48 protein-coding genes and 1 other RNA gene (2 of these 49 only partly in view) are annotated in these 57,671 nt (G+C 72.7%); 12 read left to right on the plus strand and 37 right to left on the minus strand.

Going from position 1 to position 57,671, the window contains the following annotated elements; translation table 11 throughout:
* The 12 genes from IE99_RS0107515 to ftsE all read right to left on the minus strand — a co-directional run.
* Positions 1–194: the 5' portion of a glycosyltransferase family 4 protein gene (locus IE99_RS0107515; protein ID WP_030165699.1), read on the minus strand. The gene continues 1,102 nt to the left of window position 1, outside the view; only the first 194 of its 1,296 coding nucleotides appear in the window; the start codon lies at positions 192–194; the stop codon falls past the left edge of the window.
* On the minus strand, positions 191–997 hold the full coding sequence (locus IE99_RS0107520) for a glycosyltransferase (protein ID WP_030165702.1): 807 nt from the start codon (positions 995–997) through the stop codon (positions 191–193). Before IE99_RS0107520 ends, IE99_RS0107515 begins: the two co-directional genes overlap by 4 nt.
* A gap of 17 nt (positions 998–1,014) precedes the next feature.
* Positions 1,015–1,146, minus strand: a complete 132-nt coding sequence (locus IE99_RS33365) for a hypothetical protein (protein WP_281176507.1) — start codon at positions 1,144–1,146, stop codon at positions 1,015–1,017.
* Between the two features lie 50 nt (positions 1,147–1,196).
* The gene (locus IE99_RS0107530) at positions 1,197–2,879 is read right to left on the minus strand and encodes an MmpA family trehalose lipid delivery protein (RefSeq protein ID WP_084219346.1); all 1,683 of its coding nucleotides are present in this window, start codon (positions 2,877–2,879) and stop codon (positions 1,197–1,199) included.
* Positions 2,880–2,891: 12 nt separating this feature from the next.
* On the minus strand, positions 2,892–4,988 hold the full coding sequence (locus IE99_RS0107535; RefSeq protein ID WP_030165707.1) for an acyl-CoA dehydrogenase family protein: 2,097 nt from the start codon (positions 4,986–4,988) through the stop codon (positions 2,892–2,894).
* Positions 4,989–5,050: 62 nt separating this feature from the next.
* Entirely contained in the window at positions 5,051–6,283 is a 1,233-nt protein-coding gene (locus IE99_RS0107540) for a flagellar basal body-associated FliL family protein (RefSeq protein ID WP_157610116.1), read from the minus strand.
* 75 nt (positions 6,284–6,358) lie between these two features.
* On the minus strand, positions 6,359–7,207 hold the full coding sequence (locus tag IE99_RS0107545; RefSeq protein WP_245623095.1) for an EI24 domain-containing protein: 849 nt from the start codon (positions 7,205–7,207) through the stop codon (positions 6,359–6,361).
* A 245-nt stretch (positions 7,208–7,452) separates the two neighbouring features.
* Positions 7,453–7,825, minus strand: a transfer-messenger RNA (tmRNA) gene (gene ssrA / locus IE99_RS31030).
* Positions 7,826–8,131: 306 nt separating this feature from the next.
* Complete coding sequence (locus IE99_RS0107550) at positions 8,132–10,081, minus strand: penicillin-binding transpeptidase domain-containing protein (protein ID WP_051712193.1); 1,950 nt, start codon at positions 10,079–10,081, stop codon at positions 8,132–8,134.
* A gap of 9 nt (positions 10,082–10,090) precedes the next feature.
* Positions 10,091–10,564 carry an SsrA-binding protein SmpB gene (smpB, locus tag IE99_RS0107555; RefSeq protein WP_030165721.1) on the minus strand — a complete coding sequence of 158 codons (474 nt, stop codon included), beginning with the start codon at positions 10,562–10,564 and terminating at the stop codon, positions 10,091–10,093.
* Between the two features lie 128 nt (positions 10,565–10,692).
* A complete protein-coding gene (gene ftsX, locus IE99_RS0107560; protein ID WP_030165724.1) occupies positions 10,693–11,598 on the minus strand; it encodes a permease-like cell division protein FtsX in 906 nt (301 codons plus the stop codon).
* Between the two features lie 169 nt (positions 11,599–11,767).
* Entirely contained in the window at positions 11,768–12,457 is a 690-nt protein-coding gene (ftsE, locus tag IE99_RS0107565; RefSeq protein ID WP_030165727.1) for a cell division ATP-binding protein FtsE, read from the minus strand.
* Between the two features lie 454 nt (positions 12,458–12,911).
* On the opposite strand from ftsE, the gene IE99_RS0107570 reads away from it, so the two are divergent.
* On the plus strand, positions 12,912–13,094 hold the full coding sequence (locus IE99_RS0107570) for a hypothetical protein (protein ID WP_030165729.1): 183 nt from the start codon (positions 12,912–12,914) through the stop codon (positions 13,092–13,094).
* A gap of 51 nt (positions 13,095–13,145) precedes the next feature.
* Here the strand turns inward: IE99_RS0107570 and IE99_RS0107575 are convergent, their stop codons facing one another.
* On the minus strand, positions 13,146–14,198 hold the full coding sequence (locus IE99_RS0107575) for a DUF8094 domain-containing protein (RefSeq protein ID WP_037558856.1): 1,053 nt from the start codon (positions 14,196–14,198) through the stop codon (positions 13,146–13,148).
* 205 nt (positions 14,199–14,403) lie between these two features.
* Between IE99_RS0107575 and prfB the strand changes: the two genes are divergently transcribed.
* Entirely contained in the window at positions 14,404–15,513 is a 1,110-nt protein-coding gene (gene prfB, locus IE99_RS0107580) for a peptide chain release factor 2 (protein ID WP_030165735.1), read from the plus strand.
* 84 nt (positions 15,514–15,597) lie between these two features.
* Positions 15,598–16,575, plus strand: coding sequence for a DUF8094 domain-containing protein (locus IE99_RS0107585; RefSeq protein ID WP_030165738.1), 978 nt, complete (start codon positions 15,598–15,600; stop codon positions 16,573–16,575).
* A 91-nt stretch (positions 16,576–16,666) separates the two neighbouring features.
* Here IE99_RS0107585 and IE99_RS0107590 read toward each other — a convergent pair whose 3' ends face one another.
* The 7 genes from IE99_RS0107590 to IE99_RS0107620 all read right to left on the minus strand — a co-directional run bounded on the left by IE99_RS0107590 (position 16,667) and on the right by IE99_RS0107620 (position 29,284).
* Positions 16,667–21,520: an NAD-glutamate dehydrogenase gene (locus IE99_RS0107590; RefSeq protein ID WP_030165741.1), complete on the minus strand. Its 4,854-nt coding sequence runs from the start codon at positions 21,518–21,520 to the stop codon at positions 16,667–16,669.
* Between the two features lie 212 nt (positions 21,521–21,732).
* Positions 21,733–23,301, minus strand: a complete 1,569-nt coding sequence (locus tag IE99_RS0107595) for a serine/threonine-protein kinase (RefSeq protein ID WP_030165743.1) — start codon at positions 23,299–23,301, stop codon at positions 21,733–21,735.
* Positions 23,302–23,496: 195 nt separating this feature from the next.
* Complete coding sequence (locus IE99_RS0107600) at positions 23,497–25,449, minus strand: acetoacetate--CoA ligase (protein ID WP_030165748.1); 1,953 nt, start codon at positions 25,447–25,449, stop codon at positions 23,497–23,499.
* Between the two features lie 56 nt (positions 25,450–25,505).
* Positions 25,506–26,216 carry an HAD family hydrolase gene (locus tag IE99_RS0107605; protein ID WP_030165751.1) on the minus strand — a complete coding sequence of 237 codons (711 nt, stop codon included), beginning with the start codon at positions 26,214–26,216 and terminating at the stop codon, positions 25,506–25,508.
* Positions 26,217–26,342: 126 nt separating this feature from the next.
* The gene (pruA, locus tag IE99_RS0107610; protein ID WP_030165753.1) at positions 26,343–27,974 is read right to left on the minus strand and encodes an L-glutamate gamma-semialdehyde dehydrogenase; all 1,632 of its coding nucleotides are present in this window, start codon (positions 27,972–27,974) and stop codon (positions 26,343–26,345) included.
* Positions 27,975–28,104: 130 nt separating this feature from the next.
* Positions 28,105–28,611 (minus strand): DUF6912 family protein, encoded by a 507-nt coding sequence (locus tag IE99_RS0107615; protein ID WP_030165756.1) that lies wholly within the window; start codon positions 28,609–28,611, stop codon positions 28,105–28,107.
* A 25-nt stretch (positions 28,612–28,636) separates the two neighbouring features.
* Positions 28,637–29,284 carry an HAD family hydrolase gene (locus IE99_RS0107620; protein WP_030165759.1) on the minus strand — a complete coding sequence of 216 codons (648 nt, stop codon included), beginning with the start codon at positions 29,282–29,284 and terminating at the stop codon, positions 28,637–28,639.
* Between the two features lie 62 nt (positions 29,285–29,346).
* On the opposite strand from IE99_RS0107620, the gene IE99_RS0107625 reads away from it, so the two are divergent.
* Positions 29,347–30,543: an acyl-CoA dehydrogenase family protein gene (locus tag IE99_RS0107625; RefSeq protein ID WP_030165761.1), complete on the plus strand. Its 1,197-nt coding sequence runs from the start codon at positions 29,347–29,349 to the stop codon at positions 30,541–30,543.
* Between the two features lie 85 nt (positions 30,544–30,628).
* On the opposite strand, the gene IE99_RS0107630 is transcribed toward IE99_RS0107625, so the two are convergent.
* Complete coding sequence (locus IE99_RS0107630) at positions 30,629–31,525, minus strand: N-acetylmuramic acid 6-phosphate etherase (RefSeq protein WP_030165763.1); 897 nt, start codon at positions 31,523–31,525, stop codon at positions 30,629–30,631.
* Complete coding sequence (locus tag IE99_RS0107635) at positions 31,522–32,466, minus strand: MurR/RpiR family transcriptional regulator (protein WP_030165766.1); 945 nt, start codon at positions 32,464–32,466, stop codon at positions 31,522–31,524. The genes IE99_RS0107630 and IE99_RS0107635 overlap by 4 nt, the downstream gene beginning before the upstream one ends.
* Positions 32,467–32,527: 61 nt before the next feature.
* Between IE99_RS0107635 and IE99_RS0107640 the strand changes: the two genes are divergently transcribed.
* Complete coding sequence (locus IE99_RS0107640; RefSeq protein WP_245623096.1) at positions 32,528–33,721, plus strand: N-acetylglucosamine kinase; 1,194 nt, start codon at positions 32,528–32,530, stop codon at positions 33,719–33,721.
* Between the two features lie 150 nt (positions 33,722–33,871).
* The gene (locus IE99_RS0107645) at positions 33,872–35,497 is read left to right on the plus strand and encodes a glycoside hydrolase family 3 protein (RefSeq protein WP_030165772.1); all 1,626 of its coding nucleotides are present in this window, start codon (positions 33,872–33,874) and stop codon (positions 35,495–35,497) included.
* Here IE99_RS0107645 and ptsP read toward each other — a convergent pair.
* The 7 genes from ptsP to nagA are packed head-to-tail and all read right to left on the minus strand — an operon-like array spanning position 35,494 to position 41,028.
* Positions 35,494–37,173, minus strand: coding sequence for a phosphoenolpyruvate--protein phosphotransferase (ptsP, locus tag IE99_RS0107650; RefSeq protein ID WP_030165774.1), 1,680 nt, complete (start codon positions 37,171–37,173; stop codon positions 35,494–35,496). The two genes, IE99_RS0107645 and ptsP, sit on opposite strands and share 4 nt — an antisense overlap.
* Positions 37,166–37,438: an HPr family phosphocarrier protein gene (locus IE99_RS0107655; protein ID WP_030165778.1), complete on the minus strand. Its 273-nt coding sequence runs from the start codon at positions 37,436–37,438 to the stop codon at positions 37,166–37,168. Before IE99_RS0107655 ends, ptsP begins: the two co-directional genes overlap by 8 nt.
* The gene (locus tag IE99_RS0107660; RefSeq protein ID WP_030165781.1) at positions 37,435–38,118 is read right to left on the minus strand and encodes an HAD family hydrolase; all 684 of its coding nucleotides are present in this window, start codon (positions 38,116–38,118) and stop codon (positions 37,435–37,437) included. Before IE99_RS0107660 ends, IE99_RS0107655 begins: the two co-directional genes overlap by 4 nt.
* Complete coding sequence (locus IE99_RS0107665) at positions 38,109–38,558, minus strand: PTS sugar transporter subunit IIA (RefSeq protein WP_030165783.1); 450 nt, start codon at positions 38,556–38,558, stop codon at positions 38,109–38,111. The genes IE99_RS0107660 and IE99_RS0107665 overlap by 10 nt, the downstream gene beginning before the upstream one ends.
* Before the next feature lie 27 nt (positions 38,559–38,585).
* Positions 38,586–38,819, minus strand: coding sequence for a PTS sugar transporter subunit IIB (locus tag IE99_RS0107670; protein WP_030165786.1), 234 nt, complete (start codon positions 38,817–38,819; stop codon positions 38,586–38,588).
* An 11-nt stretch (positions 38,820–38,830) separates the two neighbouring features.
* On the minus strand, positions 38,831–39,871 hold the full coding sequence (locus IE99_RS0107675; RefSeq protein WP_084219348.1) for an SIS domain-containing protein: 1,041 nt from the start codon (positions 39,869–39,871) through the stop codon (positions 38,831–38,833).
* Positions 39,868–41,028 carry an N-acetylglucosamine-6-phosphate deacetylase gene (gene nagA / locus IE99_RS0107680; RefSeq protein ID WP_030165792.1) on the minus strand — a complete coding sequence of 387 codons (1,161 nt, stop codon included), beginning with the start codon at positions 41,026–41,028 and terminating at the stop codon, positions 39,868–39,870. The genes IE99_RS0107675 and nagA overlap by 4 nt, the downstream gene beginning before the upstream one ends.
* 291 nt (positions 41,029–41,319) lie before the next feature.
* On the opposite strand from nagA, the gene IE99_RS0107685 reads away from it, so the two are divergent.
* The 3 genes from IE99_RS0107685 to IE99_RS0107695 all read left to right on the plus strand — a co-directional run bounded on the left by IE99_RS0107685 (position 41,320) and on the right by IE99_RS0107695 (position 44,080).
* A complete protein-coding gene (locus IE99_RS0107685; protein ID WP_030165795.1) occupies positions 41,320–42,060 on the plus strand; it encodes a GntR family transcriptional regulator in 741 nt (246 codons plus the stop codon).
* A gap of 28 nt (positions 42,061–42,088) precedes the next feature.
* Positions 42,089–43,435: a PTS transporter subunit EIIC gene (locus IE99_RS0107690; protein ID WP_037558857.1), complete on the plus strand. Its 1,347-nt coding sequence runs from the start codon at positions 42,089–42,091 to the stop codon at positions 43,433–43,435.
* 150 nt (positions 43,436–43,585) lie between these two features.
* On the plus strand, positions 43,586–44,080 hold the full coding sequence (locus IE99_RS0107695) for an Rv3235 family protein (RefSeq protein ID WP_051712195.1): 495 nt from the start codon (positions 43,586–43,588) through the stop codon (positions 44,078–44,080).
* 63 nt (positions 44,081–44,143) lie between these two features.
* On the opposite strand, the gene secA is transcribed toward IE99_RS0107695, so the two are convergent.
* Positions 44,144–46,993 (minus strand): preprotein translocase subunit SecA, encoded by a 2,850-nt coding sequence (gene secA, locus IE99_RS0107700; RefSeq protein WP_030165803.1) that lies wholly within the window; start codon positions 46,991–46,993, stop codon positions 44,144–44,146.
* Between the two features lie 184 nt (positions 46,994–47,177).
* Between secA and IE99_RS0107705 the strand changes: the two genes are divergently transcribed.
* On the plus strand, positions 47,178–47,531 hold the full coding sequence (locus IE99_RS0107705; RefSeq protein ID WP_245623097.1) for an HGxxPAAW family protein: 354 nt from the start codon (positions 47,178–47,180) through the stop codon (positions 47,529–47,531).
* Positions 47,532–47,538: 7 nt separating this feature from the next.
* Here IE99_RS0107705 and IE99_RS0107710 read toward each other — a convergent pair whose 3' ends face one another.
* The 7 genes from IE99_RS0107710 to mtrA all read right to left on the minus strand — a co-directional run bounded on the left by IE99_RS0107710 (position 47,539) and on the right by mtrA (position 56,173).
* Positions 47,539–48,717 carry a winged helix-turn-helix domain-containing protein gene (locus IE99_RS0107710; RefSeq protein ID WP_030165809.1) on the minus strand — a complete coding sequence of 393 codons (1,179 nt, stop codon included), beginning with the start codon at positions 48,715–48,717 and terminating at the stop codon, positions 47,539–47,541.
* A gap of 80 nt (positions 48,718–48,797) precedes the next feature.
* Positions 48,798–49,565, minus strand: a complete 768-nt coding sequence (locus tag IE99_RS0107715) for a response regulator (protein ID WP_030165813.1) — start codon at positions 49,563–49,565, stop codon at positions 48,798–48,800.
* Positions 49,566–49,810: 245 nt separating this feature from the next.
* Positions 49,811–50,449, minus strand: a complete 639-nt coding sequence (gene hpf / locus IE99_RS0107720) for a ribosome hibernation-promoting factor, HPF/YfiA family (protein ID WP_030165816.1) — start codon at positions 50,447–50,449, stop codon at positions 49,811–49,813.
* 697 nt (positions 50,450–51,146) lie between these two features.
* Complete coding sequence (locus IE99_RS0107725) at positions 51,147–51,881, minus strand: ComF family protein (RefSeq protein ID WP_037558858.1); 735 nt, start codon at positions 51,879–51,881, stop codon at positions 51,147–51,149.
* Positions 51,882–51,969: 88 nt separating this feature from the next.
* Positions 51,970–53,748 carry an LpqB family beta-propeller domain-containing protein gene (locus tag IE99_RS0107730; protein WP_051712197.1) on the minus strand — a complete coding sequence of 593 codons (1,779 nt, stop codon included), beginning with the start codon at positions 53,746–53,748 and terminating at the stop codon, positions 51,970–51,972.
* Complete coding sequence (gene mtrB, locus IE99_RS0107735; protein WP_030165825.1) at positions 53,745–55,388, minus strand: MtrAB system histidine kinase MtrB; 1,644 nt, start codon at positions 55,386–55,388, stop codon at positions 53,745–53,747. Before mtrB ends, IE99_RS0107730 begins: the two co-directional genes overlap by 4 nt.
* A 107-nt stretch (positions 55,389–55,495) precedes the next feature.
* Complete coding sequence (gene mtrA / locus IE99_RS0107740) at positions 55,496–56,173, minus strand: MtrAB system response regulator MtrA (protein ID WP_030165828.1); 678 nt, start codon at positions 56,171–56,173, stop codon at positions 55,496–55,498.
* A gap of 348 nt (positions 56,174–56,521) precedes the next feature.
* Between mtrA and IE99_RS0107745 the strand changes: the two genes are divergently transcribed.
* Both IE99_RS0107745 and IE99_RS0107750 read left to right on the plus strand, forming a co-directional pair.
* Positions 56,522–57,613 carry a hypothetical protein gene (locus IE99_RS0107745; protein WP_157610118.1) on the plus strand — a complete coding sequence of 364 codons (1,092 nt, stop codon included), beginning with the start codon at positions 56,522–56,524 and terminating at the stop codon, positions 57,611–57,613.
* A gap of 32 nt (positions 57,614–57,645) precedes the next feature.
* Positions 57,646–57,671, plus strand: the beginning of a protein-coding gene (locus IE99_RS0107750; RefSeq protein ID WP_245623098.1) for a DUF4129 domain-containing protein. The gene runs 715 nt beyond the window's last position; only the first 26 of its 741 coding nucleotides appear in the window; the start codon lies at positions 57,646–57,648; its stop codon lies off the right edge, out of view.

Here is a 57,671-nt window from a genome sequence, read left to right on the forward strand (position 1 = left end):
TCGACGCCGTCGACCCGGTCGCGGCGGCGCTGGCCCGGCGCACGGCAGGTGACGTAGCGGACCCGGGCGCCGCGCGCGGCGAGCCGCCGCGCCAGCTCCCAGGCGTACCGTTCGGCGCCGCCGGCGGCCGGATGCCAGGGGTCGCGCCAGTTGACGACCGCGATGCGCAGGCCGTCCACGTCCGCGGCCGTCATCCCGGTCCGGCGCCCGACGCCGAGGGCAGCCCGTCTCCGGGCAGGACGATCTCCGGTGAGGGCGCCTGCGCCGGGATCAGGGGCCGCGTGGTGCCCGTCCGGATCCGCAGCAGGTCCATCAGGATCGGCAGTGAGTGCTTCCTTACCGAGAACGTCGATCCGGGCCGGTCGCGCCACACGACGGGGACGGTCGTCACCTCGGCGCCGCGCCGCACGCAGTGCGCGAGCAGTTCGACGTCGAAGGCGAACCCGGTGGTGTGCAGGTCGGCGGCGGCGGCGCGGCCGACCTCTCCGGCGAAGAACTTGAAGCCGCACTGGGTGTCGGGGATGCCGCCGGCGAGCGTCCGGACGATCCGGTTGAACGCGAGCGCGCCGAGCCGCCGGACGGGCAGCGAGTACGCCTCCACGACGGAGTCGGGGTGCCGCCGCGATCCGACCACGACGGGCGAGCCCGCCCGCAGCAGCGGGACGACCTCGTCGAGCGCGGCGAGGTCGGTGGCCATGTCGGCGTCCATGAACCCGATGTAGGGGGCGCGGGTGGCGAGCAGCCCGGCCTGGACGGCGGCGCCCTTGCCGAGCCGGTCGCAGCGCATCACCCGCGCGGGCACGGGGCCCGTCCAGGCGCGGACGATGTCGGCGGTGCCGTCGGTGCTGGCGTTGTCGACGACGAGGATCTCGGCGCGCAGCGGCAGTGCCGCGAGCCGGGCGCCCAGCAGGTCCAGGCCCTCGGGAAGCCGGCCGGCCTCGTTGCGGGCGGGGACGACGATCTCCAGTTGTGCGAAGCCGTGCGGGCGGATCCCCATCTGGGTGCGGCGCGGGGTCAGCGGGAGCCGTAGTTGTACAGCGGCTTGATGACCGGGTCCTTCTGGGACGCGTTCGTGAGCTGCACTGCACCGAAGGAGGCGCCGGCGGCCAGAATGCAGCCGACCAGAGCGGAGAGGGCGATGCGCATCGGGGGACCTTTCGGCGGGGGAGTAAGGGGGTACTGGCTGGTAACCGAAGTCACAGGGTAGTACGTGGAGCGACAATTAACCACAAAATCCCGACACTCACCACGATCCACGCCAAGACCACGGGAACCACCGGAACGCGGTCATCGTAGGCGGTTACGGGGCCTTCGACCCGGTAGAGGGCCAGGTCACGGCTTCGCAACACTTCCACCAGCCCCTCGGGCGCGGTTCCCGGAACCCGCGCCCCGGGCACCTCGGCGGTCGCGTCCACCACGACGAACCGGACACCTTCCTCACGCAGAGTGACGGCGGTCAGGGGGGCCGCCTTCTCGATCCGGACGGCGCGCGGATCCTCCGGCGCGACCGTCGTCCCGCCGACGCGCACGGCGTCGTTCATGATCACTCGCCGGTGGTGCAGGAACCGGGGCAGCGGCTCCAGAACACGGCGGTCGTGGTTCCAGGGATAGCCGCGGTAGGCCGCCCACGGCAGGACCAGCACGTCCCCGGGGGCCTCGTCGGCGGCCACGATCTGCCGCGCCCGGGTCCACGCGTCCGGGTACCGGACGGCCCGAAGGTCGCCCGCCGCGCCCCAGGCCAGCGTCGGCAGCAGCAGGACGGGAACGAGCACCGCCCCGGCCGCGACCACCGGCAGCCGGGCGTCCATGGCGCGGTCGGCGGCCGCCCCCAGCCCGACCGCGACCACGACGGCGAGCGGCGCGACGAACTGCTGCCCGTCCCGGAACACCGCGAACCCGGCCCACAGGCCGATCAACCCGGCCAGGACGGGCGCCGCCACGGCGCCCAGCGCGGCGACGGAGAACCCGGCGCCCGCCGCCGCGACCTGCCCCGGCTCCCGGACCCACCGCCAATGGGCGGCGAGCGCGACGACCACGACCGCCAGCCACAGCGCCGCCATGACGGGCGTCCCATAACCCCGGGGGACGGTCTCCCCGTTCCATACGCCGCCGAGCATCAGCAGGCTGCCGAGCGTCCCGAACGGCGTGTCGGCCCGCGCCGCGAACGCCTCGACGCCCGCCCCGTCCTCCGGCACCCCGCCCGGACGCAGCAGCCCCGGGACCAGCCACGGCAGGCTCAGCAGGGCGAGCGCGCCCGCGACCCGGGCCCCCGCCCGCACCCGTTCGGCGAGCGCCCGCCCGGAGAGGACCGCCACGACCAGCGCGGCCGTCCCGGACACGGCGAGCGCCGCGAACCCCCCGATCGCGGCGGGCAGCAGGCGGAGCAGGAGCCGCCGCCCGCCGCCGCGCTCCCCCGTCCGGGCGGCGGCGCCGACGACCCACGGCAGCGCCGCGTAGCCGAGGAGCAGCGCCCACTGCCCGAGCAGCAGCCGCTCCGCGACGAACGGGTTCCAGGCGTAGCAGACTCCGGCCGCGAGGCGCGGCACCGTCCGGTCCGAGGGCACGAGCGACGCCGCCGACGCGCACGCCATCACGAAGATCGCGAGCAGCACGAGCTTCTGCCCGACGTCGGCCGGGAGCACCGAACCCAGGGCGGTGACGAAAACGTCGCTCGGGACGTGCCGGGGCACCGTCCCCGTCAGCCCGAACGTCAGCCGGGTGAACGCTGGATCGGGCACGAACACCATGTCGTAGGACAGGACGAACCCGGGCGCGAGCCCCGGCCCGATCGCCAGGAGCCCCAGCCCGAGCCCCGTCAGGGCGGCGGCCAGGTGCCGCCCGCTCCCGCCTGGAAGACGTCCTGGAAATCGTGCCCGCATGGTGCCCGAACGTTACCCGCCGGCCGGCTCGGGGTCGCGCGGCAGCCCGAGGATCCGCTCGCCGATCACGTTGAGGTTCACCTCGGTGGTGCCGCCGCCGATCGACATCGCGCGGGACGCCAGGAGGTAGCGGGTCCACTTGGGCCGCAGCGGGCCCTTCCAGCCGCCGGTCAGCGCGCCCTGCTCGCCGAGGAGCGTGAATCCGAACTCGGTGACCTGCTGACCGTGCTCCATCGCGACGAGCTTGCGGACGTTCGCCGTCGCGCCCGGGTCGGTCCCCGACAGCTGCTTCAGCGTCGCCCGCAGCCCGAGCAGCGCCATCGCGTGCTCGTCGCACGCGAGCCGCCCGAGCCCGTCCCGGACGAGCGGGTCGTCCCCGGCGTCCAGCTCGCCGATCAGCCGCACCAGCTTCGGCACGTCGCCACCGAGCTGGAACGACTTGGTCAGGCCGACCCGCTCGTTCGCCAGCGTGTTGCGCGCGACGCGCCAGCCCTCGTTCACCGGGCCGACGACGAGTTCGTCCGGGACGAACACCCCGTCCAGGAAGACCTCGTTGAAGACGGCGTCGCCGGTGCACTCCCGCAGCGGCCGCACCTCGATGCCCTCGGACGCCATGTCGACGAGGAAGTACGTGATGCCGTCGTGCTTCGGCCGGCCGGCGTCGGTCCGGGCGATGCAGATGCCCCACTGCGCCTCGCGCGCGAGCGACGTCCAGATCTTCTGCCCGGTGATGCGCCAGCCGCCCTCGACCCTCTCCGCCCGCGTGGACAGCCCGGCGAGGTCGGAGCCGGCGCCCGGCTCGGAGAACAGCTGGCACCAGATGATCTCGCCCCGCAGCGTCGGCGGCAGGAAGCGCTCCTGCTGCTCCGCCGTCCCGTACCGCACCAGCGACGGGACGACCCACGCCGCGATCATCAGCGGGACCGGCCTGACCTTCGCCGCCTTCAGCTCCTGCTGGATCACGACCTGCTCCAGCGGACCGGCGTCCCGTCCCCACGGCTTCGGCAGGTGCGGGGTGACCCATCCGCCCGCCGCCATCTCGGCCCGCTGGGTGAGCGGGTCCATCGCCGCCAGCCCGGCGACCGACGCCCGGATCTCCTCCCGCAGCGCGGCGGCGTCCTCGGGAAGCTCGATGTCCATGGGACGCCGGACGCCCGCCAGCGCCAGCGCGGCGACCTCCGCCCGGTGGACGGCGGCCTTTCCGAGCACGGCCCGCAGCGTCAGGGTCCGCCGGTAGAACAGGTGGGCGCTGTGCTCGTAGGTGTATCCGACTCCGCCGTGCACCTGGATGTTGCCCTCGGCGCACGCGACCGCGGCGTCGGCGGCGAGCGCACCCGCGACCCCGACGGCGTAGGCGCGCTGCCCGTCCTCGTCGTCGAGCGCCCGCGCGGCGTCCCACACCGCGGCCCTGGCCCGCTCGACGGCGATGAGCATCCGCGCGCACCGGTGCTTGACGCCCTGGAACTGCCCGATCGGCCGCCCGAACTGCACCCGCAGCTTGGCGTAGGAGACGGCCTCCTCGGTGGCGCGCCACGCCACGCCGCACGCCTCGGCCCCCAGCAGGACGGTGGACAGCGCCCGGACGTCGACGTCCAGGAACCGCTCCTCGGGGACCTGAAGCCCCTCCACCGTGACCGACCCGGAGGCCCGGGTCAGATCGAGCGACTCGACCTCCCCCACCGAGACCTCGTCGCGCCGCAGGACGACCCAGCGCTCCCCCACCGGCAGGACGAGGACGTCGGCCTCGGGGGCTCCCACGACCGGCTCCACGGTGCCGGAGAGCGCGGGGCCGGGAGGCAGCGAGCCGCCGACCAGCGCCACGCACCCGCGCAGGGAGCCGTCCGCCAGCCCGGGGAGGAACTCCCGCATCCCGCCCGCGTGGAGCACGGCGGACGCGAGAACGGTGGGCGCGTAGGGCCCCGGCACGAGGGCGCGCCCGAGCTCCTCCAGCGCGACGGCCTGCTCCAGCAGGCCGAACCCCTGCCCGCCGACGTCCTCCGGCAGGTGGAGCCCCGCGAACGCCGCCCCGGCGGCCGCCGGATCCCGCTCGGCGAGTCCGCGCACGGACGCCGCCAGTGCCTCGTGTTCCTCGGTCAACCCGATCGCCATGCCCACACCTCTCATTCAGGGTGGGCACAGCCTACGAGACCCGAACGGGATTCGGTTAAGCCTCAGCCCGCGATCTTCAGCTGGTTGACGAACTGGTTCAGATCGGGCCACATCTTCCGGTGGGTGTTCGGCACGGACGCGAACACCACCGCGGGCGTCGGACGCCCGGTGTCGATCACGGCGGTCAGCACGACCTCGCCGGTCGCCCGCACGCCCGCCCGCTTGTAGGTCAGGTACGAGGCGATCAGCCAGCCCTTGCGCCCGTCCACGGTCAGGGCCTGGGACGCCAGCGGCGCCTTCCGGTGCGGGAAGGCGTAGTACTGCTGCTCGAACCCGCCGGCCGCGAGCGCCGCGACGTTCTTGACGCTGTCAGGGCCTTCGTACGCGCTCTGCAGCGTCGGCACCAGCGTGCCGGTGAGCAGCTGCCCGTACCAAATCAGCCCGGCGCGCTTCTCCGTCACCAGGATCTGCTGCCCCGACCAGCCCGAGACACCGAGCTTGTTCTGCTTCGTGGGCACCAGCCACGGCGACGCGAGCCGCGGGTACGACAGGCCGGAATGCGCGTCGGCGACCCGTCCGACGACCCGGCTGGGCCGCCCCGAGAACCGCGCCAGCTGCTTGTCCGGCGGGGCCTGGACCTGCTGCTCCTTGGGCTCGGCGGCGGTCGACGCCGGCCTGCCGCTCGGCTTCTCCGGCTCGTCGTCCCCACCCGTGAGGAAGTAGACGCCGCCCGCCGCCAGCACGGCGACGACCAGCAGCCCGACACCGCCGATCAGGACGAGCCGCGAGCGGCCGCCCTTGTCGAAGTCGTCCTGCGGCGAGGAGGGGGCGGCGCCCAGCTTGGCGTCGGCGGCGGCCTCGTCGGCCATCCACTCGGGCATCTGCCAGTTGCCGCTGCTCGGCTTGCCGGGACGGGCGGGCTCGGTCGACCCGGTCGGCACGGCGGGCACGTAGCGGGGGTCCCCGGCGCCCTCGCCGAAGAGCGACTCGTCCTCGTCGACCGGCGCGACCTTGACGTCGTCGACCTCGGGCTCCGCCGGAGGAACCGGCTCGGGCTCGGGCTCCGGCTCGGCGGACGAGACCCCCCAGAAATCGTCACCGGCGGGTTCGGCGGGCCGCTCGACCTTCCCCCAGACGTCGTGCCCGTCGTCCTCGGCGGGATCGGCCGGGGCGGGCGCCCGCACCTCGGGCACCTTGGGCTCGGGGAACGCCACGGGACCGTCGTCCCTCGGCTCTCCCCCGCCGCTCTCGCTCATATCGGTCCAGCGCGCACCGCGCTCCCCCTGATCGGACATGCGGCACACGTTACGCGAAGATCATCACTTGCGTTCCGGCAGGCCATCACGCATTGGACACATCTTCCTATCGCCTCAGCCCTGCACCGGAACCCCGGAGTCACCGCCTGTAATCCCCGGTGTCACGGCCACCCGCTCCCGCACGAGCAGCGTCGCGCCCGCCACCGCGCCGGGCATGGCGAGCACCGCCCCGAACGGCACCAGGAAGATCAGGAACGTGGCCACTCCGAACCCGAGGACGACGGGCCGCCGCCGCTTCAGCAGCGCGAACCGCTCCCTCCGCATGACGCCCCGCCGCTCGAGCGCGACGGACGTCAACTCGCTCGCCAGGAAGTACCCCGACACCACGGCGGCCACCGCGGGAACCACCGTCTGCCCCACCAGGGGCAGGAACCCGCACACGAAGAACACGAGCGCGAACCCGACCGCCACGACGCCGAGCAGCGCCGCGTCCTTGAGGGCACGCCACACCGACACCAGGAAGGGAACCTCGACTTCGGGCGGCGCCCCGCCCTCCGACTCCTCGACCCGCGCGGAGATCGCCTCGTAGAACGGGTCGCCCACGAGCAGCGTGAGAGCGGTGAACGTGAGAATCGCCACGAAGAGGGCCGCCCCGAAGATCGTCACCCCCGCGACCACCCGCACGGAGGACCGCGCCGAGGACGACCAGTCATCGGCGAACGGCGTGAGGGCGCCGACGAGATCCCCGAGGTTCAACGCCAGCGCCCCGAGCGCGGCCACGTAGGCGACCAGCACGATCAGCGCCGGGATCAACCCGAACAACCACTGCGCGGGCCGCCGGGCGACCCACCCGATCCCGCGGAACAGATATCCGGCACCACTGAGGAAGTCCTTGAACCCCGACGTCCGCGGGGGCGACTCGACGGGAGACCCGGAGGGCACGGGGGCATAAGGCGCATTCACCCGCCCCAAACTACCGCCCACCCCCGATCAGCCCGGCACACCCGCCCGATCCGCTCCCCCGGCCAGGAGGGGGTTCGTTCCCCGGGAATCGAGGGCGAGCCACCCGCGCCTCCGCCGGCGACCCAAGCCGGGAGGGGGCGTGGGGGCGAAGCCCCCACAGCCGGGGGTCCGGCGGTCGCCCCCCGGGAGAAATGACGAAGACGACCCACGCCCGCGCTTTCCGCGGGCATGGGTCGCCCATAGTCGAGTGGAGGTGGCGGGAATCGAACCCGCGTCCTTCGGTGATGAATCAGGGCTTCTCCGGGTGCAGCCTGCTTATCGTTTTCTCAGTCCCGGCGCTCACGCAGGCGTGTCGCCGACGGGCTCAGTCGCTGTTGGATGTTCCCACAGGCCCCGCGACCGGGCTTGTGGGTGGAGTCTCCTTGCGATGCCAGATCCCGGGTCGGAGACTCTCCCGGGCTGACAGAGTCAGCTCCTCGCTCAGGCGGCGAGGGCGAACTCGGACTGCTTCTTGTTGGCAGTTATTGGTTTGCTGTCACAGGATTAACGAGGTCACGACAGCAACCCTCGACCCGCTTCCCCTGGCTCGACCTACCGAAGTCGAAGCCGGTCACCCCCATGTTGAGTTGTCAAAGCGGTCGTCCGGGGACGTCCGCGCGCTCGACGTTACTAGGTTAACGCGCCGACGGGCAATGTGATTCCCGTCGACGTGAAAGACCCCGGTGGGTCGCATGGCGCCCACCGGGGTCGTCGACCGGCAGGGTCGGGCCGGTCCCGACGGCAGAGCCTCCCCCGAGATGAGGCTCTGGTCTCTTCACGGCGACCGGGTCCCGCAACCCCCCAAGCGACGGCCCGGTCATCCTGAATGACGCGCGGAGGGCGGTCTGGGGTTGCAGGCGGTCGGCAAAGGAACGTCAAAGCCCGCTAGCGGGTGGGGGTGCGGGTCGCGGTGGTCGGGCTGGTGGTGAGGAAACGGGCGGCGACCTGGGCGGCGGAGGCGGCGCCCTCGACGGCGACGGCGAAGGCGAGGTCGCCGCGGGAGCCGACGAACCAGGAGACGGTCCTGGTGCGTCCGGCTTCCTGGTAGGTGACCTGGTCGGTGATGCCGGCGATGTCGCCGCGGCCGTTGACCTCCCCGGCGACGCCGGCGGTGACGGTGCGGCGCAGCATCTGCTTGAGGTCGGAGATCGACTCGGGCTGGAGGTTCTGGGCCTGCGGCTGCTCGGCGGGGTTGGTGAGGTTCTGGAGGACGTAGGGGGGCTTCCAGGTGCCGTTCTGGGCGGCGGCGGCGACGAGGGCCATGGTGAGGGGGCTCACCTGGACGCCGCCCTGGCCGACCATGATGGCGGCCTTCTGGGCGTCGCCGGTGGGGACCGGCACGGTGCCGGAGAAGGCGGGGACGGACAGGCCCCAGCTCTTGCCGATGCCGAGGCGGGCGGCCTCGCCGAGAAGGGTCTTCGCGTCGAGCTTGGCGCTGAGCTGCGCGAGCGTGGTCTGGCAGGCGAGGGCGAAGTGGGTGCCGAAGGCGGCGTCCGGGCGGGCCCGGTTGGTGAACGTCTGGCCGCCGACGGTGACCTTGCCGGGGCAGGTCGTCCTGGTGTCCTGGTCCATGCCGGCGTGGGTGAGCAGTGCCTCGGCGGACACGATCCCGAACGTCATGCCGGGCGGGTACGCGCCTTCGAACGCGAGGTTGCGGCCGTTGGTGCCGTGGTTGGCGACGGCCCAGACCTCGCCGGTGCTGGGGCGCAGCGCGACGAGGGAGGCGGGGTGGCGCAGGCCGGCGAGGGCGCTGTCGGCGTTGGCCTGGACGTTCCGCGCCAGGGTGGTCCGGACGTCCTGCGGCTGCTGGCCCTCCCAGGCCCGCAGTTCCTCGGTGTTCTGGCCGCCGGGGTCCTGCGCGACGACGCGGACGGTGGGCGTGCCGGCGAGGCGGCGCTGCTGGAGCAGCTGGAGCCCGCTGACGCCGATGGTGTCGCCCGGCTGGTAGGGGGCGCCGACCTGCTGGAGGCGGTCGGACGTGGCGGGGCCGAGGGTGCCGATCAGTTCGGGCGCGATCGTCGGCGCGATGGGCGCCTTGACCTGCTGGAAGTCGAGGCCGGGCACGCGGGTGAGCTGCTGGATCACGCCGTTGTGCGCGGGCTGCTGCAGGGTGAGCAGCGGGAGGAACTGGTGCGGCGGCGCCGACCTGACGCGGCCGAGCAGCCGTTCGGCGTCGAGCCGCCGGCCGCCGTCGATCTTGGTGACCTTGGCGAGCTGCCCGAGGGTGCGCTGCGGGTCCTGGAGGCGTCCGGGGAACACCCCGACGTTGACGGCCTGCACGTCCCGGAGCAGCGATCTGCCCTGCGCGTCGGTGATCAGGGCGCGGCGCGGCACCTCGGTGCGGACGGCGAGGCGCTGGCCGGGCTCCAGCCGCGGGTTGATGATCGAGGGGTCCCAGACGACCTTCCACTTGCCGCCGACGCGTTCCAGCCGCATCAGGCCGGTGTAGGTCCAGGGCTGGCCGTTCTCACCGAGGTCGACCTTGACGGAGAAGCGGGCGTCGGCCCGGTCCCCCTTCTTGTCGATCGCCTTGGTGGCGGTGTCCTGGCCGGGGACGCCGAGGGCGAGCCGCAGGGACGCCGCGTCCAGCTGGGCGCGGACCTGGCCGAGAGCCTGCTCGACGGCCTCGCGGTCGGCGCCGACGGTCCGCCCGGCGGCGGCCTCGTAGTTGCCGACCTGCCAGGCGATCAGGAAGTCACGGACGGCGGGGAGCGCGGACGGCTCCGCCCAGCAGCCCGTGGTCAGGGACGCGACGAGCCCCGCGGAGGCCGTCGCCGAGATCACCCTGCGGCGCGTGACGCGGGCAGCGGCCCGCCGCCGAGCTCGGTTGCTCATCGACACCCTTCACCGTCTCCTGAACCGGGCCGCGGCGGCCTTGCGCATCTCCCGGTCGGCCTCCCGCTGGGCGATGGCCTGCCGTTTGTCGTAGGCCTTCTTACCACGGGCCAGTCCGATCTCGACCTTGGCCTTGCCGTCCTTGAAGTACAGGGCGAGCGGGATGAGCGTCCACCCCGGCTCGGACGACTTCGCGATGATCTTCTGGATCTCCTTGCGGTGGAGCAGCAGCTTGCGGCGCCGCCGGGGAGCGTGGTTCGTCCAGGTGCCCTGCGTGTACTCGGGGATGTGGATGTTCTCCAGCCACACCTCGCCGTCCATCACGTGGGCGTAGCCCTCGGCGAGGCTGGCGCGGCCGGCGCGCAGCGCCTTCACCTCGGTGCCCATCAGCACCATGCCCGCCTCCCAGGTGTCCTCGATCTGGTAGTCGTAGCGGGCACGCTTGTTCTGCGCGATGAGCTTTCGCCCGGTGTCACGTGACACTGTTTCAGCCTCGGTTCCGATCTTCGGCGTCGTTCCCGTCCGAGGTTACGGCCGCGCGGGGCCTCGTCGCGACCCGCGCGCGGCCGCCCCGCCATTCGTGAGACGGGGCGGCAGGGCGCGAGGTTCGGTCAGATCCGCAGGTAGCGGCGGAGCGTGAGGAACGACGCGAACGCGCACAGCAGCACGCCGAAGCAGATCGACACGGTGATCACCAGCGCGAGGTGGCTCACCCCGAGCGAATTGACGAGTTCGACGTCGCCCGCGAGGTTGTCGATGAGGAAGATCTTGCTGAACACCAGCAGCACCGACGCGAACAGGCCGCCGATCAGGCCGGCGATCGCGCCCTCCAGGATGAACGGCATCTGGATGTAGGTGTTGGACGCGCCGACGAGCCGCATGATGCCGGTCTCCCGGCGCCGGTTGAACGCCGACAGCCGGACCGTGTTGCCGACCAGCAGGACCGCCGCGATCACCTGGATGGCCGCGATCAGCAGCGCGGCGAACTGCAGGCCGCCGAGGATCTTGAAGAACTTCTTCAGGATCTCCTGCTCGTTGACCACGTTGTCGACCCCGGGCTGGACCCGCATCGCCTGGTCGACCGCCTTGTACTGCTCCGGGTCCTTCAGCTTGATCCGGAACGAGTCGGGGATGTCGCCCTCACGGGTGGTGTCGACGAGGCCCTTCGAGCCGGCGAAGCGCTCCTTGAACCGGGCGTACGCCTGCTGCTTGTTCTCGTACTGGACGTCAGCGACCTGCGGCAGCTTCTCCAGCTGCGCCTTGAGCGCCTGCCGCTGCTGGTCGGTGACCTCCTGCTTCTGGCAGTTGGGGTTCGAGCTCGTCTTGGCGCACAGGAAGACCGAGACCTCGATCTTGTCGTACCAGTAGCCCTTGGACTCGTCGACCTGCATCTTGATGAGAAGGCCGGTGCCGAAGAGCGCCATGGCGATGGCGACGGTGATGACGAGGGAAATCGTCATCGTCAGGTTCCGGCGGAGACCGATCCAGATCTCCTGGAGAACGAACTGTACGCGCATGCCTCGCTGTCCTTGATCGCCTTGTCCCGCCGGTGGCGGGGGCTCCGCGGCCGACCCGCCCGGAGCCGGTGCGGCGCCGTACGTCTCGGTGTCGTGCGCCCCGGCAAGAATCGTTGGTTCAGATGGGAGCCGCTGCCGGCGGACCGCCGAGGGACGGTCCGCGGCGCCGCTAGTAGGCCTGTCCGTACACGCCGCGGGACTGGTCGCGGACGACTCGGCCGTCCTCCAGCTCGACGACGCGCTTGCGGAAGGCGTCGACGATCGCGGCGTCGTGGGTGGCCATGACGACGGTGGTGCCGGTCCGGTTGATGCGGTCCAGCACCTTCATGATCCCGATGGACGTCGCGGGGTCGATGTTCCCCGTCGGCTCGTCCGCGAGCAGGATCATCGGCCGGTTGACGAACGCCCGCGCGATGGCGACGCGCTGCTGCTCGCCGCCGGACAGCTCGTCCGGCATCCGGTGGGCCTTGCCCTCCAGGCCGACGAGGTCGATGACCTCGGGGACGACCTTGCCGATGAAGCGCCGCGGCTTGCCGATCACCTCGAGGGCGAAGGCGACGTTCTCGAAGACGTTCTTGTTGGGGAGGAGGCGGAAGTCCTGGAAGACGCAGCCGATCCTGCGGCGCAGGTGCGGCACCTTCCAGTTGCTCAGCCTGCTCAGGTCCTTGCCCGCCACGTGCACGTGACCCTGGGAAGGACGCTCCTCCTTGAGGATGAGTCGCAGGAAGGTCGACTTACCCGAACCGGAGGGACCCACCAGGAACAGGAACTCGCCCTTCTCGATGGCGACGTTCACATGCTGCAGGGCGGGCCGCTGCTGGTTCGCGTAGACCTTGGTGACGTTGTCGAAATGGATCACGGCTGCATCACGGCGGTTCGGTGTAGGGGTTGGGGAACGGCGCGGACGGCCACGGACGCGTCCGTCGCCGGCCTATGCCGCCGGGCCCGGCGACCGGGTGGTCGGCCGAGCCTTCGAGCAGTGTAGAGGGGCCAGTCAACTACCTCGGCCCGCTCCATGCAGGCCGAACGCCCGGGATCCGAGTCGCGCGACGGCGTGTCGCATGCGTTTCGGAGGGGACGCGGGGTACCGGTCGGGGACGACGGGGCGCGGCGTTCGCCGTTGACTGCCATGCGACCGTCTCCCGTGGTCGGGGGGTTTCGTGCCGTCCTGAGGCCGTCAGGCGCCCGGACTCGCGGGAACGACCATACAGTCCGGCTACGCTGGATGATGGCGAAAGATACCTATTCGTTCGGCGATCGACGTTCCATCCCGCGCGTGCCGCCCGCCGCGCACGCAGATTGGGGCCCACGACATGAGCTGCGAACATCTCATCTGCGCCCGGTGCTCGAACCCGGTGATCGAGGGTCGCTGCCCCACCTGCCGGATCTCCCGCTCGGAACTGCATCGCCACGGTCCGTCCGTGCCCCCGGTCCTGGTTCTGGCGGCGCTGGTCGCATTCCTGTTCGCGGCCGTCGTGCTGCAGCGCATGCAGTAGGGGGGCGCATTCGGCGGGGGAACGCGGCGGGGCCCGGTCAGGACGTCGCGGTCAGGACGTCGCGGGCGGGGCGCTCGCCTTGGTGACCGCTCCGTCGTCGGCGATGATGTCGGCCTTCGGCTGCGGCTTGTCCTTCTTGGCCCGGGGCGGGTCGAACGCCGCGAACTGGAGGGTCGCGCTGACGTAGATGTCGGGCCCCTCGACCGTCCCGTCCAGCAGGTGGGCCGCCTCCGGCGGGATCGAGGGCCGCTCCCGCGGGTCCTTGGAGGTCAGCTTGGTGTTGCGGAACAGCGCGTAGAGGACGAGACCGCCGCCGTGCTGGGTGCGGAGCGCGAAGTACGGGAACGGCGTCGCGGTGTAGACGATCTGGAGCTTGAGGTCCTTCTCCCTGGCCTTCTTCTCGGCCTTCCTCGTCGCCTGGTAGTAGCCCGTCGTGACACGCCCGGACTTCATCACCTTCGCCGCGACGCTTCCGCCCCCTTCCGCCGCGATGGTGGCCTGGATGCCGCCGACCTCGCGGGGGCGGATGAGGACGGAGGAGTCCTCCGTCTCGAGCGCCGTCGCGTAGCCGTCCGCGTCCAGCTCCACCTTCGGCTCCTTGGCCTTGGGCGCGAGCAGGGTGGTCAGCGTCAGCTTCCAGCGGTCCGAGGCGGAACGCAGGACGAACGCCATCAGCGCCGTCCGGGTGCTCTTCTTCTCGCCCTGGACGCCGCGCGGCACCGACGCCACGAACCACTGAGGGAAGACGTCCGGCTCCATCTTCGGGACGTACAGCTTCGGGTCCCCGTAGGAGAAGCGCCGGATCGGGTCGCCGTCGGCGATCGCCTCGCGGAACTCGGCGGCGACGAGCTGCGCCTGGCCGTCCGACGTCCAGTTGAGCGCGAGCCGCTCGTCGGCCGCGGCGCGCGCCACGTCCTCGTCGGTGACGTAGGTGCGGAACGCCTGCTCCGCCACGTCCGGGGTCAGCGGCACCGGACGCGGCGACGGCGAGGCCGGAACCCGCACGGGCGGCTTCGCCGCGGGTTCGCGCTCTGCGCAGGCCGCGGCGCTGAGCGGCGGCACGAGCAGCACCACGGCCGCCACCGCCCGACTGATCCTTCGCACGCCCGACCCCCGGCCGTCCCGCCGACCGCCGTCGATCGGACTCCTCGGCCCGTGATTCTGCCATCCGCGGCTCGCTCGGCGGACCCACGGGCGGCGACCCGTGCGATCGGCCGTCCGGTGGGCGCCGCCCGGCGCGTTCCGTCCGGGCGGGCCCCGCGTGAGCGCGGCGCTCGGGCACTGCCCGGACGGCGATAAGCTCGGGGGCGTGGCAGGCATCGAACCCGAAGAGCGGCTCAAGGAGCTCGGCTCCACCCTCGCCGGCATCGAAGAGGTGCTGGACCTCGACGCGATGCGGCGCGACATCGCCGAGCTGCGCGAGCAGTCGGCCGACCCCGAGCTGTGGAACGACCAGGAGCGCGCCCAGGACGTGACGCGCCGCCTGTCGTACCTGGAGGCCGAGCTCGGCCGGGTCGAGAGCCTGCGCCAGCGCCTCGAGGACGCCGCCACGCTGTACGAGATGGCCCGGGAGATGGACGACGCCGACACCCGCGCCGAGGCGGACGAGGAGCTGGCGGGCCTGGGCAAGGCCGTCCAGCAGCTCGAGGTCCGGACGCTGATGTCGGGCGAGTACGACGCCCGCGAGGCCCTCGTCACGATCAACGCGCAGGCCGGCGGGGTCGACGCCGCCGACTGGGCCGAGCAGCTCCAGCGGATGTACCTGCGCTGGGCCGAGCGGCACGGCTACCCGACGGAGGTCTACGAGACCTCCTACGCCGAAGAGGCCGGGATCAAGTCGACCACGTTCACGGTGAAGGCCCCCTACGCGTACGGGACGCTGCGCGGCGAGCACGGCACGCACCGGCTCGTCCGGATCTCCCCGTTCGACAACCAGGGCCGCAGGCAGACCTCGTTCGCGGGGCTGGACGTCGTCCCGGTGGTGGAGCAGAGCGACCACGTCGACATCGACGAGAGCGAGCTGCGCATCGACGTGTACCGCTCGTCGGGGCCGGGCGGCCAGGGCGTGAACACGACCGACTCCGCCGTCCGGATCACGCACCTCCCGTCCGGGATCGTGGTGTCCTGCCAGAACGAGCGGAGCCAGCTGCAGAACAAGGCCACGGCCATGAACGTGCTGCAGGCCAAGCTCCTGGAGCGCAAGCGGCAGGAGGAGGCGGATCGGATGTCCGCGCTCCGCGGCGAGGGCACCAGCAGCTGGGGCACTCAGATCCGCAACTACGTGCTGCACCCGTACCAGATCGTGAAGGACCTGCGCACGGGCGTCGAGGCGGGCAACCCGACCGCCGTCCTGGACGGCGACATCGACGACTTCATCGAGGCCGAGATCCGCTGGATGCGCCAGCAGGAGTCCGCCTGATTTTCTGCGATTCACAGAGTGACCGGGTGGTAACTCTGCGATGATTCCCGGTGGAACAGCCGTCGTCACCACCGGGGGGCCTTCATGCCCGCACGTCGTACCGCCGCCTGCCTGCCGCCGGCCCTGCTGGCCGCGGCCCTGCTGGGCACCGGCCTGACGGGCTGCGGGGAGACCTCCTCGGCGGGTGACGGGGCGCCCGCGCTGACGAAGGACCAGGCCCGGGACGTGCTGACCGGCTACACGGCGGCGGCGAACCGCGCCGGGCAGCGGCTGGACCACTCCGCCCTGCGCACCGTCCAGGCAGACCCGCAGCTCGCGATGGACACGGCCTCCTTCAAGTTGCGCCGCGTCGTCCGCGCCCGGCCCCAGGCCCTGAAGTTCGAGCGGGTGCAGTACTACATCCCGCGCCTGTCCGGCCATCCCCGCTGGTTCGCCGCGGACGCCACGACCGGCTCGGGGAAGCTCGCCGTCCGGCACGCCCTGCTGTTCACGCAGGCGAGGCCGGGCGCGCCGTGGCTGCTGACCGCCGACCCGTATCCGTCCGGCCCGGCGCTGAGCCGGGTGGCCCTCGACCCGGAGGGCTACGCCACCGCGGTCTCCCCGAACAGCGGCGGCCTCGCCGTGGCACCCGGCCGGCTCGCCGCCGCGCACGCGGCGCTCCTGACCGGCGGCCCCCGCGCGCCGGGCGCGTCCGTCCTGGCCGGCGGGTCCGCCACCGACCAGAGCCACGCCGCCCTGCTCAAGGGCCGCGAGGCCCTGGCGCAGCGCGGCATCACGCTGTCCACCCGGTTCACCGCGGCCCCGTACCAGACCTACGCGCTCCGCACGCGGGACCGCGGCGCCCTCGTCTGGTACGTCGTGAAGCAGACGGAGGCGTACTCCGCCCCCGCGCCGGGCAAGCTGGCCGTGAAGGGTGATCTCGTCGGCCTGGCCCCGGCCCGGTCCGTCCGCCGTCGCATGGACACGACGGTCCTCGTCCAGTACCTGGCGCTCGTCCCGCCCGCGGGCCGCGCAGCGGTCGCCGGCATGTACCGCAAGGCGGTCACCGCCCACGGCTCCTGACCCGCCCGCCCGAGACTCCGCCGGGTGCCGGCCCGGTCCCCCGCTTCCGACCGCTGCGAAGGGACCCCAACGGCACCCGGCGGACCCTTTTCTAGTGCTCTCTCGCCGGGAGGGAGCTGGCGGTCACCAGCGTGCGGATCGACCCGAGGGCCACCAGGAGGGTGGCGAGGTCGAAGCTGTCGCTCTCCCAGATCTCGCTCAGCGTCTGCTGCGCGCGCGACACCGCCGTCTGGTTCTTGTGCGCCCAGTGGACGAGCCGCTGCTCCGGCTGCCCGCCCGGCTCGCTCGTCACCAGGACGTCGCGGGTGAGGGCGGCGTGCGCGGCGTACAGGTCGTCGCGGAGGGCGGAGCGGGCCATGGAGCGCCAGCGGTCGTCGCGGGGCAGCGCGATGATCCGTTCGCGGAGGCGGGACAGCTGGAGGCGGTCCGCCAGGTCGAAGTAGACGTCCCCGACCTCCTCCACCGGCCGGCCCGTCTCGTGGGCGATGCCCACCAGGTCGAACGTGGAGTAGGCGGTGCCGAGGATCGCGCACTGCTCGGCGAGCTCGTCCGGGACGCCCCGTTCGGCGAACCCGTCGCGGCGCGACTCGAACGCCGCCAGATCGAGGCCGACGAGCAGCTTCGGCAACTGCGCCGTGAGGGCCGCGGCGTCCTCCGCGAAGAAGTCGATCGTCTCCTGGATGTCGAACGGGGGCCGCCGGTTGTGCAGCAGCCAGCGGGCGCCGCGCTCGGACAGCTTGCGGCCCTCCAGCAGCATCGCGATCTGGGTGCCCTGGTCGACGTGGTGGGCGAGGCTCTCCACGGAGCGCCAGTACCGCGGCATGTCGAACACCTCGCGGGCCACCAGGTACGCGCGCGCGATGTCGCTGGAGGACGCGCCGGTCTCCTCGTTCATCCGGAACACGAACGTGGAGCCGCTGCTGTTGACCAGGTCGTTCACCACCGCCGTCGTGATGATCTCGCGCCGCAGGGGGTGGCGGTCCATATAGTCGCGGAACCGGTCGCGCAGGGGCGTCGGGAAGTACTCGACGAGCCACGACTCCAGGTAGGGGTCGTCCGGCAGGTCGGACGCGACGATCTCATGGTCGAGGGACAGCTTCGCGTAGGCGAGCAGGGTCGCGAACTCGGGGCTGGTGAGCCCCAGACCGGACTGGCGGCGCTCCGCGAGGGCCTTGTCGTCGGGCAGGAACTCCAGCCGGCGCTTCAGCCGGCCGTCCCGCTCCAGCTTGCGCAGGTGCCGGGCGTGGACGTGCAGCATCGCCGGGGCCTGGGCGCGGGACGCGGCGAGCACGACGTTCTGCGCGTAGTTGTCGCGCAGGACGAGCCGTCCGACCTCGTCGGTCATCTCGTAGAGGAGGGCGTCGCGCTGCTTGCGGGTCAGCTCGCCGTCCCGCACGACCTGGTCGAGCAGGATCTTGATGTTGACCTCGTGGTCGGAGGTGTCGACTCCGGCGGAGTTGTCGATGAAGTCGGTGTTCACGAGGCCGGGCTCGCCGCGCCGGATGCCCTCGCGGGCGAACTCGATGCGGCCGAGCTGGGTGAAGCCGAGGTTGCCGCCCTCGCCGACGACCTTGCAGCGCAGCTCGTCGCCGTTGATCCGGACGGGGTCGTTGGCCTTGTCACCGACGTCGGCATTGTTCTCGACGGACGCCTTGACGTAGGTACCGATACCGCCGTTCCAGAGCAGGTCGACGGGGGCCTTGAGGGCGGCCCTGATCAGCTCGTACGGGGTCATGGCGGCGATGCCGTCGGCGATGCCGAGGACGGTCCGCATCTGCGGCGTCAGCTTGATCGACTTCATGGTGCGGGGGAACACCCCGCCGCCCGCCGAGATCAGCGCGGGGTCGTAGTCCGCCCAGGTGCTGCGGGGCAGCCCGAACAGGCGGCGCCGCTCCTCGAACGAGGCGACCGGGTCGGGGTCGGGGTCGATGAAGACGTGCCGGTGGTCGAACGCGGCGACGAGCTTGATGTGCTGGGACAGCAGCATCCCGTTGCCGAAGACGTCGCCGGACATGTCGCCGATGCCGACGACGGTGAAGTCCTCGGTCTGGATGTCGGTGCCGAGCGAGCGGAAGTGGTACTTGACCGACTCCCAGGCGCCGCGGGCGGTGATGCCCATCGCCTTGTGGTCGTATCCGACGGACCCGCCGGAGGCGAACGCGTCGCCGAGCCAGAACCCGTACTCGGCGGCGACCTCGTTGGCGATGTCGGAGAACGTCGCGGTGCCCTTGTCGGCGGCGACGACGAGGTAGGGGTCGTCGCCGTCGTGCCGGACGACGTCGGGCGGGGGGACGACCTTGCCGTCCACGAGGTTGTCGGTGAGGTCGAGGAGGCCGGAGATGAAGTCGCGGTAGCAGGCGATCCCGGCCCGCATGAACGCCTCGCGGTCGGACGGCGGGGGCAGCTGCTTGCCGACGAACCCGCCCTTGGCCCCGGCCGGGACGATCACGGTGTTCTTCACGGCCTGCGCCTTGACCAGGCCGAGGATCTCGGTGCGGAAGTCCTCGCGGCGGTCGGACCAGCGGAGCCCGCCGCGCGCGACCGTGCCGAACCGCAGATGGACGCCCTCGACCCGCGGGGAGTACACGAAGATCTCGAAGGTCGGGCGGGGCTGCGGCAGGTCGGGGATCCGCTCGGGGTCGAACTTGAGCGCGAGGAAGGACCGGCCCCGGTAGTGGTTGGTGCGCAGGGTCGCCTCGATCATGGCGAGGTAGGCGCGGAGGATGCGGTCCTCGTCGAGACTCGCGACGTCGTCGAGCTTGCCGTGGATCTCCTCGGTGATGCCGAGGCTGCGCTCCGCCTCGCCGCCCCGCAGCTTCGGGTCGAGGCGGCTCTCCCACAGCCGGACGAGCAGCCGGGTGATCGGCGGGTTGCGGAGCAGCACCTGTTCGATGTAGCGCTTGGAGAACGTGATGCCGGTCTGCCGCAGGTAGAGGGCGTAGGCGCGGAGGATCATCGCCTCCTGCCAGGTCAGCCCCACGTGCAGGACGAGCGCGTTGAAGCCGTCGTTCTCGATCCTGCCGTGCCACAGCGCCTGGAACGCGTCCTGGAACAGCTCCTTGCGGGCGTCCTCGGCGACGTCGCCCGTCGGCTCGTAGCGCAGGCCGAGGTCGTAGATGTAGTAGCGCTGCCCGTCGAGCGTGTTGATCTCGTAGGGGCGCTCGTCGATGACCTCGACGCCCATGTTCTGCAGCAGCGGCAGGACGCGCGACAGCGAGATCGGCTCGCCCAGCCGGTAGATCTTCAGCCGCCGCTCGCCGGGCCCGGCCCCGTACGGCTCGTACAGGTTGATGGAGGTGTCGGTCTCCTCGTCCAGGGCGTCGAGGCGCCGCAGGTCGGCGACGGCGGTGCGGGCGGGGAAGTCGGCCTTGTAGCCCTCGGGGAAGGCGTCGCCGAAGCGGCGGGCGAGCGTCCCGGAGCGCTCCTCGCCGCACTGCTCGATGATCGCCTCGGCGAGGTCGTCGGCCCACGAGCGGGTCGCGGCGGCGAGCCGGGCCTCCAGCTCCTCGACGTCGACGTCCGGAAGGGGACGGCCGCGCTCGCCCCGCACGACGATGTGCAGGCGCGCGAGCAGGGACTCGGTGACGTTGGCGCTGTAGTCGACGCTGACGCCCTCGAAGGCGGTGCGCAGGATCTCCTGGATCTGGAGGCGGACCTTCGTGGTGTACCGGTCGCGGGGCAGGTACACCATGCAGGACATGTACCGGCCGTACAGGTCCTTGCGCAGGAACAGCTTCAGCTGGCGGCGCTCGCGCAGCCGCAGCACGCCGAGCGCGATGGGGAGCAGGTCCTCGACGGAGATCTGGAACAGCTCGTCGCGGGGGTAGCTCTCCAGGATCTCGATGAGGTCCTGGCCGTCGTAGCTCTCGGCGGGGAACCCCGCCGCTTCGAGGACCTCGTCCAGCTTCCGCTTGAGGACGGGCACGTGCGCGATGGACTCGCTGTAGGCGACGTGGGTGAACAGCCCCAGGAACCGGAGCTCGCCGCACACCCGGCCGTCCTCGTCGAACTTCTTCACCCCGATGTAGTCGAGGTAGAGGGGGCGGTGCACGGTCGACCGCGAGTTCGCCTTCGTCAGGACGAGCAGGTGCGGTTCGGTGGCCCGCTCCCGGACCTCGGGGGGCAGCGCCGCGAAGCTGTCGGACTCCCGCTTGTCGTTGCGGAGGATGCCCAGCCCGGTGCCGGGTTCCGGGCGCAGGACGGTGCCGCCCTCGACGAGCGTGTAGTCGCGGTAGCCGAGGAAGGTGAAGTGGCCGTCGGCGAGCCAGTCGAGCAGCTCGACGCCCTCGGCGAGCTCCTTGTCGGACAGCGGCGGCGGATCCTCCAGGATCGCGGTCGCGATGTCGCCGGCCCGGATCCGCATCTTCGACTCGTCCTCGACGGCGACCCGGACGTCCTGCAGGACGCGCAGCAGGTCCTTCTCCAGCTGCTCGAGGAACGCCCGGTCACTGGTGCGGTCCACCTCGATGTGGATCCATGACTCGTCGATGTCGTCGTCGGCCGCCAGCTTGCCGCGGAACCCGCGCAGGTGCCCCGCCACGTCGCGGTCCGTGCCGATCAGCGGATGGACGATCAGGTGCGTCGTCAGCTGGTGGCGGGTGAGCTCCATGGTCACCGAGTCGACCAGGAACGGCATGTCGTCCGTGACGACCTGGACGACGGTGTGCCCGGGGTCCCAGCCGAACTCCTCCAGCGTCGGCGTGAACACGCGCACCTTCGCGCGCCCCTGGGGCCGCTCCTCACCGAGCAGCCGGTGCGTCATGGCGGGGCCGCAGATGTCGGCCGGATCCCGGGACAGCAGGTCCTCGGGCGCCACGTGGCGGTAGTAGAGCCAGAGGTAGGCCAGCGCCTCCTCGACGTCGCCCCGCGAGCCGGGGCGGTTGGCGCATGTCTGCGCGGCCCGCCTGAGCAGATCGTCCTTCGCTTGATCGAGCTTGCCGCCCATGAAGCAATTCTCCCCTAGAGACCCTTCGCCACCTCGTTGTGGCGCCGCTCACTGCGTCAGCGTAGCCAGGAAATGCCCCAAAGCCGACCCGGAGGCCGGAGGGTGAACCTGACTTTGCCCAGCGTGCCAGGGTCGCGACCGGGTTCGCCCGATGATCGCCGAACCGCTCGTCAGGCGGGGCCGGGGCGCGCGGTACGGGCGCGGGGGCGCGGCTACCCGCCCGTCCCCGCGTCCCCGGCGGCCGGCGTCGTGGGGGTGCCGCCGGGCGAGGTCGGGGGCGTCGAGCCCGGGGACGAGGGAGTCGGGTCCGGGCCGGGGTCGCTCCGGGACGGGGTGGGCTTCGGTGACGACGGCGACGGCGACGGGCTGGCGCTGGGCGAGGGCGACTCGGTCGGGGACTCGCTCGGCGACGGGGTGGGGGTGTAGGACGTCACGGGCGCCTGCTGGACGGGCCGCGTCCGCCTCGTCGCGGGCGCGGACGTCTCCGGCTCTGCCGTGGCGCCGCCGCTGGGGTCGCTGACGGTCTGCCCCGCCTTGCCCCTGTCGTCCGTGGTCAGCATGAGCACGCCGGAGATCGCCACGACGGCGACCAGCACGGCCGCGGCGGCGGCGAGGACGGCCGGGCTGGCCACGCGGTGCCACAGGGCCGCGGGGCCGCTCGGGGACGCGGCGTCCGGGCCGCCGGGCAGGGTGTTCGCGGCGGCCCATTCGGCGGGGGTCGGCAGCGGCACCGCGCCGCTCGCTTGCGTGACGTCGAGCTCGGCGTCGTCCGGAAGAGCCGGGACGTCCGGGAGGTCCGCGTCCTTCGAGAGACCCGCGCCGTCCGCGGGAGCGGGGCCATCGGGCAGGTCGGGGTCGTCGAGCGCCTCGGCCGCCAGGACGCTGCCGACGGCGAGCATGGCGGTCTCGTCGTGGCCGCCGTCGACGGTGGTCCGCCCGGCGGCCGGCCCGGCCTCGGCGGCGGCCGGCGCCGCCTCCTCATGGCCGAGGAGGCGCATGAGGACCTGCCGGGCGTGCGGCCGGTCCGAGGGCTCCTTGCGCAGGCAGTCGGCGACCAGGGTGCGGAGCGGCCCGTCCATGTCGCCGAGGTCCGGCTCCTCGTGCAGGATCCGGTTGATCACGGCGTGGATGGTGTCCTGCCCGAACGGCGGCTCGCCGGTGGCCGCGAACACGAGCGTCGCGGCCCAGCAGAACACGTCGGCGGAGGTGCCGACGTCCTCGCCGCGGATCTGCTCGGGCGCCATGTAGGACGGGGTGCCGATCACGCGGCTGGTCAGCGTCGTGCCGCCGCCGATCGCGCGCGCCACGCCGAAGTCGATCACGCGCGGGCCGTCCGGGCCGAGCAGGACGTTGTGCGGCTTGAAGTCGCGGTGCACGATGTCGGCCTGGTGGATGGCCGCGAGCGCGGTGGCGGTGCCGACGGCGAGCCGGTCGAGGGCCGCGCCGGTGAGCGGGCCGTCCCCGGTGACCTGCTGGTTCAGGGAGGGGCCCGGCACGTACTCGCTGACGATGTAGGGCCGGTCGCCCTCCACGTCGGCGTCGAGGACCTGGGCGGTGCAGAAGGGGGCGACCTGCTTGGCGACCTCGAGCTCGCGCAGGAAGCGGGCCCGCGCCTTGCCGTCGGACGTGAGGTCGGCGTGCAGCAGCTTGACCGCCGCCCGCCTGCCGTCCCCGTCCTCGCCGAGGAACACCGCGCCCTGACCGCCCTCGCCCACCCTGCCGAGCAGGGTGTACGGGCCGAGCCGTTCCGGATCACCGGAGCGCAGCGCCCCAACCTCCATGCGTGGACCGTCCCTCTCGTACTCGATCCGGCCGAACGGACCACGGGCCGGACGTCACAGGCCAGCGCTCCGCTTGTGTGACGCCCGATACGGGTGATGAGTTCACCGTGTCGGGCAACAATACGGCGGTGTCCGGCCACACGGGGCCGATCGGACACATTCGGGCTGGACAAATATCTTAGTGGGTCAGAAACCTCACACCGTGAAATGCGGCAGGACCTCGGGATTGGCCATCGCGTCCCGGTTCGCGGCCCGGTCGACGGGCGTGCCCTGGAGGATCTTCCGGACGGGCACCTCCAGCTTCTTGCCCGACAGCGTGCGCGGGATCCCGGGGACCTCGCGGATCTCGTCCGGGACGTGCCGGGGCGACAGATCGGCGCGGATCCGCGCCCGCAGCCGGCCCGCCAGGTCGTCCGTCAGCGAGGCGCCCTCGGCGAGCTGGACGTACAGCAGCAGCCGGCCCTCCTCGCCGAGCCGCCCGGTGTCGACGACGAGGCTGTCGGCGATCTCGTCGAACGCCTCGACGACCCGGTAGAAGTCGGACGTCCCCATCCGGACGCCGCCCCGGTTCAGGGTGGAGTCGGAGCGGCCGTAGATCACGCTTCCGCCGTCCGGCAGGATCTTGATCCAGTCGCCGTGCCGCCACACGCCCGGGTACATGCCGAAGTACGACTCGCGGTAGCGGGCGCCGTCCTCGTCGTTCCAGAACCCGACCGGCATGGACGGCATCGGCTCGGTGATCACCAGCTCGCCCACCTCGCCGATCACGGGCGTGCCGTCGTCGCCGAACGCCTCGACCTTCGCGCCGAGCCCCCGGCACTGGATCACGCCGGCGCGCAGCGGCAGCAGCGGGGACGGGCCCACGAACCCGGTGCACAGGTCGGTGCCGCCGGAGAACGAGCCGAGCAGCAGGTCGCGGCCGACGGCGTCGTAGACCCAGGTGAAGCCCTCGGGCGGGAGCGGCGAGCCGGTCGAGCCGATCCCGCGCAGGCCCGAGAGGTCGTGCTCCTCCCCGGGCCGCAGGCCCTGCTTCGCGGAGGCGGTGAGGTAGGGGGCGCCCACGCCGAGGTAGGTGACACCCGTGTCGGCGGCCAGTTTCCACAGGTCGATGGGGGCGCCGTCGTACATGACGATCGTGGTCCCGGCCAGCAGGGCGCCGACCAGGTAGTTCCACATCATCCAGCCGGTGGTGGTGTACCAGAGGAACACGTCGCCCGGCCCCAGGTCCTGGTGGAAGGACAGCGCCTTGAGGTGCTCCAGGACGATCCCGCCGTGCCCGTGCACGATCGGCTTCGGCAGGCCGGTCGTCCCGGACGAGTAGACGACCCAGAGGGGGTGGTCGAACGGGACGTCCTCGAACTCGGGGGTGTCGCAGCCGGAGCGGGGCAGGTCGGCGTAGCGCCTGCCGGCGCGGAGTCCCTCAGGGCTCGCGGCGGGGTCGAGGTAGGGGATCAGGACGGTGGCGTTCAGCCCCGGCAGCGCCGCCTCGATCTCCCGGACGGACTCCATCCGGTCGAACCGCTTGCCGTTGTAGGCGTAGCCGTCCACGGCGATCAGCACCTTCGGCTCGATCTGCGTGAACCGGTCGATGACCGAGGACGACCCGAAGTCGGGTGAGCAGGACGACCAGATCGCGCCGAGCGACGCGGTGGCGAGGAAGCAGATCAGCGCCTCGGGGATGTTCGGGATGTAGGCGGCGACGCGGTCGCCGCGCCCGACGCCGAGGTCGGCGAGGCCCGCGCGGACCTCCGCCACGTGCATCGCGAGCTCGCGGTAGTTGATGATCCGGTGGCCGCCCGCCTCGGAGCGGAACACGACGGCGGTCCGCTCCGGCTCCGTCTCCGCCCAGCGCAGGACGTTCGCCGCGTAGTTGAGGGTGGCTCCGGGGAACCAGCGCAGGCCGTCGACCGGCATGGGGCCGCCCTCGCGCACCGGGCCGGTCCCGCGGTCGCCGACGACCCCGAAGTACTCCCAGATCGCGTCCCAGAACGCGTCGATCTCGGTGACCGACCACCGCCACAGGTCGTCGTAGGACTCCGTCCGGACGCCCCTGCCCTCCAGCCACCGCGCGAACGCCGTCGCGCGCGCGGCGGCGGCGACCTCCTTCGACGGCTCCCACAGCACCGAACCCTCGCCGTCCTGCGGCATGTCCCATCCCTCCCCGCCGCGCGCCGTTGCGCGGCCCTGCTTTCCCTGTCCAGGCTCTAGAGGCGCGTCAGGTCCGCCACCGCGTCCACCACCGCGCGGGTGTCGGCGAGGGTGGCGAGGACCCGGTCGGCGCCCGCGGACCGCAGCTCGGCCTCCGTCGCGCTGCCGGTCGCCACCGCGATGACCGGCGAGCCGGCGATGCGCGCGGCCTGCACGTCGCGGGGCGAGTCGGCGACGTACACGGTCGCCCTCTCCGGGTAGCGGGCGCCGTGCCGCTCGCCGGCCCGGGACCGGGCGAGCTCCAGCAGCGCCGCCTTGCTGTAGACCCCGTCCTCGTACCCGCCCGCGTCCAGGTCAAGATGGTCGGCGAGGCCGAGTTCGGTGATCTTCAGGACGGCGTTCGGGCGGACCGACCCGGTCAGCACCGACTGGACGACCCCCGGCACCCGGGCGAGCGCCTCGACGGCCTCCCGCGCGCCGGCCAGGACGCGGCCGTGCGCCCGCAGGTCCGCGCGGCGGTCCGCGAACGCATCGGTGAGCGCCCGGACGAAGGCGGGCAGGTGGTCGTCGGTGGTGACGACGTCGTTGAACGCCAGCGTCTCGAAGACGATCTCGGACTCGGTGCGGCCGGGGGTCGGCGCGAGCCGCAGGAGCGGCCGTCCGATCGTCCGCTGGAACGCCTCCGCGTACGCGTCCCGGGTGACCCGCCCGACGTCGACCAGGGTGTGATCGATGTTCCACAGCACCAGACGGTTCAGCGTCGACATCCCGTTCCCATGCAGGCTCCGTGGGCGCGCGACGGCGGCGCGCCCGCCCCGCGCCGGAGGCGGGGGCAGGGTTCATCGTCCGCCCTCCCGGCCGGTCTCCGCAACAGCGCTCGTCACGGCGCGGCGTCAGGCGCCCATGTGGGGGTAGCGGTGGTCGACCGGCGGGACGAACGTCTCCTTGATCGACCGGACGCTCGTCCAGCGGAGCAGGTTGTAGACCGAGCCCGCCTTGTCGTTGGTCCCGGACGCGCGGCCGCCGCCGAACGGCTGCTGGCCGACGACGGCGCCGGTCGGCTTGTCGTTGACGTAGAAGTTCCCGGCGGCGAACCTGAGCCGTTCGGCGGCGCGCTCGATCGCGGCCCGGTCGCGCGCGACGACCGCGCCGGTCAGGGCGTACTTCGCGACGCCCTCCAGCTGGTTCAGGACGGCGTCGTAGTCGGCGTCCTCGTAGACGTGGACGCCGAGGATCGGCCCGAAGTACTCGGTCGTGAAGATCTCGTCCTCCGGGTCGGCCGACTCCAGGACGGTCGGCCGGACGAACCAGCCCTCGGAGTCGTCGGCGCCGCCGCCCGCGAGGAGCCGCAGGGAGTCGATGCCGCGGGCGCGCTCGATCGCGGCCCGGTGCTTGGCGAAGGCCCGGTCGTCGATGACGGCGCCCATGAAGAGGGAGAGGTCCTCGGCGACGTCGCCCATGGTGAGGGCCTCGACCTCGTCGCAGAACGGGTCGCGTATCCGGTTCCAGACGGAGCGGGGGATGTAGGCGCGGGACGCGGCCGAGCACTTCTGCCCCTGGTACTCGAACGCGCCCCTGATGAGGATCGTGGTGAGCGCGTCGGGGTCGGCCGAGGGGTGCGCGACGACGAAGTCCTTGCCGCCCGTCTCGCCGACGATCCGGGGGTATCCCGCGTAGGCGCCGATGTTCTCGCCGACCGTCCGCCACAGGTGCTCGAACGTGCCGGTCGAGCCGGTGAAGTGGATCCCGGCCAGCTCGCGGTGCGGCAGGGCGACCTTCGAGACGGCCGTGCCGTCGCCGGTCACCATGTTGATGACGCCGGGCGGAAGGCCGGCCTCCTCCAGCAGCAGCATCGTGTGGTGGGCGGCGAGCTGCTGCGTCGGCGACGGCTTCCACACCACCGTGTTGCCCATCAGCGCGGGCGCGGTCGGGAGGTTGCCGGCGATCGCCGTGAAGTTGAACGGGGTGATCGCGAGGACGAAGCCCTCCAGCGGCCGGTGGTCCATGCGGTTCCACACGCCCGGCGACGAGTTCGGCTGCACCTGGAGGATCCGCCGCGCGAAGTCCGGGTTGAACCGCCAGAAGTCGATCAGCTCGCAGGCGGCGTCGATCTCGGCCTGCTGCACCGACTTCGACTGGCCGAGGATCGTCGCGGCGTTCAGCGTGGCCCGCCACGGCCCGGCGAGCAGCTCGGCGGCGCGCAGGAGGATCGCGGCCCGGTCGTCGGGCGACATCGCCCGCCAGCCGGGCGCCGCCTCCCGCGCCGCCGCGATCGCCTCCGCCACGTCCGCCTCGGTGGCGTTGCCCATCCGGCCGAGCAGGTGCGAGCGGCGGTGCGGCTGGACGACGTCGATGGGCTCGCCCCCGCCGAGCTTCCGGCGGCCCCCGATCGTCATCGTCAGCTCGGTCCGCGCGCCGCCGAGCTCCTTGATCTTCGCCTCCAGGGCGGCCCGTTCGGCGCTGCCCGGCGCGTGGCCCATGACCGGTTCGTTCACGGGCTCGGGGACGGTGGTGACGGCGTCCATCTGCTGGCTCCCTGCACTCTGCGACAACGCTGTCGGCGTGCGGGGACCTACCCGGCGGCCCTTCCCCTGATGCCGCGGGACGGCGCATTCGGTCGGCGCCTTGAGAAGGCGCGGAACGAAGAGCGCGGGGTCAGAGGAGGTCGGCGAGTTCCTGCGTCGCGTACCAGAGGAGTTCGTGCCCCTCGGCGCCGTCCACGGTGAACCGCGCGTCGTCGTCGCCCGCGCCGGCCGCGGGGAGCGCCTCCACGGCGGCGGCGACGTCGGGCTCGGCGCCGGGGTCGTCGACGTGGCCGGACGCGATCGCCGTCCAGGCGACGGGCGCGGTGACCTCCACCAGGGCGCGGTCGTCGCCGGCGAGGGCTGCGTGCCCGGACGCCCACGCGACGGCCTTGTCGGGGACCTCGGCGGCCAGCACGACGCGGCGGCGGGGCGCGCCGGGGTCGTCGGCGAGCAGCCGCAGCGCCGCGCGGGCGGCGGCGGTCATCGCCGCGTACTCCAGCTCCTCCTCGTCACCGCCCGCGTACCATTCGCGCAGCGCGGGGGTGACCGCGTAGGCGGCGAGCGGCGCGGGGCCGATCTCGCGGGCGGCGTGGACGGCGGCGAGCCGGCTGAGCGTGGCGGGCAGGTAGACGCGCATGACGGTCAGCCAGTCTGCCAGACCGTCAGGGCAGGAGGTCCATTCCGCGCAGCTCGGCGATGGTGGTGTCGGCCGCGGTGTGGTGCAGCCCGCGGATGCCGAGCGCCTCGGCGGCGCGCACGTTGTGCTCGATGTCGTCGATGAACACGCACTCGTGCGGGTCGAGGGCGAGCAGCTCGAGGGCATGCCGGAAGATCCGCTCGTCCGGCTTGCGCATGCCGACCTCCGCCGAGATCACGACCGCGTCGAAGAGGTCGGCGAACAGGTCGCGGGGGTAGTCGTTGCCCCACGAGTTGGACAGCAGCGCGGTCTTCGTCCCGGCGGCGCGGGCCGCGCGGAGCGCCTCGTACATGGGCTCGACGGGGGAGAACGCGCCGAACATGCGGGCGATCAGCCCGGTGGCGCCGACGGGGCCGCCGTCCACGGTGCGCAGTTCGGCGGCGAGGAGGAGCTCGAACTCCTCGGTGCTGAGCGTCCCGTCCTCCAGGCCGTGGATGGGGTTGGTCCCGTCTCCGTCGTAGGCCTGCTCGACCCAGCGGCGCATGACGTTCTTGTACCCCGCGACGTCGATGCGGTCGGCGGCGAGCCAGACGGCGATGGCGTCCCTCAGCGGGGAGGTGAGGACGCCGCCCCAGTCGGTGATCACAGCCTTGACATTCCGCGGGACCGTCATGCGGGGAATGGTAGGCGATCCCCGTCCCGATAACCGAATCCCGTTCTGCCAGACTGGCCGCCATGGACTTCGAACTCAGCCCGAAAGCCCGCGAGTACCAGGAGCGCCTGCAGGAGTTCATGGACGGGTACGTGTACCCCGCCGAACCGGTCTACGCGGCCTGGCGGGCCGAGAACGACCCCCACGCGCTCCCCCCGATCGTCGAGGAGCTCAAGGCGGAGGCCCGCGCGCGCGGGCTGTGGAACCTGTTCCTCCCGGACATCTCCGGCCTGTCGAACCTCGAGTACGCGACCCTCGCCGAGCTGACGGGCCGCTCCCCCGACCTCGCTCCGGAGGCGGTCAACTGCGCCGCGCCCGACACGGGGAACATGGAGGTCCTCCACATGTTCGGGACGGACGAGCAGAAGAAGCGGTGGCTCGAGCCCCTGCTGAACGGCGAGATCCGCTCCGCGTTCGCCATGACGGAGCCCGACGTCGCCTCGTCGGACGCCACGAACATCACGACCTCGATCGTCCGGGACGGCGACGACTACGTGATCAACGGCCGGAAGTGGTGGATCACCGGCGCCGCCGACGAGCGCTGCAAGATCTTCATCGTCATGGGCAAGACCGACCCGGACGCCGAGCCCCACCGCCGCCAGTCGCAGATCCTCGTCCCGCGCGACACCCCCGGGCTGACGATCGTCCGGCACCTGCCCGTCTTCGGCCGCCAGGACCAGCACGGCCACTCCGAGCTGCGGTTCGAGGACGTCCGGGTGCCCGCGTCCAACCTGATCGCCCAGGAGGGCGACGGGTTCATGATCGCCCAGGCGCGGCTCGGCCCCGGCCGCATCCACCACTGCATGCGCGCCCTCGGCATGGCGGAGCGCGCGCTGGAGCTGATGTGCACGCGGGCCCTGTCCCGCGAGGCGTTCGGCGGCCCGCTCGCCCGGCAGGGCGTCGTCCGGCAGCAGATCGCCGAGTCCCGCATGGCGATCGAGCAGGCCCGCCTGCTCACGCTGAAGACCGCCTGGCTGATCGACCGGCACGGCGCCAAGGGCGCCCGCTCCGAGATCGCCGCCATCAAGGTGATCGTCCCGCGCGTCGCCCACGAGGTGCTCGACCGCGCCATCCAGGTCCACGGCGGCGCGGGCGTCTCCGACGACACGCCGCTAGCCGCGATGTACACCTGGGTCCGCGCCATGCGCCTCTTCGACGGCCCCGACGAGGTCCACGTCCGGACCGTCGCCCAGCAGGAGCTCCGCCGCCACGGAGGCTGAGCCGCCGCCGGGAGGCCGAACCGGGCACTCGTGATCATGCGATCGGGGCCGCGATCGCATGATCACGCGGTTCGGGCCGATCCCGTCAGGCCGATCTCAGCCGCTGGAGGGCCTCCCGCACCCCGCCGCCGGTCTCCTGGAGCACCGTCGTGGCGCGGGCGGCCGGCACCTCGCCGAGCAGGGACACCAGGGCCACCCTGGTGTTCCCGCCCGCCTCGGACAGCGCGTTCTCGCAGGTGCGGGAGTCCATGCCCGTCGCCTCCGTGAGGATGCGGACGAGCCGGGCGCGCAGCTTCGAGTTCAGCGCGTTCACGCTCACCATGAGGTTCGAATAGGTCCGTCCCATCCGGATCATGAGGGTGGTGGAGAACGAGTTCAGCACCAGCTTCGTCGCCGTGCCCGCCTTCATCCGGGTCGAGCCGCTGATCACCTCCGGGCCGGTGGCCAGGCCGATGTGCACGTCCACCTCGTCCCCGTACGGGGTCCCCGGGTTGCAGCTGATCAGCGCGGTGCGCGCCCCCGCCGCGGCGGACGCGCGCAGCGCCCCCAGCACGTACGGGGTGCGCCCGCTCGCCGCGATCCCGACCGCGATGTCGCCGGCCTGGACCTCGGCCGCGTCCCGCGTTCCCAGCTCCGCGTCGTCCTCGACGTCCGAGATCGCCTGGGACAGGGCGCCCGGCCCGCCCGCGTGGTGCGCGACGACCCGGCCCCAGATCCCGAACGTCGGCGGCAGCTCGGCGGCGTCGATCACCCCGAGCCGGCCGGACGTGCCGGCCCCGAAGTAGTGCACCCGCCCGCCGGCCCGCAGCGAGGCGACCGCCAGGTCCACCAGCCGGGCCACCTCGGGCAGCACGGCGGCCACCACGCGCGGCACGGTGGCGTCCTCGGTGTTGATCAGGCGCAGCACCTCCAGGGTCGGCAGCGTGTCGACATCGAGGGTGCGCGGGTTGCGTCCCTCGGTGGGAAGCTCGCAATCGATCACCGACGCCTCCGGTCGGGTCGCACGGTCCGGCCGCGGACCGCCTCGAACGTGGCCTCCAGGGCCTTGCGGGTCGGACCGTAGGTCCGCTGCGCCACCCCCACGAACAGGCAGTCCACGACCGTGAGCTGCGCCAGCCGGCTGGCGGTGGCGCCGGACCGGAAGGTCGTCTCCCGGGCCGCGGTCGTGAGGATCAGGTCGGCCACCTCCGCGATGGGCGATCGGGGGAAGTTGGTGAGCGCCACGGTGGTCACCCCGTTGCCCTTGGCGACCTCCAGCGCGTCGATGGTCTCCATCGTCGAGCCCGTGTGCGAGATGCCGAGCGCCACGTCCCCGGGCCGGAGGACGGCCGCGCTCGTCAGCATGATGTGAGCGTCGGACCAGGCCGAGCAGACCTGCCCGATCCGGTGCAGCTTCTGCTGGAAGTCGGCCGCGACGAACGCGCTCGCGCCGACGCCGTAGACGTCGACCCGCTCCGCCGCGACGACGGCGTCGACGACCTGCTCGAGCATCTTGATGTCGAGCTGGGCCGCGGTCTCCTCCACGGCGCGGGCGTCGGCGAAGGTCACCTTCTCCACGATCTGCTCGAGTGAGTCGTCGGGACTGATGTCGCTGCCGATGACCCGGCCGCCGGTGGCGCTCTGGGCGCGCCCGGCCTCGGTGGCGAGGGTCAGCCGCAGCTCTGGATAACCATGGAACCCGATGGCCCGGCAGAACCTGATGACGGTGGTCTCGGAGGTGCCGCAGTTCTGCGCGAGTTCGGTGATGGTGGAGTTCGCGACCCCCTCGGGGTCGTCGATGACGCGTTGAGCGACTCGTCGCTCGGCCGGGGGCAGCGAGGGGAGAAGCGAGCGCACCCGGACCACGGTGCTCAGCGGGGTGTGGTCCCTCGGCGCGCCCGGCTCCCCTGCGCCCCCTGACTCGGGGTCGATGGGTTTCCTCATGGAAGAAAGTTTCTTACTGGCAGGATGTCACGTCAACGGTAGAAAAGGCTACGGTCGCCATGTGTTGACCCATTTGGCCGGTCCTTACGTGGTCGGTATCGACGCGGGTGGCACGAAGACCCGCTGCGTCGTGCTGACGCTCGGTGGCGCCCTGGCCGGTTCCGGCACCGGCCCCGGGGCCAATCCCAACTCCGGCGGCGACACCGCGGGCGCGCTGGCCACCGCCCTCGTGGAGGCGCTCGGGGACCTGGACCGCTCCCGCGTCCTCGCCGGCGTCTTCGGTATCGCGGGGGCCGGCTCCGCCGGCCGGCCCGCCGCCGTCGCCGCCGCCCGCAGGGCCTGGCAGGGCGCCGGGCTGCGGGGCTCCCCCGCCGTCGTGACCGACATCGCGGTGGCGTTCGCCGCCGGGACCCCCGAGCCCCAGGGCATCGTGGTGTTCTCCGGCACGGGCGCCGGCGCGGCCGTCATCAGCGACGGGGCGATCGTCCAGCGCGCCGACGGCTACGGCTGGCTCGTCGGGGACGAGGGTTCGGCGGTGTGGCTCGGCCGGGAGGCCGTCCGGGCGGCGCTCGCCGCCTACGACGGCCGCGGCTCCCCCACCCTGCTCACCGACTCCGTCCCCCGCGCGCTCCTCGGCCCCGCCGTCGTCGCGGAACTGGACGGCGCCCGGCGCCGCCCCCGCCGCCGCACCCACGCCCTCGCCGGGGCGCCGCCGCCCCGGGCGCAGGCGGAGGTGTCCCGGGGCCCGGGGCAGCCCAGGGCGCCCTCCGGGACACCGCGGACGCTGTCGCCCGTCACCGCCCACCACGGCGGGGGCACCGCCGTCCTGATCCCCGCGTCCCCGCACGCCCCGCCGGGGCACCCCGGCCATCCGGAGATGTCCGGGACGCCGCCGAATCCGCAGCTCGCGCAGGCCATCATCAAGGAGGTCTACGGCCGGCCGCCCGCCGCCCTCGGCCGCCTCGGCCCCGTTGTCGCCGCGGCGGCGACCGCCGGGGACCCCGTGGCCCGCCGCATCACCGAAGAGGCCGCCGAGTGGCTGCTCCGCGACGTGGACGCGGTGCGGCCCGCCCTCGCGGACCCGTGCGCTCCCGTCGTCATGCACGGTTCGGTCCTGCGCGAGGGCCCGGTGGCGGACGCCGTCCGCACCGGGCTCAGCGACCGCTTCCCCGCTCCCCCGCGCAGCGCCGGAGACGGCGCCGTGGGCGCGGCGGAGCTCGCCCTCCGCCGCCTGGGCCACCCGCTTCCCGGCTGACCCGAACCCCCTCGACCGCTTCGGCGGCGTCCCTCGCGCATCAGCGGTGATGCGCGAGGGACGGGTGGGGCGCGGCGGTTCGACAGGTGGGCGGGAAGCGGTTACGGTCACGAACGGATAACGACGACCGAGGCCGGAGGGCTGGTCAGAATGCGTCCTTCACGTCCGCTCGCGGCCGCGGCGGTGCTCGCCCTCTCGGCGGGGGGCTGCGGCGGCGGCGAGGGCCGGGGCGGTACGGCGGCGCCCACGTCCAGGACGCCCGGCGCCCGGACGGTGTCGGCGAGCCCGTCCTGGATCCCGGCGCACGTCGCGAGGATGAGCGCGGCCGAGAAGGTCGGCCAGCTGTTCGTCCCGACGTTCTCCGGCCGCGCCGACGCGCTCGCGAAGATCCGCCGCTACCACGTCGGTGGTTTCGTCCATTTCGCCGGGAACATGAGCACCCCGGCGAAGAACGCGGCGCTGTCGAACGCGCTGCAGAAGGCGTCGAAGGTTCCCCTCCTCCTGGACGTGGACGAGGAGAACGGCGTCGTGACGCGCACCCCGTACCTCACCCGCCTGCCCGGCAACATGGCGCTCGGCGCGACGCGGCGTCCGGCCGACGTCCGCGCGGCCGCCCGCGTCACCGCCGCCGAACTCCGGGCGATCGGGATCAACCGGAACTACGCGCCCGTCGCCGACGTCAATGTGAACCCGCGCAACCCGGTCATCGGGGCGCGCTCCTTCGGTTCCGACCCCGCCCAGGTGTCGACCCTGCTCACCGCCGCCGTCGCCGGGATCCAGGAAGCACGGATCGCCGCCACCGCCAAGCACTTCCCCGGCCACGGCGACACCGCCGTCGACAGCCACACCGGCCTCCCCGTCATCACCCACTCGCGGGCGATGTGGGAGCGGCTCGACGCGCCCCCGTTCAAGGCCGCGATCGCCGCCGGGGTCGACTCGATCATGACCGCGCACATCGTGGTCCCGAAGCTGGACGCCTCGGGCGACCCGTCCACGCTGTCGAAGACCGTCCTGACCGGGCTGCTCCGGCAGCGGCTCGGCTTCCAGGGCGTGATCATCACCGACTCCCTGCAGATGGCGGGCGTCCGCAAGAAGTACAGCGACGCGGTCGTGCCCGTCCGCGCGATCAACGCGGGCGCCGACCAGCTGCTGATGCCCCCGAGCCTGCCGAAGGCGTACCGGGCGGTCCTCGCGGCCGTCCGCTCCGGCGTGATCCCGCAGCGGCGCCTGGACGACGCCGTCACCCGCATCCTCCGCCTCAAGGAGCGCCGCGGCCTGTTCCAGGGCACCGCCGTGGACCCGGCCAAGGCGGCGTCCGCCATCGACACGCCCGCCCACCGGGCGATCGCCCGCCAGGTCGCCGAACACGCCACCACCCTCGTCCGCAACCAGGGCGGAATCCTCCCCCTCAAGGGCAGGAAGGTCAGCGTCAGCGGCTCGCGGAGCGCCGCCCTGGCCGCCGCCCTCCGCCGCCAGGGCGTCCGGACGACCTCCAGGTCGAAGGCCGACGTCCACGTGCTGACCACCCACGACGCGGGAGCGGCGACCGCGTCGAGGATCCGCGCCCTGGGGCCGAAACCGGTCGTGGTGGCGGCCCTGGGCCGCCCCTACGACCTGAACTCGGCGGGAAGGGCGGCGGCCGCCCTCGCCACGTACTCCTCGAGCGCGGCCTCGGTCGCCGCCCTGGCCAGGGTGCTGGCCGGCACCCTGAACCCCACCGGCCGCCTCCCGGTCCCGGCCGCGGGCAAGCCCGTCGGCCACGGTCTCCGCTACTAGAGACCGAGGGTGTGCAGGGCGGGAAGGTGCCGCCGTGCCGCCTCGCGCGCCTCCGCGGCGGTCCGGGCCGATCTCGCGGCGGCCGCCGCGGCCTGGCACTGGGCGAGGGTGTGGTGGGCCAGAGCCGTCCTGACCAGGGGGAGGGACGGGGCGCTCATCGACAGGGAGGTCACTCCCAGGCCGACGAGGACGCAGGCCAGCGCGGGGTCTCCGGCCGCCTCGCCGCAGACCCCGCACGGGACTCCGGCGTCGGCGGCGGGCGCGATCAGGTCGAGGAGGGCGGGCCGCCACGGGTCCTGGAGGGCGGCCAGGGCGCCGATCTGCCGGTCGGCGGCGCAGGCGTACTGGGCGAGGTCGTTGGTGCCGATGCTGAAGAACTCGACCTCGGACGCGAGGTCGCGGGCGCGGAGCGCGGCGGCCGGGACCTCGATCATGACGCCGGGGTGTTCGAGGCCCGCGTCGCGGCAGGCGGCGGCGAAATAGGCGGTGTCATCGGCGTCCGTCACCATCGGGGCCATGACCTGGAGCTTCGCGGTCAGCCCGGCGGCGGCTCGGGCGAGTGCCGCGAGCTGGGCCGCCAGGACGTCCGGATGGCGGCGCATCATCCGCAGACCGCGCTCGCCCAGCGCCGGGTTCGGTTCCTCGCCGGGGGGCGGGAGGAACGCCAGGGGTTTGTCGGCGCCCGCGTCGAGCGTGCGGACGACGACCCGTCCCTGCGGGAACGCCTCCAGGACCGCCCGGTACGCCTCCTCCTGCTCGGCGGGGTCCGGGGGCGCCGATCGGTCGAGGAAGAGGAACTCGGTGCGGTACAGGCCGACGCCCTCGGCCCCGTTGGCGAGGGCCGCGTCGAGGTCCTTCGGGCCGCCGATGTTCGCGAGCAGCGGGACGGGGTGGCCGTCCCGGGTCGCACCGGGGCCGACGGCGTCCTCCAGCGCGGCGGCACGGGCGGCGGCGGCCGCGCGGGCGGCGGCCACCTCCTCGTCGGACGGGTCGACCCGCACCGTCCCGGCGGCGCCGTCCACGAGGACGCGGGTGCCGTCGGCGAGGGACGTGGCGCCGCGCAGCGCCACCACCGCGGGGACGCCGAGGGTCCGCGCGATGATCGCGGTGTGGCTGGTGGGGCCGCCCTCCTCGGTGACGAACGCGACCACCCGCGCGGGGTCGAGGACGGCCGTGTCGGCGGGCGCGAGGTCGCGCGCCACCAGGACGAACGGCTCGTCCGACTCCGGCACGCCCGGCATCGGGAGGCCGAGCAGCCGGGCGACCGCCCGGTCCCGGATGTCGTCGAGGTCGCGGACGCGCGCGGCGAGGTACTCCCCCGCGCCCGCCAGCAGTTCCCGGTACACGCCGAACGCCTCGTACACGGCGCGGGCGGCGGTCGCGCCGGCGGCGGTGCGCTCGCGGACGCCGTCGGCGAGGCTCGGGTCGCGGGCCATCATCGCCTGCGCGACGAGGACGTCGCGGCCGTCCTGGTTCCCCGCCGCGGCGGCGCGCTCGGCGCGCGCCTCCAGGTCGGCGGCGACGTCCTCCAGCGCGGCGAGCGCGGTGTCGCGTTCGGTCTCGCTGTCGCCGGCGGCGGTCCCGGCGGGCGGCTCGGGGATCTCCCCCGCGACCGTCCGCACCGTCCCGGCGCCGACTCCCGGGCTGACGCCGGTGCCCCGGAGCGGCTCAGGCACCTTCGGGCTCCGGCGTGGACAGCAGTTCCTCCAGGCTGTCGAGCAGCTGCTCCGCGTCCTTCCCGTCGGCGGTGATCGTGACCTCCTCGCCGTGCCGGGCGTCCATGGCGAGCACCGCGAGGATGCTCTTGGCGTTCACCGGCCGCCCGCCGCGCTTGGCGACGGTGACGTCCCCCGGCGCCTTCGCCGCGGTCTGGACGAACAGCGCGGCGGGCCGCGCGTGCAGGCCCACCTTCGACTCGATCCTGACGCTGCGCTCGCTCACGGTCTCTCCTTCCCGGCGCCGCGCACCCTCAGCGCGGGCCCCGGCTCGACGTTCACTCGATCGAGGTCGGCCACCACGTGGTCGGCCTCGGCCAGCGCCCCCACCGGCTGCGTGGTGGTGACGCCGACACAGGTCATGCCCGCCGCCTTGACGGCCGCGACGCCCGCCGGGGCGTCCTCGAAACCGACGGCGGCGGCGGGCGGGACGTTCAGATGGCTCGCCGCGGCGAGGTACCCCTCCGGGTGCGGTTTGCCGGTGACGACGTCCCCGGCGGTGACCACGATGTCCAGGAGGTCGCGGATGCCGAGCGCGCCCAGCAGCCCTTCCGCGTAGGGGCGCTGCCCGGACGTGACGACGGCGAGCGGCACGCCCGCACGGGCGAGCGACCGGACCAGGTCCACCGCACCCGGGACGGGCGCGGGGGCGGGCAGATCCGGCAGCGCCTCGTAGGAGACCACCTGCTCGAACAGCTCCTCGACGGGCCGGCCGGGGAACAGATGCGCGACCTCGGCGAGCACCTCCCGGCCCCGGCGGCCCGCGAACGAGGTGAGCAGTTCGTCGTCGTGCGGGGCGCCGTGCTCCTCGAACAGCTGCCGCCACATCAGCTTGCTGCGGGGCTCGGTGTCGATGAGCGTGCCGTCCAGGTCGAAGACGGCGGCGCGCAGCGCGATCAGTCCCATGTGAACAGTTCGTCGCCCGCGCCGACCTCGCCAGACTCCAGGACGTCGGTCAGCGCGCCGTCGCCCGCGTCCAGCGCGACGACCGCGCAGATCGGGGAGCGGCCGCCCGACTCGATCTCCGCCGGGTTCCAGCCGACGACCGGGTCGCCGGCCGCGACCTCGTCGCCCTCGGCGGCGAGCAGCTCGAACCCGGCGCCCTTCAGCTTCACGGTGTCGATGCCGAGGTGCACGAGGACGCCGTGCCCCTCCGCGTCCACGACGACGTAGGCGTGCGGGTGCAGCTTGACGATGCGGCCGCTGACCGGCGCGATCGCCCGGCCGGGGGCGCGCCGGGGGTCGACCGCGGTGCCGGGGCCGACCATGGCCTGGGCGAACACCGGGTCGGGGACTCCCGCGAGGCCGACCACGCGGCCCGCGACGGGGGAAAGTACACGCGTCATGGGGAGGCTCCTGATCTCTGGGGGGCGTCAGTCGAGGATGTCCTCGATGTCGCTGGCGATCGTGTCGGCCTCGGGCCCCACGACGACCTGGACGACGGTGCCGCTGCGCATGACGCCGAAGGCCCCCGCCCTCTTCAGCGCCGCCTCGTCCACCTTGCCGGCGTCGGACACCTCGGTGCGCAGCCGCGTGGCGCAGGGCTCGATCTCGACGATGTTGTCGGCGCCGCCGAGCGCGGCGACGATGGCCTCGGCCTTGTCCATGCTTCCCTCTCTCAGTCGGTCTGGGTGACCTTGTTGAGGCCGCGCGGGACGTCGGGGTCGATCCCGAGCCGGCGGGCCAGGTTCTCGACCAGGATCTGGCCGGGGACGATGAGGCCGAGCGGGGCCGTCCACTCGGGCAGCACCGGGCCGGGGAGCGCGGCGGAGCACGCGCCGGCGAGCCCGCCGCCCCCGCCCACGCCGTACGCCTGCGCCCCCGCCGACCGGACGCGCTCGGCCAGCGCGATCGTGCCGGGCAGCGTCGGGCCGGAGTCGGCGGCGATGAGCAGCGCCGGGGTCTGCGCGTCGACGACCGCGATGGGGCCGTGCAGCAGGTCGGCGTAGGACAGGCCCATGGCGTGCAGGTAGCACGCCTCCTTGATCTTGAGGGCGAGTTCCAGCGCGGTGCCGAACGCGAGGCCCCGCCCCGACACGACCGCGCCCGGCACCCGCGCCAGCGCTTCGACGATCTCGCCGAGCGCCGGGGACGCCTCGGTCGCCTCGATCAGCCGCGCCACCTCGTCCGGAACCCGGTTCAGGTCATCGGCGTCGACCTGCGCGCCGAGCCCGAGGCCGAGCACCGACAGGGCGGCGAGCTGGGTGGTGTAGGTCTTGGTCGCCGGGACGGCCAGCTCGTCACCCGCGCGGGTGATCAGCGCGACCTCGGCGGCCTCCGCCAGCGGGGACCCCTCGCCGTTGGTCACGGCGACCGTGCGGGCGCCGCAGGACGCCGCCCAGTCGAGCGTCTCGACGATCTCCTCGGTCTTGCCGGACTGGCTGATCGCCACGGCCAGCACGCCCGACAGGTCGAGCCGCCGCCGGTAGGCGGTCGCGATCGACGGCGCGGCGGGCGTGCCGAGCCGGCCCGCCCGCGACTCGACGAGGTAGCGGCCGTAGACGGCGGCGTTGTCGGACGAGCCGCGCGCGATGAACAGCACCTGGCGGGTCTCCCGGGCCAGTGCCGCGATGCCGGCGGCGGCGGGCCGCAGCGCGTCGATCGTCCGGCGCAGCGCGTCCGGCTGCTCGCCGATCTCGGCGCGCATTCGACTCGTCATGGTGCTCCTCCGAAGGCTTCCTGCCCGTTGATCCATGTCGTACGCGCCCGGTGGTCCGGGCCGAGCCACACCAGGTCGGCGGCGGCGCCGGGGGCGATGCGGCCGAGATCCGGCCGGCCGGCGAGCCCGGCGGGGACGCGGGTCGCCGCGTCCACGGCGGCGGCGGTGCCGACGCCGAGGCCGATCGCGTTCGCGACGGCGTCGTCGAGGCGCAGCCCGGATCCGGCGAGGGTGCCGTCGGCGCGCAGCGGCGGGCCCTCCTCGGGCATCGTGATCGGCTCGCCGCCGAGGTCGTAGGTGCCGGGCGGCATCCCGGCGGACGCGGCCGCGTCGGTCACGAGGACGACCCGTCCGGCGGCGGCCCGGAACACCAGGCGCGCGATCTCGGGCGCGACGTGGTGCAGGTCGAGGATGAGGCCGGGGTGCAGCCGCGGGTCGATGAGCGCCTGGGTCGCGACACCCGGGTCGCGGTGGTCGATCCCGCTCTGGGCGTTGAAGATGTGGGTGACCTTGCGGGCGCCCGCGTCGGCCGCGGCGGCGGTCTGCGCGGCGGTCGCGTCGCTGTGCCCCACGCTGACCAGGACGCCCGCGGCGGTCAGGGTGCGGATCGCCTCCAGCGCGCCCTCCCGTTCGGGGGCGAGGGTGACGAGCTTGACCAGGCCGGTCTCCAGCAGCGTCGCGATCGCGTCCGGCGCCGGGTCGGTGAGGTGGGCGGGGTTGTGCGCGCCCTTGCGCCTCGCGGAGAGGAACGGGCCTTCGAGGTGGACGCCGAGGACGCGCGTGCCGTGCGGCAGGCCGGGCAGCAGGTCGCGGGTGCGCCGCAGGGCCTCGGCCTGGACGGCGACGGGCGCGGTGATGAACGTCGGCAGGAAGGACGTCACGCCGGTCTCGGGCAGCCGGGAGACCACGGTGTGCCAGCCGGCCTCGTCGGCGTCGACCATGTCGTAGCCGTAGAAGCCGTTGACCTGGAGGTCGACGAACCCGGGCGCGAGCAGGCCGTCCGGCAGGTCGACGTCGGGAGTGCCCGGCGGGCGTCCCTCGCCGGCCTCGGTGATCACTCCGTCCTCGATGCGGACGAATCCCGGGGACACGACGCGGGTAGGACCGTCCCCGGGGGTAATGATCATGCGCTGGGCGCCGATCAGTGATGCTGCCATGTCTGCGCACTCTCTGTGACGAGCCGTGACGGCTACTGGTCTAGTCCGGACTAGACCAGTACGCACCCTACTCCACGGAACGCCCGCAGATGAAGACACCGGCCCGAACTCGTCCGGGAACGGGCCGCCTCGATGAGGGAGGTCCGACCTGGGAAATTCTCCGGTTCAAGGCCCGTCGGGACGTGATCCGGTCGTTATCGCCGGGTGCATTGACACATCTTTCGGCCCTGTGGTCTAGTCCGGCCTAGACCAGTCCGCGCACGCGACGACCCGGGCATCGAGGACACCTCCGTGACCAGCATCGATCCGCACAGCCCCGTACCGAAGTACTTCCAGCTCCGCGCCATCCTCCTCGACCTGATCGAGAACGCGGAGCTGCCGGTGGACGCCCCCATCCCGTCCGAACGGGAACTGTGCGCCCGCTACGGCCTCTCCCGCATGACCGTCCGGCAGGGGGTCGACCAGCTCGTCACGGAGGGGCGCCTCTACCGCGTCCCCGGCAAGGGCACCTTCGTCGCCCGGCCCAAGATCGAGATGCCGCTGCGGCTCGTCTCGTTCACCGAGGACATGCTGAGCCGCGGCCTGCGCCCCGGCGCCGTCGTCCTCGACCGCCGGACGATGCCGGCCGACGCCCACCTCGCCCGGGTCTTCGGCGTCGAGCCCGGCACCGCACTGCACGTCATCGAGCGCCTCCGCACCGCCGACGGCGAGCCGATGGCCCTCGAACGCGCCCACATCCTCGCCTCCCTCGCCCCCGACCTGCTCGACCGCCGGCTCGCCGACCGCTCCCTCTACGGCGTCCTCGAAGCCGTGTACGGGCTCGTCTTCGACGCCGGCGACCAGACCATCGACGCCACCCTCGCCGACGCCACCGACGCCCGGCACCTCAAGATCGCCCGGGGCAGCGCCGTCCTGCTGCTCCAGCGCCGCTCCTACACGGGCGGCGTCTGCGCCGAACTCGGAGTGTCCACGTACCGCGCGGATCGCTACCAGATCCACACGGCCCTCGGACATCCCCCTTCCCACCCCTGAAACACCCCCATGTAAGGAGGACCTTCCGATGACCACCGCAACCGTGGACAAGGCACCACGCCGAGGGTCCAGCGCCCTCGCGGTGCTGCAACGGATCGGCCGCAGCCTCATGCTGCCGATCGCCGTCCTGCCCGCCGCGGCGCTGCTGCTGCGCTTCGGCCAGGCCGACATGCTCGGCGCCGACGGCCTCGGCTGGAACCGCGTGGCCGAGATCGTCGGCGGCGCCGGCCAAGCCCTGTTCGGCTACCTGCCGCTGCTGTTCGCCGTCGGCGTCGCGATCGGCTTCGCCAAGAAGTCGGACGGCTCCACCGCCCTCGCCGCCGTCGTCGGCTACCTGGTCTACGACCAGGTCTCCAAGATCATGTTCTCGCACAGCGACGAGCTCAAGGGCAACGTCCTCATCACCAAGATGGTGGACGGCGCACCCAAGGAGGTCATCGACTTCGGCGCGAAGAACCCCACCGACGTCCTCGGCGGCATCCTCATCGGAGTCGTCACCGCCCTGCTCTACCAGCGCTTCTACCGGGTGAAGCTGCCCACCTACCTCGCCTTCTTCGGCGGGCGCCGGTTCGTCCCGATCATCACCGCCGTCGCCGCCCTCGCCCTCGGCGTCGCCATCGGCTTCATCTGGCCCGTCCTCGGCAACTGGCTCACCGACTTCGGCAACTGGCTCACCGGCGCGGGCGCCGCCGGCGCCGGCATCTACGGTGTCATCAACCGCCTCCTCCTGCCGTTCGGCCTGCACCACATCCCGAACTCCCTCATCTGGTTCGTGTTCGGCACCTACCAGGGCCCGGACGGCACCGTCCACGGCGAGATCAACCGCTACCTCGCGGGCGACCCCGACGCGGGCGGCTTCCTCGCCGGGTTCTTCCCCGTCCTCATGTTCGGCCTGCCCGGCGCGGCCCTCGCCATCTGGCGCGCCGCGCCCCCGCACCGCCGCCCCGCCGTCGGCGGCATCATGATCTCCGCCGGGCTCACCGCGTTCGTCACCGGTGTCACCGAGCCCATCGAATTCGCCTTCATGTTCGTCGCGCCCGTCCTGTACGCGGTGCACGTCGTCCTCACCGGCATCTCGATGGCCATCCTGGAGGCCGCCGGCGCCCAGCTCGGCTTCGGCTTCTCCGCCGGCCTCATCGACCTGCTGCTGAACGCCCGCAAGGACAACACCGAACAGCTCTGGCTCATCCTCGGCATGGGCGTCCTGTACTTCTTCATCTACTACTTCGTGTTCAAGTTCCTCATCGTGAAGTTCAACTTCGCGACACCGGGACGCGAACCCGAAGGGGAGGACTCGGTCGCCGCCGACCCGGCCGCCGACCCCGAACTCGCGTCCGGCAAGGCGAAGCCGGAACCCCGCGAATCCACCGGCTGACCGCCGGACCCGCCCACGGCGGCGGGGCGCCCGACCGGCGCCCTGCCGCCTTTTCGCGCATCAACGAGAACGGTGTGGCCCGATGCGGCCACCTGTGTATTTCTCGGGCTCCCTGCGCCTCTTGTCTCCAGACACCCAAGGGAGACCCGAATGCGCCCACACGCCCGCTTCGCCCCGCCCCCGCCCATCGACGGCGCACTGGCCCTCACACAGCCGCCCCCGCCGCCCCGCCCCCGGCTCCGCCTCGTCCGGCCCGCCGAGGCCCCGGACGCCTCCGCGCCCACCACCGCCGCCATCCGCCTGATCATCGAGGTGATCTCCGGAGCCTGCCCTCCGCACCGGCTGGCACGGCTGGCCACACCCAAGGTCCTGCGCCACCTCGAATCGGCCCGCTCCGCCCCGCGCGGACGCACGGCGCGGGCGGCCGCGCCCGGACCGGCCTCACCCCACGGACGGACGGCACCACCGGAACACCGGGTCGTCCCGCCCCGCGTGCTGGCGGAGTGGGCGCAGATGCCCGCCGACGGCGTGGCGGAGGCGGGGGCCGTCGTGGTCGTCGGCGGGCGCGTCCACGCCCTGGCCTTACGGATGGAGCTGCTGCGGGGCCGATGGCGGTGCACCGCGCTGGAGACCACCGCCGGGTAACACCGAAGCGGCCTCCCGGAGAACCCGGGAGGCCGCTTCCACCACGCTTCGTCCGCTACGGCCCTACTTGTTGCGCGGGTCGCCGTGGCAGCGCTTGAACTTCTTGCCCGAACCGCACGGGCACGGGTCGTTCCTGCTCACCCCGGCGTACGCGTCGTCGGTCTCCTCGGTGTGGTGCTCCACACCGCCCTCACCGTCGACGGTCGGAGCCGAGTAGTCCAGCTTCTTCGGACGGGACGGCTTCTCCAGGCCCTTCGCGTGGATCGTCGGAGACTCCTCCGCCTCCTCCACCTCGCCGGCCTCCTCATCGGACGGGGCCGACTTGGCGACCGACACCGGCTTGGCGCCGACCGCCGGAGCCTCCGGCTGCTCCTCCACCTCGACCTCGAGGTTGAAGAGGTAGCCGACCGACTCCTCCTTGATGCCGTCCAGCATCGCGTTGAACATGTCGTAGCCCTCGCGCTGGTACTCGACCAGCGGGTCGCGCTGCGCCATGGCGCGCAGGCCGATGCCCTCCTGGAGGTAGTCCATCTCGTAGAGGTGCTCGCGCCACTTGCGGTCGAGGACCGACAGGACGACGCGGCGCTCCAGCTCCCGCATCACCTCGGCGCCGAGCTCCTCCTCGCGCTTGTCGTAGGCCGCCTGCGCGTCCTCGCGGATCTTCTCCGCGAGGGTCTCGGCGTCCAGGCCGGAGATGTCCCCGCCGACGTCCTCGATCAGCCCGTCCACCGTGAGCGAGATCGGGTAGAGCTGCTTGAACGCCTTCCAGAGCTTGGCGAGGTCCCACTCCTCGGCGAAGCCCTCGCCGGTGGCGCCCGCGACATAGCCCCCGACGACCTCGTCGATCATCCGGCGGACCTGCTCGTGCAGGTCCTCGCCCTCCAGCACCTTGCGGCGCTCGGCGTAGATGACCTTGCGCTGCCGGTTCAGGACCTCGTCGTACTTCAAGACGTTCTTGCGCATCTCGAAGTTCTGCTGCTCGACCTGGCTCTGCGCCGACTTGATCGCGTTGGAAACGATCTTCGACTCGATCGGGACGTCGTCCGGGATGTTCAGCCGCGTCATGATCGCTTCGACCCGGGCGGAGTTGAACAGCCGCATCAGGTCGTCCTCGAGCGAGAGGTAGAACCGCGACTCGCCCGGGTCGCCCTGCCGGCCGGACCGGCCGCGCAGCTGGTTGTCGATGCGCCGCGACTCGTGCCGCTCCGTCGCGAGGACGTACAGGCCGCCGAGCTCGACGACCTCCTCGTGCTCGCCCTTCACGGCCTCCTTGGCCTTGTCGAGCGCCTCCGGCCACGCCGACTCGTACTCATCCGGCGTCTCCAGCGGCGACAGGCCGCGCTGGTGCAGCTCCAGGTCGGCGCGGAAGTCGGGGTTGCCGCCGAGCATGATGTCGGTGCCGCGGCCCGCCATGTTCGTCGCGACGGTGACGCCGCCCTTGCGGCCCGCCTCCGCGACGATCGCGGACTCCTGCTCGTGGTTCTTCGCGTTCAGCACCTGGTGCGGGATGCCGCGCCGCTTGAGCATCTTGCTCAGCCGCTCCGACTTCTCCACCGACGTGGTGCCGACGAGGACCGGCTGCCCGTTCTCGTGCCGCTCGGCGATGTCGTCGACGACGGCCTCGAACTTGGCCTGCTCGGTCTTGTAGACGACGTCCGCCACGTCCTTGCGGACCATCGGCTTGTTCGTCGGGATCGGGACGACGCCGATCTTGTAGGTCTTGTTGAACTCCGCCGCCTCGGTCTCGGCCGTGCCGGTCATGCCGGACAGCTTGTTGTAGAGGCGGAAGTAGTTCTGGAGGGTGATGGTGGCGAGCGTCTGGTTCTCGTCCTTGATCGCCACCCCCTCCTTGGCCTCGATGGCCTGGTGCATGCCCTCGTTGTAGCGGCGGCCGTGCAGGATGCGGCCCGTGAACTCGTCGACGATCAGGACCTCGCCGTTCATGACGACGTAGTCCTTGTCCTTCTTGTAGAGCTCCTTGGCCTTGAGGGCGTTGTTGAGGAAGCTGACGAGCGGCGTGTTGACCGAGTCGTACAGGTTGTCGATGCCGAGCCAGTCCTCGACCTTCTCGACGCCCGCCTCGGTGATGCCGACCGTGCGCTTCTTCTCGTTGACCTCGTAGTCGCCGGGGCCGTACTCGTCCACCTGGCCGGCGGTGCTGATCAGCTCCGCCCGCTTCAGCCGCGGGACGATCTTCGCGAACTCCCCGTACCACTTGGAGTTCTGCTCCGCCGGGCCCGAGATGATCAGCGGCGTCCGGGCCTCGTCGATGAGGATCGAGTCGACCTCGTCCACGATCGCGAAGTTGTGGCCCCGCTGGACGCACTCCTCCAGACTCCAGGCCATGTTGTCGCGCAGGTAGTCGAACCCGAACTCGTTGTTCGTCCCGTAGGTGATGTCGGCGTTGTAGGCGGCGCGGCGCTCGTCCGGGGTCATCTGCGGGAGGATGACGCCCACCTCGAGACCGAGGAACTGGTGCACGCGGCCCATCCACTCGGCGTCGCGCTTGGCCAGGTAGTCGTTCACCGTGACCACGTGGACGCCGTCGCCGGACAGCGCGTTCAGATAGGCGGGAAGCACGCAGGTCAGGGTCTTGCCCTCACCCGTCTTCATCTCCGCGATGTTGCCGAGGTGCAGGGCCGCGCCGCCCATGATCTGGACGTCGTAGTGGCGCTGCCCCAGCACGCGCTTCGCGGCCTCGCGGGCGGTCGCGAACGCCTCGGGGAGCAGGTCGTCCAGGGACTCGCCGTCGGCGATGCGCTCCCGGTACTTGTCGGTCAGCTCGCGCAACTCGGCGTCGCTCATCTCGAGGAAGTCTTCCTCGATCGAGTTGACCTGATCCGCGAGCTTCTTGAGCTTGCGCAGGGTTTTTCCCTCGCCCGCACGAAGGATCTTGTCGATGACTGGCGGCACTCTCGAAGGCTCCTTGCAGATCGTGGTCAACCGCTCCCGGCGGCACGCACACCACTCGTACGATGCCTATCGTAGGCGCATCCCAGGATGGTCTAGGTCACTCCGCCGCGCAATCCACCATGCCCTCCGTTTGACGGTCCGGGTCGCGGAGATGATCCCTGGCACGCAAGGAAGGGAGACACGCGTGTCCATAGAGTCGCATTCCGAGGAGTCGCACGGGTCGCACGCCGGGCGGCCGAGTTCCTGGATCGCCGTCGGCATCATCTTCGTCGGCTTCGTGATCGGCGGTGTCGCCCTCTGCGCCGGGCCGTCCTGGATCATGTTCTGGATCGGTGCCGCCGTCATCGTGGCCGGCATCGTCGTCAGCGGTCTCGTCCACCTGTTCTCGGACGTCGTCGTCGACGCGCCGCGCGTGATCCCGGAGATCGTCGACTACTCCCTGTTCGGCACCCGCACCGACAAGCGCCGCGGCGGCACCGTCGGCGAGTCCATCGACAAGCCGATCGCGACCGACCCCCAGCACACCCCCCACGGCTGACCGCCGGTCACGCTCCGGCGCGCAGGGCACCGGCGGCGAGGGCGGGGTCGAGCCCGTCCAGGCGCTCGATCCGGACGTCGTCGCAGCCCACCCAGCCGGCCGCCCGCCACAGGGCGGTGGCCAGCGCCTCGGCGGACGTCCCCGCGCGGCGCGCCGACCTGACCGCCCAGGGCTCGAACGAGACCTGCCGGGCGATGAGCGTCCGCCCCTCCCGCGCCGGGTCCACCCGGCCGATGAGACGGCCCCCGGCCAGCAGCGGCATGGCGAAGTACCCGTGGACGCGCTTCGCCTTCGGCACGTAGGCCTCCAGGCGGTGGTCGAACCCGAACACGCGCGACGCGCGCGCCCTGTCCCAGACCAGCGAGTCGAACGGGGACAGCAACGCGGTGACGTGCCGCCCCCGGGCGGGGGCGTCCAGCGCCCGCGGGTCGGCCCAGGCGGGCTGCTCCCAGCCGGCCACCCGCACGGGCACGAGCCCGGTGTCGCCGACCACCTCGTCCACCTGGTCCTTGCGGACCCGGTAGTAGTCGGCGAGGTCCGCGCGGGTCGCCACGCCGAGCGCCCTGCCCGCCCGGCCGACCAGGGCCGTGAGGCAGGCCCGGTCGTCCGGATCGCGCGCCAGCAGCTCGGCCGGGACCGCGCGCTCCGCCAGGTCGTACACGCGCCGCCAGCCGACCCGCTCGACGCAGACGACCTCGCCGACGTCCAGCATCCACTCGATGCCGATCTTGTGCTCGCTCCAGTCCCACCACTCCGCGCTCGCCTTCGCGCCGCCGAGCTCCCTGGTGGTGAGAGGCCCCTCCGCCCGCAGCCGCGCCCGGAGCGCGTCGCAGACCCCGTCGGGGACCTCGTGCCAGCGCAGGCCCTTGCGGCGGTAGGCGCGGCGGCGGAACGCGAAGAGCGGCCAGTCGGACATCGGGATCACGGACGCCGCATGCGCCCAGTACTCGAACGCCCCGCCGCCCTTTCGCCCCCAGTACGCGGCTTCGACCTCCGCGCGCGCGACCGCCCCGAGCCGCGCGTACGGCACGAGCTCATGGGACCGCGCCAGCACGGAGATGGTGTCGAGCTGAACGGCGCCGAGCCGCCCCAGCATGCCCGTCACGCCGCCCGCGGGCCGCGCCCCGAGCAGCCCCTGGGCCCGCAGCTGGAGCCGCCTCACCTCGTCCGCGCTGAGCTCGATCACGCCCGGGATGCTACGTCACGGCACCGACAGAACCGCCCGGCCGATCGCACCGCCGCGTTCCGCGGGCGGTGCGGGGTGGATCAGGTGATCTCCAGCAGCTTCTCGCGGACGGCGTAGACGACGGCCTCCATCCGGGAATGGAGCTGGAGCTTCTCGAGGATGTTGCGGACGTGGTTCTTCACCGTGTTCTCGGAGATGAACAGCTCGCGGGCGATCTCCCGGTTGCCGAGGCCCCGGGCGACCAGCCGGAGCACCTCCATCTCGCGGTCGGTGAGCCGCGGCGCCGGCACCTGCTGGGTGCGCTCCTCGGTCTGCTTCGCCAGCGCGGCGAACTCGGTGATGAGCTTGGACGCCATCGACGGGCTGATCAGCGACTGGCCGCCGTGGACGGCGCGGACCGCCTGCGGGACCTCGTCGATCGAGATCTCCTTGAGGAGGTAGCCGCTGGCACCCGCCTTGATCGCCTCGAAGAGGTCCTCCTCCTCGTCGCTGATGGTCAGCATGACGATCTTCGCGCTGGGCGCCGCGTCCTTGATCGCGCGGCACGCCTCGATGCCGCTCCGCCGGGGCATGCGGATGTCCATCAGCACGACGTCGGGCAGGAGGTCTCCCGCCATCTGCACGGCCTCGTGGCCGTCGCCGCCCTCGCCGATGACCTCGATGTCGTCCTCGCTCTGCAGGACCATCTCGAGCCCGCGGCGGAACAGCGCGTGGTCGTCGACGATGAGCACGCGGGTCGGGTCGGCCGCCGCGGCGGGCCGCTCCGCCCCCGGGCCTGCGGGTGCCGCCGGGGCACCGGCCTGACGAGGTACGGCCGCGGCGGCGCGAGCCTCGGGGTTCTCGCTCACCTGAGTCGCGGCGTGGAGGGTACGCCGCTCCCCCCCTTCACTGTCGGTGGAGTGGGACTACCGGAGGGTTCGGGCCGGGCGCGGCGCGTGCCGCCCGGCCCCGTGCCGGACGCGGCGGCCCGACCGGGCCGGCCGGGCGCAGCCCGGCCGGTCTCCGATCCCGGGACCACCGCGTCCGCGGATCGACTGATACGCCGTTTAGATCATTACATGATCCGGGGCCGTGACGTGCCGCATGGGGCACATCACTCTTCGACGAGCCTGATCACCCCGTAGTCCCATCCCCTTCTCCGGTAGACGACGGAGGGGTGGCCCGTCGCCTTGTCGCGGTACAGGTAGAAGTCGTGCCCCACGAGCTCCATCTCGAGAAGCGCCTGCTCGATGCCCATGGGCTCGGCGGTGTGGAACTTCTCGCGGACGACGACGGGGCCGTCGCCCTCCATGGGGATCGGCACGAGGTGCTCGTCCGCCGCGGCGACGGGCTCCGGCTCCTCCTCGGCGACCGCGGTGGCCGCGACCTGCGCGTCGGCGCCCTGCGGGAACGGCTCGACGGCGACGGGCCTGCCGCGCGCCTTGCCGCCGTGGGCCTTGCGGCGCTCGCTGTCGCGGCGCAGCCGCGACTCGAGCTTGTCGAGCGCCAGGTCGAGCGCGGTGTAGCGGTCGTCGGCGGCGGCCTCGGCCCGGATCACCGGGCCGCGGGAGCGGATCGTGAGCTCCACGCGTTCACGCTGGTCGGCCAGCCGTGGGTTGTGCTCCTCCGACACCTCCACATCCACGCGGATGACCTTGTTGTTGAGCCGTTCGATCTTGGCGAGCTTGCCGTCGACGTGCCGCCGGAACCTGTCGTTGACCTCGGTGTGCCGGCCCCTCACGATGATGTCCACGCCGGACCCCCCTTCTCCCGGTTGCGATTCATGCCCGGTACGGGGCCGATGAAAGCCCCGTCCGGGCAACACAGCACGGTGGGTCGCACCCGCCCGGCCGACCTGGTCTTCGTCCCCACATCCGCCTGCTGAGGGGCTCGCGGCGCTTTCGCCACTACTGCCCTTCTCCCGGTTCGGGGGATGTCGGATCCCCCGACGGGGCAGGACTTACCTCTAAGGCGCACCGTGATCGGTCGACGAGAAGTCGCCTTACGTGGGCCGTTTCGCCTGCGCCTGGCATCGGCTAGCCGGACCGCCTTCCGTGCTCCTGACGAGCACTGCGATCCGACGCAACCACGGACCCGGGCGGGTGCCATGTCAGGAACGCTAACCCCTTTGCGCCGCGAATGTCAGGGGGTGGAGCGAGGAAAAACTCACGGACCGTCATCGGGACCCCGCGCGCGCCGTCCCGGGCGGGCCCGCGAGGCGCCGTCACATGCCGTGAATCCCTTAGCCCGTAGGCGTTGCCGCGTCTCGGGCCCCGTCGGTCGGATTCCTGCGCGCGGCCGGTGGGTTTGAGAAATCTCTCCTTCGGTGATGGCCGGTCGTGACCCCCGTCACCGGACCCGACCCGGAGGTGAGGTCCTACCATCGCGGGCGCCATCCCCGGCTACCCTCGGTGACCACCTGACCCGTCGACACCGCACGGCGAAGACGCTCACCTCCTCCTGAGCCGCGGAGTCGCGGCGATCGTGGCGGCGGCCCGGGGGGTGCCGCCCGCCGCCCGGACGGCCCGAGCCGCCTCGGCCAGCGTCGAGCCCGTCGTGATCACGTCGTCGACCAGGACGACATCGCGGCCCTCGACGACCGGACGCGCCGCCAGCGCGCCCGCGAGGTTGGCGGCCCGGCCGCCCGCCGAGAGGCCCGTCTGGTCCTCGACGCGCCGCCGCTGGGCGAGGGCGTCCAGGTGGGCCACGGAGCGTCCCTCGGCGCGCAGCCGGCGCACGGCGACCGCCGCCAGCGTCCGCACCGGGTCGTGGCCCCGCCGGCGCACCGCCCCCCGCGCGGAAGGAACCGGAACGATCAGGACCTCCCGCGCCTCTCCGGTCAGCGCCCTCTGCCCGCCCGGCCCCTCCCGCGCGCCCTGCGCGGTCTCCGCGGGCACGCAGAGGACGGGTCGCAGGGCGGCGTGGACGGCGCGCGCGAGGCAGTCGCCCAGCGGCGCGGCCAGGGCGGTGCGGCCGTGCTCCTTGTAGGCGGACAGGACCGCGCGGAGAGAGCCGTCGTACGGCGCGACGGTCCACGGCGGCGGCAGGCCGGCGGGTGCGTCCGCGCGGCGCGGCGGCGACAGCAGGGGGCTCGTGCAGGTGGCGCAGAGCAGGCCGGGGCCACCGCCGCAGCCGGCGCAGCGTTCGGGGAGCAGCAGATCGAGGAGGTCACCGAGAAGTCTCATGCGCTCCACGGTGCTCGGCCCGGCCGGGCGGCGTCCACGGGCGCGTCAAATGTGGATAACGCGGCCGGCCGTTGTCCACAGGCTGTGGTCAGCGGGGGTAGCCGGGATCCCTCGCGGGCGTCGGGCAGATCCACTCGGAGAAGGAGTTGCCGGCCTGCCGCTGGCGGCAGACCTGGTCCCTGCCCGACAGGCGGGTGCCGATGAGGACGGGCGCGCCCGGGGCGGCGGCGATCGTCCGGGGTTCGCCCAGGGCGCCGACGCCCAGGGACATGATGCCGCTGCCGCTCACGGGCATCAGGTACGGCAGCGACTGCGAGTCGCGCCGGGCCCTGCCGAGGACGGCGAGGGTCCCGTAGTCGCGCCAGGCGAGGTCGATGGCGTCCTGGAGTTCGGAGTTCACCGGGAGGAAGGACCCGACGTCAAGGGACCCGTCCTGCGCGTGGGCGATGCGGCCGATCTGGACCTGGGCGCGGCCCTCCATGCGGACGATGACGGCCACGCGGACTCCGTCCCGCGCCACGCGGAACGCCAGCACCTCCCGGCCGCCCAGGCCCCAGTGGGCGGCGCGGACCGGCGCCTTGCCGCGCTGCCGGAGCCACAGCCAGGACTCGTCCGCCTTGCTCTCCACGACCCAGAGGGTGCCGTCGCGGCTCCAGGACGGGGCGGTGAAGCGGGCGCCCGCGTGCGCGGTCAGGATGGCGCGGGCGGCCGGTGTGCCCGTGACGGGTGCCGCCACGAGGACCTGGCCGCCGTTCGCGCTCAGCCCCGCGAGTTCCTGGTAGTCGGGGGCCACCGCCGGCCGCGACAGGCGGCCCGCGGCGCCGTTGACGACCGGCTGGGCGCGAGAGTTCTCCAGGGTGCCGAGGAAGCCGGCGGTGCCGACGACGTAGGCGTCCTGGTGGATCTGCGGGTCCGGACCGTCGGGGGCGTTGCCCGCCCAGGCGTTGACCGGCTGGACGGCGTCCATGCCCTCGGGGGCGACCGTCTCGCCGTCGATGCGGAGGCGCCACTGCTTGATCTCCGAGAGCTGGCGGAGCGTCCAGCTCAGCTGCGCCGACATCCGCTCGACGCTGCCGCCGCGCGCCTGGCCGGTGAGGTCGACGGTGGCGACGTCCTTGTCGATGGTCACGGCGCCGTTGCGCAGGCGCGTGCCGCTGGGGAAGGCGCTCTCCACGGCGCCGTTCAGCCAGGACGTGGGCCCCGCCAGGAGCGCGTGGACGAGCTGGGTGGGCAGCGTCTGCCGGTTCACGACCGGCAGGAAGATGCCGTTGGGGACGAGGGTCCGCCGGTCGGGGCCGAAGAAGTACAGGTTGACGGTGCGCATGGCGCGCTCGACGTCGTCCTTGGACAGCAGCAGGCCGGAGTCGTCCTCGCCGGGCAGGTCGGTGATGCGCCAGAGGCCCTGGGGGGTCCGGGCGAGCTGGAAGGTGCCGTCGTAGGGCTTCGCGGCGGCGGTGTACTGGCCGTCGGTGCTGATCGTGCCGATCTGGTCACCGATGATCCGGACGGTGGCCTGACCGCCCGACGTCTTGACCACCTGCGGGGGCGCGAGGCGGCTCTGCAGGACGGTCACGCTGGGGCGCAGCCCCGGCCTCCAGTCCTTCTGGCGGCCGAGGTACTCCCGGGCGACCCTGTGGTCGTCGTCGAAACTCGCGGACGCGGCGAGGAACCCCGTGACGATCTGGTCGGGCCCCCACTCGGGGCGCGGCTTGACGGGGATGAGCCGGACGTACGGGTCGTCCACGCGCTCGGCGCGCTCGGCGGGCTTGCCGGTCACGACCCGGCCGCCGCTCGGGACGTTGGCGCAGCCGGTCAGCACGGTGATGATCGCGGCGAGCGCGAGGGCGGGTCGGGTGCGGCCGTTCACTCCCCCGCCTCCAGTTCCGCGAAGAGGGGACGGGCGTCCCCCGCACCGGGCGGGACGAGCGGCAGCGGGGAGCCGCGGAGTTCGGCGCCGCCGACGCGGGGCAGCGACAGGCGGAACTGCGAACCCGAGCCCGGCTCGCCCCACGCCTGCAGCCACCCGCCGTGGAGCTGCGCGTCCTCGCGGGAGATCGACAGGCCGAGACCGGTGCCGCCGGTGGTGCGGGCGCGCGCGGGGTCGGCGCGCCAGAAGCGGTCGAACACCATCTGCCCCTCCCCCGGTTTGAGACCGACGCCGTGGTCACGGACGGCGACCGCCACGGCGTCGCGGTCGGCGGCGACGGAGACGACGATGTCCTCGCCCTCGCCGTGCTCCACCGCGTTGACCAGGAGGTTGCGCATGATGCGCTCGACTCTGCGGCGGTCCACCTCCGCCATGCAGGGCTCGCCGGGGAGCTGGAGGACGACCTTGCTGCCCTTGCGTTCCGCGAGTTCCTGGATGTCGCCCACGGCGCGCAGGACGAGATCGCGCATGTCGAGGGATTCGGCGTCGAGGGTGGCGGCGCCCGCGTCGTGACGGCTGATCTCCAGCAGGTCCGCCAGGAGCGACTCGAACCGCTCCAGCTGGCTCTGCAGGAGTTCCGCCGAGCGTCCCACCGCCGGGTCGTGGAAGGTGTCGCGGCTCTCGTAGAGCATGTCCGCGGCGATCCTGATGGTGGTCAGGGGCGTGCGGAGCTCGTGGGAGACGTCGGAGACGAACTGGCGCTGCACCTGGGAGAGGTCCTCCAGTTCGCCGATCTTGTCCTGGAGGTTGGCGGCCATGTCGTTGAACGAGCGCGCGAGCCGCGCGAGGTCGTCCTCGCCCCGGACTCGCATGCGCTCCTCGAGGCGTCCGGCCGCGAGCCGCTGCGCGCCCTGGGCGGCGAGCCGGACGGGGATGACGACCTGGCGGGTCACCAGCGAGGCGATCGCGGCCAGCAGGAGGACGAGGACGACGCCCACACCGGCCAGGGAGCGGCCGACGTTGGTGAGGGTCCGCTGCTCCTGGTCGAGGGGGAACAGGTAGTACAGCTCGAACTGGCCGGTGCGGCCGCCCACGATCAGACCCCGTTCGGAGGGGCGGTCGGGGCCGATGTAGGAGAGCTTGCCGTAGGTGTAGGCGCGTGATCCGGCCGGCGCCTGCCTCAGCTCGTCGCGGAGGCGGCGCGGGACGCTCTCCTCGCGCAGCTCGTTGGTCGCGTACCCGTCGAAGTACGGCTCGGTGGTGTCGCGGATGTAGACCTCGTAGAGGCCGGACGGTCCGCTGCGCGCCTTCAGCCGGTCGACGGTGTTGCTCAGCCGGACGCCGTCCTCGGACGTGGTGTTGCCGAGGTCGCGCTGGACCTGCGCCAGCCCTTCGTCCAGCTGGAGGCGGGCGGCCTTGACCTTGCCGTCCATCAGGGCGGACGACACCTGCTGCATGAGGAACACGCCGAGGATCGCCACGACGATCGCTGAGATGAACAGCGTCGAGGTGACGACCCGGAGCTGGATCGAGCGGCGCCAGCGCGTGTAGCCGCGCCCGGACGCGCGCCGCACGACCCTGCGGACCGCGCCGAGCCCGCGCCGGGCCAGCCGCCTGGCCCTGTCCACGCGCGCGTTCATGACGGGCGCGCCGCGCCGCCCGGCCGGGCGGCGGACGGGGGCTCGTGACGCGGTGGAGGGGTCATCGGGGAGTTCGCTTCGGGTGTCCGGGGAGGGCGGGGGCGCCGTCAGGCCGGGCCGGCCTTGTAGCCGACGCCGCGGACGGTGACGACGATCTCCGGCCGCTCCGGGTCCTTCTCGATCTTGGCGCGGAGCCGCTGGACGTGGACGTTCACAAGGCGGGTGTCGGCCGCGTGGCGGTATCCCCAGACCTGCTCCAGGAGGACCTCGCGGGTGAACACCTGGCGCGGCTTGCGGGCCAGGGCGACGAGGAGGTCGAACTCCAGGGGGGTCAGCGGGATGTGCCTGTCGCCGCGCTTCACCGAGTGGCCGGCGACGTCGATGGTGATGTCGCCGATCTGCAGGGTCTCGGGGGCCGGCTCGTCGGTGCGCCGCAGGCGCGCGCGCACGCGGGCCACGAGCTCCTTGGGCTTGAACGGCTTGACGATATAGTCGTCGGCGCCCGACTCCAGGCCGAGCACCACGTCGACGGTGTCGCTCTTGGCGGTCAGCATGACGATCGGGATGCCGGACTCCGCGCGGATCTGCCGGCAGACGTCGATGCCGTCCGCGCCGGGCAGCATCAGGTCGAGCAGCACGAGATCCGGCCGGGTCTCCCGGAACGCCTCGAGCGCCTTGTCGCCGTCGTGGACGAACGAGGGCTCGAAGCCCTCGCCCCTCAGCACGATGCCGAGCATCTCGGCGAGCGCGAGGTCGTCGTCGACGACCAGTACACGTCCTCTCATGGCCCTCATCGTCACAAAGTCGGGGTTCGGTGGAGTGGGGTGAGATGCTCCGGCCCCACCTCGCCAGGGAGAGATATGCCTTGGCGTGTCAGGTTACCTGCGTTTGCCTCGTCCATGACTCCTACGGGCATCCGGGGCGGATTGTAGGGGGAGGTTCCGTTCGTTCCGCACGATTGGCCTACTCCGGCCCCGCTCCCATCGGCAACCTTCGCGTCCACCTCAGGCAAATCCTTGCGCGGAGCGACCCCAATGGCGGCATTTCCGGCGGCGAGCCCGTGACAGGATGACCAGCGACCACCGCGCGCACGCGCGGTGGACGACATCCGCTGGACTTCGCAGGGAGCCGAGATGCCGGGACCGGAGGGCTGGGACGACGACGTGAGCGGTCACGTCCCGTTCCGTCCCATGTCCATCTCGGAGATGCTGGACGGGGCCATCGCGGGGATCCGGCGGCGCCCGCGGCTGACGCTGGGCCTGGCCGTCGCGGTCAGCACGGTGATCCAGGTGGCGGTGTCCATCGCCACGTACTTCTTCATCGGGGACGAGGCGCGCACGGAGCAGACACCCGCCCTGCTGATGCGCTCGCTGGGCGGCCAGGCCACCCTCTCCGCGATCGGCCTGGTCCTGTCCGCGTACGGGATCCTCCTGCTGTCCGGGCTTCTGGCGCCCGCCCTGGGGCGGGAACTGCTGGGCCTGCCGGTCACTCCGGGGCGGGCATGGCGGGACGCGCGCCCGCGCGTCGGCCGGCTGGCCCTGACCGCGGCGCTCGTCATGGCGGTGCCGATCCTGGCGCTGGTGCTGCCGATCGTGCCGTTCGTCCTGCTGGTGGCGGTGGACGGGCCGCCCGCGCTGGGCGTCGTCTCGGCGCTCGTGGGCTTCCCCGCCGGGCTCGCGCTGATGGTGTGGCTGTACGTGCTGCTCGTCCAGGCCGTGCCCGCGGTGGTCATGGAGCGGGAGACGGTCGGCGGGGCCCTGCGCCGCGCGCGGACGCTCTCCAAGGGCCGCTGGTTCCGCACCTGCGGGACGCTGCTGCTGGCGCTGCTGGTGACGGTCTTCATGGGCTTCTTCGCGCTGCGGATCCCGTTCGTGATCGTGCAGGTGGTCTTCTTCGGGTCGGCCTCGGACGGCGAGGTCCTGGGGGCCCTGGCCGTGGACACGTTCGGCCGGATCGTGAGCTGGTCGATCGTCCTCCCCTTCGACGCGGGCGTCATCGCCCTGCTGTACATGGACCGGCGGATGCGCCGCGAGGGGTTCGACCTCGACCTGCGCATGCGGGGGTCGTCGGCGGCCGCGGTCGCGGCGGTGCGGGACGGCGCGGTGCGGGACGGCGGGCGCCCCGGTCAGGGCGGGCCCGAAGGCGGGGCCGCCGACGACGCGTTCATGGAGCTGTGGCGGCACGGGCCGGACGCCGCGCGCACGGGAACCGGGGCGATGCCATGATCGTGGCTGTCATGGGGCTGGGAGGTGCGCGCGTGGATCCGGTCGGCCGGGACGAGGC

The sequence above is a fragment of the Spirillospora albida genome, assembly GCF_000718255.1.
Lineage (GTDB): Bacteria > Actinomycetota > Actinomycetes > Streptosporangiales > Streptosporangiaceae > Spirillospora > Spirillospora albida.

What these genes read in the sequence shown, in the direction of transcription:
- IE99_RS0107520 (WP_030165702.1), bottom strand. Translation starts at nt 997, where the DNA reads ATGGGGATCCGCCCGCACGGCTTCGCACAACTGGAGATCGTCGTCCCC.
- IE99_RS33365 (WP_281176507.1), bottom strand. Translation starts at nt 1,146, where the DNA reads ATGCGCATCGCCCTCTCCGCTCTGGTCGGCTGCATTCTGGCCGCCGGC.
- IE99_RS0107530 (WP_084219346.1), bottom strand. Translation starts at nt 2,879, where the DNA reads ATGCGGGCACGATTTCCAGGACGTCTTCCAGGCGGGAGCGGGCGGCAC.
- IE99_RS0107535 (WP_030165707.1), bottom strand. Translation starts at nt 4,988, where the DNA reads ATGGCGATCGGGTTGACCGAGGAACACGAGGCACTGGCGGCGTCCGTG.
- IE99_RS0107540 (WP_157610116.1), bottom strand. Translation starts at nt 6,283, where the DNA reads ATGTCCGATCAGGGGGAGCGCGGTGCGCGCTGGACCGATATGAGCGAG.
- IE99_RS0107550 (WP_051712193.1), bottom strand. Translation starts at nt 10,081, where the DNA reads ATGAGCAACCGAGCTCGGCGGCGGGCCGCTGCCCGCGTCACGCGCCGC.
- ftsX (WP_030165724.1), bottom strand. Translation starts at nt 11,598, where the DNA reads ATGCGCGTACAGTTCGTTCTCCAGGAGATCTGGATCGGTCTCCGCCGG.
- IE99_RS0107570 (WP_030165729.1), top strand. Translation starts at nt 12,912, where the DNA reads ATGAGCTGCGAACATCTCATCTGCGCCCGGTGCTCGAACCCGGTGATC.
- IE99_RS0107585 (WP_030165738.1), top strand. Translation starts at nt 15,598, where the DNA reads ATGCCCGCACGTCGTACCGCCGCCTGCCTGCCGCCGGCCCTGCTGGCC.
- IE99_RS0107590 (WP_030165741.1), bottom strand. Translation starts at nt 21,520, where the DNA reads ATGGGCGGCAAGCTCGATCAAGCGAAGGACGATCTGCTCAGGCGGGCC.
- IE99_RS0107595 (WP_030165743.1), bottom strand. Translation starts at nt 23,301, where the DNA reads ATGGAGGTTGGGGCGCTGCGCTCCGGTGATCCGGAACGGCTCGGCCCG.
- IE99_RS0107600 (WP_030165748.1), bottom strand. Translation starts at nt 25,449, where the DNA reads ATGCCGCAGGACGGCGAGGGTTCGGTGCTGTGGGAGCCGTCGAAGGAG.
- IE99_RS0107605 (WP_030165751.1), bottom strand. Translation starts at nt 26,216, where the DNA reads ATGTCGACGCTGAACCGTCTGGTGCTGTGGAACATCGATCACACCCTG.
- pruA (WP_030165753.1), bottom strand. Translation starts at nt 27,974, where the DNA reads ATGGACGCCGTCACCACCGTCCCCGAGCCCGTGAACGAACCGGTCATG.
- IE99_RS0107615 (WP_030165756.1), bottom strand. Translation starts at nt 28,611, where the DNA reads ATGCGCGTCTACCTGCCCGCCACGCTCAGCCGGCTCGCCGCCGTCCAC.
- IE99_RS0107620 (WP_030165759.1), bottom strand. Translation starts at nt 29,284, where the DNA reads ATGACGGTCCCGCGGAATGTCAAGGCTGTGATCACCGACTGGGGCGGC.
- IE99_RS0107625 (WP_030165761.1), top strand. Translation starts at nt 29,347, where the DNA reads ATGGACTTCGAACTCAGCCCGAAAGCCCGCGAGTACCAGGAGCGCCTG.
- IE99_RS0107635 (WP_030165766.1), bottom strand. Translation starts at nt 32,466, where the DNA reads ATGAGGAAACCCATCGACCCCGAGTCAGGGGGCGCAGGGGAGCCGGGC.
- IE99_RS0107645 (WP_030165772.1), top strand. Translation starts at nt 33,872, where the DNA reads ATGCGTCCTTCACGTCCGCTCGCGGCCGCGGCGGTGCTCGCCCTCTCG.
- IE99_RS0107660 (WP_030165781.1), bottom strand. Translation starts at nt 38,118, where the DNA reads ATGGGACTGATCGCGCTGCGCGCCGCCGTCTTCGACCTGGACGGCACG.
- IE99_RS0107665 (WP_030165783.1), bottom strand. Translation starts at nt 38,558, where the DNA reads ATGACGCGTGTACTTTCCCCCGTCGCGGGCCGCGTGGTCGGCCTCGCG.
- IE99_RS0107670 (WP_030165786.1), bottom strand. Translation starts at nt 38,819, where the DNA reads ATGGACAAGGCCGAGGCCATCGTCGCCGCGCTCGGCGGCGCCGACAAC.
- IE99_RS0107675 (WP_084219348.1), bottom strand. Translation starts at nt 39,871, where the DNA reads ATGACGAGTCGAATGCGCGCCGAGATCGGCGAGCAGCCGGACGCGCTG.
- nagA (WP_030165792.1), bottom strand. Translation starts at nt 41,028, where the DNA reads ATGGCAGCATCACTGATCGGCGCCCAGCGCATGATCATTACCCCCGGG.
- IE99_RS0107690 (WP_037558857.1), top strand. Translation starts at nt 42,089, where the DNA reads ATGACCACCGCAACCGTGGACAAGGCACCACGCCGAGGGTCCAGCGCC.
- IE99_RS0107695 (WP_051712195.1), top strand. Translation starts at nt 43,586, where the DNA reads ATGCGCCCACACGCCCGCTTCGCCCCGCCCCCGCCCATCGACGGCGCA.
- IE99_RS0107725 (WP_037558858.1), bottom strand. Translation starts at nt 51,881, where the DNA reads ATGAGACTTCTCGGTGACCTCCTCGATCTGCTGCTCCCCGAACGCTGC.
- mtrB (WP_030165825.1), bottom strand. Translation starts at nt 55,388, where the DNA reads ATGAACGCGCGCGTGGACAGGGCCAGGCGGCTGGCCCGGCGCGGGCTC.
- mtrA (WP_030165828.1), bottom strand. Translation starts at nt 56,173, where the DNA reads ATGAGAGGACGTGTACTGGTCGTCGACGACGACCTCGCGCTCGCCGAG.
- IE99_RS0107745 (WP_157610118.1), top strand. Translation starts at nt 56,522, where the DNA reads ATGCCGGGACCGGAGGGCTGGGACGACGACGTGAGCGGTCACGTCCCG.